Raw genomic sequence first — 57671 nt, 5'->3', positions numbered from 1 at the left:
CCCCTCTGGACGCGCATGCGCCGTCAGATCGCCGCCCATGGCCTGGGCCAAACCGCGACTGATGGCCAAACCCAATCCCGCGCCGCCAAAACGACGGGTAATAGAGCCATCCTGCTGACGGAAGGGTTCAAACAGCGACTCCGCCTGGGCTGGATCGATCCCCTCGCCGGTATCGCGCACCTCCATGCACAACAGCGCCTGGGTGGGGCTGTGACGCAACCCCTCCAGATGGATGGAGACGCCGCCGTGATGGGTGAACTTCATGGCGTTGCCCAACAGGTTGAGCAGGATCTGTCGCACTCGAGTGGGGTCGCCCATAACCCAGGCGGGGGTGGTGGGAGAGACCTCCACATTGAGAGTCAACCCCCGCTCCTGGGCTAACCCCACCATCATCTGCAGCACGCTCTGCACCAGCGCGCGCGGCTCAAACGGGATCGACTCCATCACCAACTGTCGCGCTTCGATCTTGGACAGATCCAAAATATTGTTGAGCAGATCCATCAGCGCGTCGGCGGACTCCTCCAAGGCGTTGGCCATCTCCCGCTGGGCGCTGGTCAGGTCGGTGCGCGCCAGCCGCTGCACCATACCCAGCACGCCGTTCATGGGGGTGCGAATCTCGTGGCTCATGGTGGCCAGGAACAGACTCTTGGCCTCGTTGGCGGCCTCGGCCTGCTGTTTGGCCCGCTCCAGGGTGGCGGTGTGGGCCGACTCGCGGGTGATGTCGAGGAATTGCCACAAGCGTCCGGGTTTGTCGCCGGTGGCGATGGGCATGGAGTAGCAGGCCAGCACGCGGCCGCTCTCCAGGGCGATGCGTTCGCCACTGAGCACCTGGTCGGGGCGCAGCTCGCGCAGGCGCTTGCCCATGGTTTCGGCGTCGCGCGCGCGCATCAGCACCGCGCGCAGCAGGAAGTGGTTGGGCAGCGAAGCGGCCTCCTCTTCACTGAAGCCCCACAGCCGGGCGAAGCGGGCGTTGCAGTGGGTCAGCCCGCCCTCCATATCCACCATCGCCACGCCCGCTACGGAGGCGTCCAAAATATCGCTCAGAAGAGACTGTTGCGCACGCAACGCGCTTTCGGCGGCGCGCCGTTCGATCACCTCTTGACGCAGTTGCTGGTTGGCGGAGATCAAGCCTTCATTGCGCTCTTTCAGGCGCACCTCCAGCTCATCGGTGTGGGTGGCGATGCGGCTGAGCAGCAGCGACAGAATGCGCTCCAGCACCATCACCTCATTGGCGGCGCCGAGCTGGCTCAGATTGGCGCTGACGTCACTGGGGGTCGGCATGCGGCGTACGGCGTTCAAGGCGCGACGGGAGAGCGCCGCCAGCGGCGCGACGATCATATTGGCGATGCGCGCGGTGGCCAGCAGCCCCATGAGAATCGCCGCCGCGCCCAGGGCCACCAGCCCCAGCGCCATACCGCGCAGGGGCGCTTCGACAACTTGCGCCGGGGTGACGCTGATCAGCCCCACCGGATGTCGCAGCAGACGCTGTCCATGCAGAATGGCTTCGCCGAAGCGGAACGGTTTGTCCCGGCTCCAGTCCCACTGATCGGCCGCCTGTTTAAAGCTGATCCAGCCCGGCGGCGAGTGATCGCTCACCGGCGCGGTGATGGCGCCCACCTGTGCTGGCAGGATCGCCATGGCGACAAACCCATCCATGGTGTGGTTGAAGGCGTCGAACAGATAGCGCTGCGCCCGCTCCACATCGATGAGCAGCGTTACCCGCTCACGCTCTCCGGCGCCGTGCACCGGTTGCGATATCGCCAGCGCCGGCGCGCCGTTTTTCAGCGGCAATGCGGTCACCTGCGCCTGCCCGGCTTGATTCAACCAATAGGGGTTTTGCGGTTCGCTATAGCCGTCCTGAGTCAACGTCTGGCGAAAGTGCGCTTGCGCATGATTACTCAACGCAACAGAGAGGATCCACGGACGATTGGCGGTCTCCTCTCCCATCATGGTGGAGAGACGGGGCCGCAGGGCGTCGCGCAAAGCGGTGTTATTGACGAACACGCGGGTCTGCGGCAATTGGCCCAGGTCGTTGGCCAATTGGATCTGCGCATCGAGAAAATTGGAGAGGATCTGCGCCGCCAATGCGCTGCGCTGGGTCAGCGTCGCGTCCAGACGTTGACGAATCGCCTGTTCGGTCAGCCACACCGACAGCGCCGTCATGCCGATGATGATCACGCTCAACGCCGTCGCCGCCGCAAAGAACAGCTTAAAGCGAATCGAACGTCCGATGACGGGTTCGGCAGGCAGCGGATGCGCCTTATCACTCACGGTTAATCACCATAAGATCGCCTACGGCGGGCGCGCGAAGCCCCGCTATGCATAACTGAGTGTCTGTAAAATTAAACGACTTGGAAAGCATTCTCTCGCAGTTTGAAGCATTTTTCGCAGGGCTGACATGAAACGGGATTGATGAGTCCTGCTATGCAAACCCCAGTGTTTTCAGAGTATCGCGCCTGACAAAATTGTTCCAAGCATATTGTCTGAACCAATTATGGCAAAGTTTTACTGAGTTTTGGTGGATAAATCTTCAACACGCCATTTTCCCCCGATTACCCCATCGCTGCGCGAACACAATAAACCCAGAGAATAGGCCATTATACCATATTTATACCTTATTAATTTGTGTAATATGCCTGCTTTGCAATCATTAGCTTAGCACCATATTTAAGGGAACGTTATGTGAATTACGGCGCATGAATGGGGAATATCAGATTTTTCTATATATTTTTGTGGATAATATTTCCCGCCTATGGCACAGTCAGTTGTTGGCACGAATTCTGGCGTATCAAAATAGAGCGCTCCTAATGCGCCAGCATCAGCATTCGCCGCCACACAACAAAAAAATCGTGTCGACCTGGGGGGGCGCGACCGATGAGAATCTGAACGCGCTTGTTTACCCCGCGCGTTCAAAGCGCCCACATACACAGAGGCGCGTGTATAACTGAGATGTGCTGACTTCTTTTATAGCGATAGCGCGAGGAGAGGAAATGAAGCGTTCCATGAAGGCATCCCAACGTCTGACCCTGGTTGGCGCGGCGTTAGCCGCAGCCGCTGTCTTCGGCGGTCCGGCTTACGCCACCAACGGCATGAACCTGGAGGGTTACGGCGCCCGAGCTCACGCCATGGGCGGCGCAGCGGCGGCCTACGACGTGGGCAACTCCGCGTTGATGAACAACCCCGCAACCCTCTCCTATATGCCGGGCAAAGCCCGTCTGGGCGCCGGCTTCCGCATGCTGGGCCCCAACGTGGACCTGGATTATAACGGGGTGAAGAACGAGAGCGGCGGCGACGCGTACTACATGCCGTCCATGTCCTATATCCGCAAATATAACAACCTGACCTACGGTCTGGGCGTGTTTGCGCAGGGCGGCATGGGCACCGAGTACGGCGCCTCCAGCTCGCTGTTCCAGTCCGGCACCTCCATGTTCGGCGTCGCCGGTCGCGCCCTGTCGGGGCAAGAGATCCGCTCCGAACTCTCCGTGGGCCGCGCCATGGCCCCCATCGTCTATCAGGTCAACCCCAACCTCTCCATCGGCGCCACCCTGGACCTGGTGTGGATGGGTCTGGACCTGCAGATGGATGTGGACGGCTCCACCTTCGCCAAAATGATGGCCGGTAACGGCGGCACGGTGGCCATGTCCTCCAACCTCGCCACCACCATCGGCGGCCTCACCGCTGGCAGCTATGCCGCCTTCGGCGCCACCGACATCAACTATGGCCGCTTTGACTTCACCGACGGCAGCGACTTCACCGGCGAAGCCGATGGCGTCGGCGCCGGCTTTAAAGTGGGCATGTCCTACAAGGTCAACCCCAAGTTGACCATCGGCGCCGCCTACCACTCCAAGACCGCCATGCAGGATCTGGAGACCACCAAGGCCAGCGTGAGCTTTGCCGCGGTGCCGGCCACCATGGGCGGCGCGGTGGTGCCCATGACGCTCTCCGGTAAAATGGAGGTGCAGGACTTCGAATGGCCGCAGAAACTCGTTGTCGGCGCCGCCTACCAGGCCACTGACAAACTGTTGCTGGTCGGCGACCTGAGCGTCACTGACTGGTCCAACACCATGAAGAACTTCAAAATGAAGTTCACCGCTGACGACTCCACCAGCAACAACTACAGCACCAGCATGGGCATCGCCACTGCGGACTTCCGCGGCGAGACCATGGAAGTCTCCATGACCCAAGAGTGGGACGACCAGACCGTGCTGCACCTGGGCGCCGAATACAAAATCAACGACGCCTGGAGCGTGCGCGGCGGGGCCAGCTTCTCTGACAACCCGATCCCCGACACCTACGTCAACGCGCTGTTCCCGGCCACCATTCAGCACCACTACACCGCGGGCGTAGGCTACAAGTTCAATGACCTGCACAATATCAGCTTTGCTGCGGCCTACGCGCCCAAGTCCAAAGCGACCCAGCCTTCCGGCATGGAGATCAGCCACAGCCAGTTCAACTGGTCTCTGAGCTACAGCTATCTGTTCAAATAAGCATTCAGAGCAGAGCAAAACAGACGGCGCGTCGGCACTCCCGGCGCGCCGTTTCTGTTTGCGAACTGCGAATGCGAGGAATTTCGCTTTGCAGATTGCATGGCGTCTCGCCAACAAAAAACGATATATCTATACAATTCAGCAATTTAGTGTTTGGCCCGCAGGTTGCGCTAGAGATAAGGGAGAGCCCTTATCACCACAGGAGCGCGCGATGGACCACACACCACAGATGTTGCTCATTGTCTCGCCTTTCATCAACCACGCGTCCAGCCAACTGAGCTTTCACGTCTGCTTGGCGCCGCCGGAGGGACACCCCTTCAGCCACGATCTGAAGTGCCTATTGGGACGGCGCTATGCGGGATGGGACGCGCCCATGCGCGGCGTTGGCGCCCTCAAAGACACCAGCGCGGTATAGAGTTCTCAGAGGATACAACGCGCAACCGGACGGTTGGCGCGCTTGAACGCTGACCCAGCGACAGAGCCTAGATGGTGTCGTCACAAGATGCAAAAACGGGGCATGCTTCGCATTCTCCGCCTCAAAATGGCGCATTTGTCGTTGCGCCTCACTCCCTGAGGCTGGCTCAAGTCAATCGGCGCGCCTAAAATGCGCTCATTTTGAGCCAGGAGCCCGAGATTTGCATCTCATGACGACACCATCTAGAACAGACTATTTTGGTAGATGAGCAGCAGCACGCCCAAAGTGAGGTAGACCAAGCCGCCCACATTCCACTGGTCCATTTTACGGCGCTTGCGGCGGCTGCTGAGAAACAGCGTGAATAGCGAGAAGATAATCACCAGAATGGTCAGCCCCAGCGCCGCGCCCAGCATGTGATGATCCCAACCGCGGCGTAAATCATACACCTCGGCGGCGCGGGAGAAGAGGTTATCATACGCAGGCCGCGCCTGGTCGATGAGCACCAGCACGCCTAAGACGATCCCCAGCGAGACCACATTCAACCAGCGCTGAATTTTGACATAAAGGTCCGGCCCTTTGCGTTTATTGGGGCCGGAGAAAGCGCGGCGCTGGATGATGCGTTCCGCTTCACGACGCTTGGCGGCGGGGGAGAGGGACGTGTCGGGATGTTCCGTCATGATGCGCCTCCCTTTTACGCGTTCGGATGAACCAACAATCGGACTGTTATCGATCGCCTCGAGAGAGCAGAGCGAGCAGAATCATCACGCCGCCAGCCACCACATAGCCCAACCCCAGGGTGGCGTCCTGAGCGGTGGCGCTATAATCAATGTCTCGGTTGCCCAGCACATCCGGCGTCGCGATCATATCCCGATAACCGATAAAGATCAGATACGCTCCCAAGGCGAAAATGATCCAGCGGATAATGCGTTTTACATCCATAACCTCACTCTCCAGCTGGCCCTTGATAAGCTACTGTATAAAAGAGGGATTGCAAATCATTCTACTTTTTCAACGCTTATTGTTAGAATAGTCCAACCTGATGCAATGAGCAACAAATCCATCACAGGCGCCACACATAACATGTGTGGCGTTCCGCCTAAGCATTCAATCTGTTGTCTCTGCCAGACACCGCGCGCGCGGCACAGGGGAACATGGAATTTTAGCCAAGCGGGAGAGTTGAACATGAGATGGCGGTCCAATCAATCTCAATGCGCTGACGCGACGCCCAGCGGCGGTTTCACCCTGGTGGAGCTCTCCATGGTGCTGGTGATCATCGGCATCATCATCGCCGCCGGATTCTCCGTGCTGCCCGGCGCCACCGATACCGCCAATAAGAAAGCCACTGAAGCGCAGCTGGAAAACTACCAGCATGCATTGGAAGGGTTTGCCGTGGCGCAAGGCCGCTTGCCCTGCCCGGACACCGATGATGATGGCGCCGAAAACGCGGGCACCAGTCTCGCGCGTCCCTGCACGGCCATGTTTGGCCATCTGCCCTACCGGGATTTGGGCCTGCCCAACAACTATGACGCCTGGGGCCGCAAAGTGTATTACGCCGTGCACCAGGACTCCACCGCGACCAACGCCAGCGTGGCGGATAATTCCGGCTCCAATATCTGCACCAACTTGAAGACCTTGATGAATACTGGCGTGGCCAGCCAAGACGGCCTGATGATCGGCGACTTCAATAACACCACCTTCACCTATAACTGTGATGCCGGCGACAACACCACAGCGGCGCCCTATGTGTTGATCAGCGCCGGAGTGGAGGATGCCGACTACTCCGCCGCCAATGCGGATGAAGTGGCTGCGCTGGCTGAATTGGACGGCAACAACGAGGACTATTCCGACGGCAGTACAGTGCTGCAACGCTGTGTGGACAACCCCAGCCGGGTGTGGCGCATCGCCAACCCCGAAGATGGCAACGCCGCCGCCAACACCTCCTATGACGACATCGTTGTGGCGGGCTCCTTTGTGGGGCTGATCTCCACCCTCAATTGCCCGTAAGCTGATCACCGCCAAGGGGGATGGATATGAACGCGCCCAGCCAACGACTCCCACGCCGCCGCGAGGCGGGCTTTGGCATGATGTACGCTGTGAGCGTGCTGATGGCGGTGCTGGCCATCGCCTCGGCGGTGCTGTTGCCCAAAGTCACCGAATTCGCCAGCCTGATGACCGCCAGCAAAGACCGCGAGATCATGAAGAGCGCGCGTGACGCGGTGGAGGGCTTCATGCAGCAGAACAACCGCCTGCCCTGCCCCAGCGCCACCAATGACGGCTCCGAGGATTGTGGTGTGGAGGTTGGGTTCCTGCCCTATCGCGACATTGGCTTGGCCAATGGCAATGACACGGTAAACAATGGTTTGCGCTATGGCGTCTACCGCGATGGAACCTCCAACTTTGACGCCGCCACGTCACGCGTTGATCTATGCAACCAATTGATCACCTTGGTGGCCGCCGCGCCCAACACCACCGATCTGCATGTCACCAGCGATGGGACCAACGCGGTTAAGAACGTGCCGTTCCTGATCGCCACCGGCGGTCCCACCGACGCCGACCATGACGGCGCCGACGGTTTCTTCGATGGCTATAATGAAAGCGGCCAGGGCGCTGGAACCACCGCCAACAGCTTCAACGAAGATGATATGGCGCAGACCATCACCTCCGGAGCGGGCGCCACCACCCATACCAATGACTACGATGACCGGGTCATCACCGCCATCACCAACCGCGAGTCATTGAGAAACGCCGGCACGACCATCTCCACTCTCACTGCCGAGGATGCGGATTTTGAGTATTTGAAGGATCTGGTGGGCCGCGGAACGGAAGCGTGGTGGCAGATGGACGCTGCCGCTCCGCTTGAGGACAGCTCCTGCAACCAGGTGGAGAACCTTGTCCCCACTGGAACCACCTCCGCTCCGGCGCAGACGGCTGATCGTCACTCAACCGCCAACAGCGCCTATCATTTTGAATGTACTGTGGTCGGGAGTTGTGACGACGGCAATAGCGGCGGAATCTCCGGGGCAACCGCCAGTAACGGCGTAATTGATGGCGGCGAGTTTCTCAATCGAGATGGTTACGTCAGCATTGCCAGCACCGCAATCGGCAGTAACGATGCGGCGAACTGGACCAATTTCTCCTACTCGTTTTGGGTGAATATTCCAACAGCCAATACCAGTACAAGCTGGCAAACTTTTATTTCATCTGGACTCGGCTCAATCAATTACGTCCCCAATTCAGATACGATGCAGATCCATATTTACGATGATCGCGACGGGCTGAACACCACCGCCGCCAACTTTTATCGCGAGTCGATTACGCAGGATCTCAATGATGGAAATTGGCATCACATCGTCTATACCGTCTCAGGAACCGGCTCCAGCACATCCTATGTCGCTTATGTCGATGGGTCTGAAGTACAAAACACAACGTCCATGACCTTGTCCGACGCCGGAACAAATAAGTACAACGATAACCACGTTTGGATTGGCGCGCTCGATTTTAACAGCACGCCCTATTTCCCCGCCACAGGCTCCATTGATGATGTTCGCATCTATTCAAAAGCGCTCTCAGCAGATGAAGTCAGCGCAATCTACACCTGCGAGAACAGCACCTCTTGCAACTAAACAGAGCGCTTGACACAAAAAAAGCTCCCAATCGGGAGCCTTTTTTATAGCCTGATTCCGCCGACACTCTAACCGACCAGAATCCCATCCACCGCCGCCAACAGGGCGTCGTTCTCGTGGGGCGCGCCCACGGTGATGCGCAGCTTGTCGCTTAGACGCGGATCGTGACCAAAATAGCGCACCAGAATCCCCTTCTGGCGCAGCGCCGCCAGCCAGCCACGACCATCCAACGCCCCGGCGGGAATCTTCGCCAGCACGAAATTGGCCTGGCTCTCCGGCGCATCGAACCCGCGCTGCCGCAGCGCCGCGGTCAAACGCGCGCGCTCCGATTTGATCTTGGCGATGAGCGGCGCATAGGCGTCCAGATTGTCCAATGCGGCGGTGGCGGCCACCTGGGCCACACGGTCCAGATTGTAGGAGTCGCGCACCTTGTGCATCTGCTCGGCGATGGCCACGGACATAAAGCCCAGTCCAATCCGCGCCCCGGCCAGACACATGGATTTGGAGAAGCTGCGGGTGACGATCAGATTGGGACAGTCGGGCAGCAGCCCCAGGCCGTGATCGTCGGCGAAGTCGCCATACGCCTCATCCAGCACCACCACCCCATGGGCCTGAGTTTTTGTACACAGCTCGACCACTTCAGAGAGGGCGCAGACGTGACCGGTGGGGGCGTTGGGCCGGGTGACGAAGATCACTTTGGCGCGCAACCCCGCCAGTTCATCCACCGGCAAGCCGCCATCTTCCCGCCACGGCGCACTGGCGTAGCGTCCACCCTGCAGCGTCACCAGCGGTTCATACAGGGTATAGGTGGGGTCCAGCGCCGCCACCGTTTCGCCAGGATCGACGAAGGTGCGCAGGATGATGGTGAGCAGATCGTCCGAGCCGTTGCCCGCCACCACCTGCTGCGGCTGCAGACCGTGACCATAGGCGCGCGCGGCGGCCTCGCGCACGCTGCGCGAGTCGGGCTCCGGGTAGAGGCGCAGGGCGTCGCCCAGGGCCGCGCCCATGGCGTCCAGCACCGCTTGCGGCGGCGCGTAGGGGTTTTCATTGGTGTTGAGCTTGATGACCCGCTCTGCGGCCTGGGGCTGTTCGCCGGGCGCATATCCGGCCATGCCCAACACGGCGGGGCGGGTCCATTGCGTAACGTCCATAAAGCGTGGCTCCATACTGGCCAAAGTCAGTGAAACGCAGGAAATAAAAAAAGAAATATCGCCAACACAAATCAAAACTGGATATATTGCACGATACTGAAAACGTGGAAAATCGGGACATTTACTGGCCCGATTTTCCGGGGTCTGGGGTCCGCGACCCCAGCGGCCAAAGGTGTGCAATCCAGGGCGGCGCCCCACGATTCGGCAGGATTGCCGAATCGGACTCGCGCAGCGAGCCCAAAGGGTGAGGGCCATGGATGGCCCGAATCACGGTTTATCTTTTGATCTTGGGAGCTCGAGGGCATAGCTCTCGAAATCTCATAGCATCCCGGCGTTCACTTCTGAATGCCTGCGACTCTATCAATAATTGCCCCCACGCCGCATTGCGCGTTGGATGCAGCCGCATGATGCGGTAAATTACCTGGTTTAATGGCGTTTGCAACATCAAACCGGGGGCGCACCATCGCCCGGCGACGATGGCGCGCAGAATCTGACAGTTTCAACGCCATCCAAGCAGTTGAAATTGCAGTAGAGTGAAATCGGAATTGCGTTTTCGTTGGTTGCGCGCGCTCTGCGGAGATGACGCAACGCTTCGTCAATGGTTGTTTGAAGGCGGACACACCTATGCAAATCATCCTCGCTTTGGCGCAAATCAATCCCCACGTGGGCGACCTGGAGGGCAACTGCGGCATGATGCTGGACGCCGCGCAGACCGCCAAACGCGCCGGGGCCGACTTGGTCCTGTTCCCGGAGTTGACCCTGACCGGTTATCCGCCCGAGGACCTGCTGCATAAACCGCTGTTTCTGGAGCGCGTGGAGCAGCAGGAGAAGCGCCTGCGCCAGGGTTTGGCGGAGATGGGCGTGGATGTGCTCTACGGCGCCCCGCGCCGACTGGAGAATGGCGATGTGCTCAACGCCGCCATGCTGGTGGAGGATGGCCGCGAGACCTTCCTCACCGCCAAATGGAACCTGCCCAACTATGGCGTGTTCGACGAGCAGCGCTACTTTGTGCATGGCGAAGAGGCCAATGTACACACCTATCGCGACCTGCCCATCGGCATCACCGTGTGCGAAGACGTGTGGCACGCCCACGGCCCGGCGCGCACCCTGATGGAGCTGGGCGCGGCGATTCTGCTCAACCTCAACGCCTCCCCCTATCACCTGGGCAAGTGGCGCGAGCGCGAATCGGTGGTCAGCGACCGCATCCACGAAACCGGCCTGCCGGTGGTCTACGTCAACCAGGTGGGCGGCCAGGATGAGCTGGTGTTCGATGGCGGCTCGTTTGTGATGGACTCCGGCGCGCGGGTGAGCCTGCGCTGCGGCTTCTTCCGCGAAGAGATCCGCCTGACCCGCATCTCCTGGGATGGCGACGGCCCGGCGCAACTGGACCACCCCAAACAGACCACGGTGCAGAACCAGTTCCTGCGCACCGGCTACTGCGGCCCGTGGCGCGCGGCGCCCCACTCGGAGCCGTTCCTGAGCCCGACGCTGGATCGCGAACGGGAGATCTGGGGCGCGCTGACCTTGGGCATTCGCGACTATGTGCGCAAAAACGGCTTCACCGGGGTGGTGATCGGCCTCTCCGGCGGCATCGACTCGGCGCTGACGCTCACCATCTGTGTGGACGCCCTGGGCGCCGAGCGGGTGGAGGCGGTGATGATGCCGTCGCAGTACACCGCCGATCACAGCAACCACGACGCCATCGTGCAGGCCAACCGCCTGGGCGTGCGCCTGGCCAGCATCCCCATTGGTCGCCTGTTCGATCAGTTTAAAGCGGACTTGGCCGAGGAGTTCGCCGGGCGCGATGAGGACGTCACCGAAGAGAACATCCAGCCGCGTATTCGCGGCACCCTGCTCATGGCCATCTCCAACAAGAAGGGGCTGCTGCTGGTGACCACCGGCAACAAGAGCGAGGTGAGCATGGGTTACGCCACCCTCTATGGCGACATGGCGGGGGGCTATTCGGTGCTCAAGGATGTGCTGAAGATGACCGTCTACGATCTGGCTCGCGCGCGCAACCGCTGGGCCGAGGAGGTGGGTCTGGCGCATCCGACGCCGCAGAATGTGATCGATAAAGCCCCCTCCGCTGAACTGCGTCCGGATCAAAAAGACAGCGACTCGTTGCCGCCCTATCCAATTTTGGACCGGATTTTGAAACTCTATGTGGAGCAGGAGCGCAGCCTGGCGGAGATCGAATCCCTGGGCATCGACCGCGATCTGGCCGCGCGCGTCATCGCCACGGTGGATCGCAACGAGTACAAGCGCCGCCAAGCCCCGCCGGGGGTGCGCATCACCGCGCGCGCGTTCGGCAAGGATCGCCGCTATCCCATCACCAACGGCTTCAAAGTGTGCTAAGCGCCGCCAGAAGCCGTGGGATCAACGCCAGTAAGACGGAACAGCATTCATGAGCGCCATTCAACCGTCAGACGAAACCGTCAAGATCGTCTCTGCGCCCACCCAAGCCGACGAACCGCCGCCGGAGTTGGATGAGGAGACGCTGCACGGCGGCTTGCAGGCGCTGGGCGCGCGACTGCGCAAAGCGCGTGAGGAGAAGGGGTGGAGCCTGGAGGCGTGCCACAAGCAGTGCCGCATCCGCGACACCCATCTGGCCTCGCTGGAGCGCGGCGACGTGGACGCCCTGCCCGGCCTCACCTTCGCCATCGGTTTTATGCGCGTCTATTCGCGCCATCTGGGCCTGCCGGAACAGCAGATGGTCAAAGCGTTCAGCCAGGCGCTCAATCAGCGCGATGAGAAGCTGGTGACGCAGTACTTCCCGCCGCCCGACAGCCAGAGTCGCGGGCGTCCCGGCCTGTGGCTCATCGCCGCTGGCGTGTTGCTGCTGGTCGGCCTGTATGTGGGCTATGAGTATTGGTTCTCGGAGCAGCCGCAGATGGCTGACCCCATCGCCTCACCCATGGCCCAGCCTGTGGGCGCGCAACCCGCCGACGCTTCCGCCTCAGCGGGTGAAGAGGCCCCCAATGGATCCAGCGAAGCGGGCGCTGAGTCCAGCTTTTCCGCTGCAGGCGAAGAGGGCATGAGCGCCCCGGAAGCGGCCTCGGAGAGCATGGAGAGTGAGTCCAGCGATCAGGCGCAAATGGAGCAGCCCACCCCGGAGCCCACGCCGCTGACGCAGCAGGCTGATCGCGAGCCCATGACGCAAACGCCCCTGCGGGAGGAGCCGTTGCAGACCGCCCACGCCGCTCCGCCCAGCGTGGTGAAACCCGATCTGAACGCCGAAGTGGCGGTGGTCGCCCACGCCGCGCAGCCGGAGCCGGAAATTCCGCCCATGAGCGTGGCGCGCGCGCCCGAAGCGGCGCCCAGCGCGCCCGCCGAGCCGACCCAGCCGGAGTCGACCCCGACGCCGACCCCCGACCGCGCCGCCACGCCGGAACCGCTCAGTGAAGAGGCGCGCCCCCTCACCGACAGCCGCGTGGCGTTGGTGATCAATGAAAACGCCTGGCTGTTGATCAAGGATGGGCGCGGCAAAACCTATAAGACCGGACTGTATAAGGCCGGTCGCGTCATCGCCATCCCCACCCTGGGCGGCCCCTATGTGGCCAAAATCGGCAACGCGGGCGGCGTCAGCTTCCTCGTCGATGGCCAACCGGCGCCGCCGCTGGGCAAACCGGGACAGTTGATCCGCAAAGTGACTCTCTCACCCGCCATGATTGCGGCGCGTCGCCGCATGGAGTCGCGCTGAGCCGTTCGTCGCATCTGATTGGAACCCCCCATGTCGTTCTCCCTGCTGCAACTGGCGGCGCTGTGGCTGGCCGTCGCCACCGGCGGCCTGGTGCAGGGCGCAACCGGCTTCGGTTACGCCCTCATCGCCGCCCCCACCCTGATGTTGATCGCCCCGCACATGGTGCCGGGGCCGGTGATCCTGGCCGGACTGCTGCTGACGCTGATGATGTCCCTGCGCGAATGGCGCGAGGTGGACCTCAAACTGGTCGGTTGGATCATGCTCGGCACGCTGCCGGGGTTGTGGCTGGGCGCCGAGGTGCTGAGTTGGATCTCCGCGCGCGGTTTGGCGTTCCTGTTCGGAAGCCTGACCCTGCTGGCGGTGGGGCTGTCGTGGTTTGCGCCCCATTTCCACCCTTCGCCCAAGCTGCTGGGCCCGGCGGGGGTGCTTTCCGGGGTAATGAGCATCACCACCAGCATGGGCGGACCGCCGGTGGCGCTGTCGCTGCAACATCTGCCCGGACCCAAACTGCGCGGCGTACTCAGTGTGGTGTTCTCCTTCGGTTCGGCCATCAGCGTGCTCACCCTGTGGCGCATTGGCCGCATGGGTGCGGCGGAGTTTCAATTGGGGCTGATGTTCATGCCCGCCATCGGCTTGGGCTTTCTGCTCTCCTACCCCATCAAGAACCGTTTGAATCACGCCGCCGTGCGCCGCGCCGTGCTGCTGGTGGCGGCCTGCTCCGGCATGGCGGTGATTCTGCGTGAGTTGCTGTAATTTTCTAAAAATCTCCGGGACGCTTTAAGATGCTGGGGCTTCGCCCCAGACCCCATGAGGGCGCTGCCCTGGACTTTCGTGAGTTTTGCCCCCTGCTGGCAATCAGAATATATAGCGAGTCAAAACCAAAACTGCACAGAGTGGCCAATGTTTGCGTGACGCTGGTTCGGCTTGCGTTGACTATTGGCCGCCGACTGGTCGGCGGCGGGGTCTGGGGTCGCGGACCCCAGCGGGGTGTGGGGCGGCGCCCCACGGTTTGATCTTTGGGAGCTCGAGGGCAAAGCCCTCGATATCTTCCAGCGCCCATATGTTCATTATTGAATGCTAGCGACACTATTTCACCCTCTCTGATCACCCCTCAGAATCCGCTCTTTCTCCCCTTGCCAATCCTTGGGTTGCGCTGTTTGGAGGAGTAGACTGGATGCCTATATTCCCCGTCATTGCTTCGGCGCGGCGGCCTGTGCCCCACACGGCGCACACGCCCGCACGCACCCCAAAGGAGTCGCCCATGTCCGATGCTGTCGCCACCACCCATATCCGCAATGTCGCCCTGCTCGCCCATGGCGGCGGCGGCGCCACCACGTTGGCCGAATCGCTGTTCTTCAACGGCGGCGTCATCAGCAAACGCGGCGACGTGGCGCGCGGCGATACGGTGCTGCGCAACGAACCCGAAGAGATCGCCCGCGGCATCACCATCAGCCCGCAGATCGGACACTTCCCCTGGCGCGACTACGACATCAATATCATCGACACCCCGGGCTACATCGACTTTCTGGAGCACACCCGCGGCGTGCTGTCGGTGGTGGGCGGCGCGGTGCTGTGCTACTCCGGCGTACACGGCGTCAAAACCGAAAACGAACGCTACTGGAAGATGGTGCAGGAGGCCGAAGTCCCGGCCATCGGCTTCATCAACAAGATGGAGAAGCACAACGCCGACTTCATCCGCGCCCTGGGGCAGATTCAGCAGGACCTGGGCGTCACCACCCTGCCGCTGACCATCCCCATCGGCAATGGCGACGACTTCCATGGCATCGTCGACCTGATCCCCATGACCGCGTGGTCGGCCAAGGAGGGGGTGTTCGAGCAGATTGAGCTGCCCGAAGAGGCCCGCGCCGACGCCGAACACTACCGCGCCGAGCTGGTGGAGAAGATCGTCGAGGGCGACGACGAGCTGTTGGAAGCCTATCTGGAGAACGGCCAGGAGCCCACCGAGGAGCAGCTCCACGCCGGTTTGAAGGAGGCGGTGATGACCCGTCGTCTGCTGCCCATGTTCTGCGGCTCCGGGGCGATGAACATCGGCTGTCGCGCGCTGGCCAACGCCATCGTCAACTATCTGCCCAGCCCGGTGGATAAAGCCGCCCTCAAACCGTTGGTGGGGGTGGATCCTGAGAACCATGAGCGCGAGATTGCGCGTCAGCCGGATGTATCCGAGCCCATGTCGGCGGTCACCTTTAAAACCGTCATCGACCCGTTTGCGGGCAAAATGAACATGGTGCGGGTCTTCTCCGGCGTGCTCAAGGCCGACTCCCCCATTCTCAACGCCACCCGGGGGGTGAAGGAGAAGGGCGGCCATCTCTATCGCATCGAAGGCAAGGAGATGACCCAGGTGTCGCACCTGGAGGCGGGGCAGATCGGCGCCATTGCGCGCCTGTCCGACACCCACACCGGCGACACCCTGTGCGATGCCGACAACCCCATTCACTATCATCGCGTGCGCTACCAGGAGCCTGCGCTGGCCTATGCGGTGGAGGTGGACTCCAAGAGCGAAGACAAGGTCTCCCAGGGGTTGCAGAAGCTGTGCGAGGAGGATCCCACCATCCGCGTGCATCGCGACGATGAGACCAAGGAGCTGATTCTGGCGGGCATGGGCCAGACCCATCTGGCGGTGGTGCTGGATCGTCTGGAGCGCAAGTACAACGCCAAAGCCACCCTCAAGGCGCCCAAGGTGCCCTATCACGAAACCCTCACCAAGGCGTGTCGGGTGCAGGGCAAGCTCAAGAAGCAGTCTGGCGGACGCGGTCAGTTCGGCGACTGCTGGATCGAAGTGGAGCCGCTGGCGCGCGGCGAAGGCTTTGTGTTCGAGAACAAAATCGTCGGCGGCGTCATTCCGCGCAACTTCATCCCGGCGGTGGAGAAGGGCGTCATCGACGCCATGTCCAAGGGCATCGTCGGCGGCTATCCGGTGGTGGATGTGAAGGTGAAGCTGGTGGACGGCTCCCACCACTCGGTGGACAGCTCCGACAACGCCTTCCGCAGCGCCGGCTCCATCGCCTTCAAGAACGCCATGGACGAGGGCGGCTCGGTGCTGCTGGAGCCGGTGATGGCCATGGAAGTGGTCTCCCCCGATGAGAGCATGGGCGACGTCATCGGCGATCTGAACTCCCGCCGCGGCAAGATCACCGGCGTCAATCCCCGTGGCGGGGCCCAGGTAATTCTGGCCGAAGTCCCCATGGCCGAGGTGCTGGATTATGGCAACACCTTGAACGCGCTGACCTCCGGGCGCGGTCTCTACACCATGCAGACCGGCTACTATCAGGAAGTGCCCAGCCACATCGCCCGCAAGGCGCTGGAAGATAAGGGCTAATTCTAGCAATAACGGGGGGAGCAGGATGTTCTTCTCCTCCCTGTATTGTTTTTTGGATGCTTGGAGAGACTGGGGCTTTGCCCCAGACCCCATAAGGGCTCCGCCCTTAACCCGCCAGGGAAATGATTTCCCTGGACCCTCGTTATAGTAAGTCAAACCGAGAATCGGACATGCTCGGTTTTTGGATAATGAAAGATATCGAGGGCTTTGCCCTCGAGCTCCCAAAGACCAAACCATGGGCTCCGCCCATACCCGCTGGGGGCGCAGCCCCCAGACCCCGCCGCCGACCAGTCGGCGGCCAATAGTCAGCGCAAGCTCAATCTACGTCACGCAAACATTGGCCGTTTTGAGCAGTTTTGGTTTCGACCCACTATAGATCAATGCCTGGTCATCACCATGGTGTGGAGTTCGCGGGTCAATGACGCCAACCCCGAGCTGCGCAGCGAAATGAACGGCTTGCCATTGTGCTTGCAATACTTCTTGCTGCGCAAACACGCATCGTGACTGACGCAATCCACCGGGCAGATCACCAGATCGGCGCGACTCATCAGACTCTCCAACCGCGCCGCGCCATCCCCCACCCCGCCATCATGGTGGATCAAACGCCCGTTATAGCGCTTGACCAGATCCCGATAGCGCCCGCGCAGATGGGTCACCCCACCCACATAAAGCAGGCAACGCCCCTTCAGGTCTGGATGCGCGCACTGTTTGCCATCACACGCGCCTGAATTCTCGCAAGTGGGCGCCAACAGAGTCTGAATGGCGCTCTCCAACGCATCGCGCTCCTGCTCCATCTCATCGGCTCTCTGCATCAGCAGATCCGCCCGCTCCCGCTCGGCGGTGAGATCCATCTTCAACACCGCGCGCTCGCCCTCGAGCCGCTCCATGGCCTGCACCGCCCCTTGCAGCATCAGGGCGCTCTCTGCGCTTTCGGCCTGCTGATCCCGCTCGGCGCGGGTGTTGAGCAGATCCAAACGCGCCTGCAGAGCGCGATTCTCCTCGCGCAAGCGCAACAAGTTGGCGTCGCGATCGCGCACCGTCTGATGCAGGCGCGTTTTCAGCGCCTCCACTTCGGCGCGCAACTGCTCCTGCGCCTGTTGCGCATCGGCCTGCTGCGTCAGCCGCGCCCGCGCATTGGCCCCATGCAGATGGGAGAGCATATGGATATCGCCATACACCTGGCTCAAGCAGGTCTCATCAGCATGCGGATGCGAAGCGATGGCCCACAACGGCCCGGCCACCCGTCCGCTCTGCACCGCCTCGCGCCACCACTCCAGCAAACCCTGGCTATCGCGAATCTGCTTGGCGCGGCTCAGGCTGCGCGTATGTTGACGGTCCAACGCTTTGTTGAGGAGTTTACCCAGACGGCCACTCTGTTTGGCTGAGGCGGTGGCGGTGGCGTGAACCTCGAAGTCGCTGGCCGTCTCCACGGAGGAGTGGGTGCGGTTGGCGTGGGCGCGTAATGCTTCAATAGAAAAGCAGGTGCCGATAATGGGGCAGATGAGTCGCTCATCCACTTGCCACAGCTTGCGCCGTTTGCCGTTGGAGAGCGGTTTGACAGGCGCGGTCGCGCCCACAGAGGAGACGGTATCGGAAGACAATTTGCACATGGAATGGCCTCATCAGCAGAGTCGAAACGTGCTGCTAACGATAATGTTTCTCATTTGCAAGTCAAGCGCTTTTTTGCCGCCTCCTTTGGTGGCTCATACAATAGCCTGAGTTTATTGGTTAATTGCCGGATTTACTTTGCCACAAACACTCTTCAACTTTCCCTGGCTCAGAGATCTACGGCATTCGCTCCTGGCGGCTTCGCCGCCATATCGCTCACTGCCGTTTCCCCGACGGCCTCCGTGCTGGCTCGTCATTCTGAGATTTTCCCCTAACCTCTTACTGGCTCAAACTCTCTTGCTGGGGAAACGGCCAAAGACAACTGCCACACCGTGGGGCGCCGCCCCACACCCCGCTGGGGTCGCGGACCCCAGACCCCGCCGCCGACCAGTCGGCGGCCAATTTGGCTCAGCGCCAGATCGACTTGCCCGCGCCCGGCAAACCCAGCTCCGGCCACATTGCATCGACTCGCTGGATCACGTCATCACGCATCACGATGGGCGTCCCCCACTCGCGCTCGGTCTCGCCGGGCAACTTGTTGGTCACATCCCAGGCAAAGCGCAAACCGCTGGGCTCGATGGCTAGGTCACGGCTGGCGTCAAAACGGGTGGCCAATACCCAAATCAAGTCATCCCAATTGTGCGGGTCGATATCGCCATCGACGATCCACAACTGCTTGGGACCCATCTCCGGCGGCAGCGCGGCCCACGCTTGCTCAATGGCGCGGCGGGATTGCCCGGCGGCGCGCTTCTCAATGGCCAGCGCCGCCAGCCCCAGCTCGGGACGACAGGCGACGCTCTGCGCGCCATCGATGCCCATCAAGGCGTCACTCCAGCGCGCGGCGGCGTCGGGCGGCGGCAGGAACGGCGCGCCGATGTCGGCTTCGGCGCCGATTTTGGTGGTGGCGTCCACCCCCAACTTGCCCCCCAGACTGCTCTGCGGCGAGGCAAAGTCCAGATAGTCGATGGGGGTGTTGCCGATCACATGCAGATCGCGCCCCGGATGGACGTGGCGCGCCACGCAATCCATCACCGCATCCCAGTCGGTCACATCCACCCCGGCGTCCACCACGAACAGCGTCTTGGTGTAGAGGAACTGACGCAGAAAGCCCCATACGCCGGTCATGGCGCGGAAGGCGTGGCCGGGATAGCCCTTCTTCAGCGCAATCACCGCCGCGCGGTAGGAGCACGCCTCGGCGGGCAGGTGGAAAGCGACGATCTCCGGGAACTGCTTGCGCAGCAGCGGCACAAACACGCGGTTGAGCGCCAGCGCCAGCACCGACGGCTCATCGGGCGGGCGTCCGGTAAAGGTGGAGAGGTAGATGGGATCCTGGCGCAGACTCATGCGCTGCACGGTGAACACCGGGAAGCGCTCGACTTCGTTGTAGTACCCGGTGTGGTCGCCATAGGGGCCTTCATCGGCCACGTCATTGAGATCCACCGTCCCCTCCAGCACGATCTCGGCGGAGGCGGGAATGGGCAGGCCGGAGAGCGCGGATTTGACGATAGGGATGCGCTTCTCCCGCATCAATCCGCCAAAGGCGTATTCAGAGAGGGTGTCGGGCACCGGGGTGACCGCCGCCAGAATGGTCCCTGGATCGGCGCCGATGGCCACCGCCACCGGAATCGGCTTGTGGAACGCGCGCGCATGTTGCGCCCCGCCGCGATGTTTGAGCCAGCGCATGATCAGGCGATTGCGCCCAATGGGCTGCATGCGGTAGATGCCGATATTCACTGGTCCGCCGTCGGGGCCCTGGGTGATCACCAACGGCCAGGTGATCAGCGGCCCCACATCGCCCGGCCAGCAGGTCATCAGCGGCAGCATGCCCAGATCCACGGCGTCGCCGTCGAAGCTCTGCGCCATCCACGGCGCCCGGCGCAGGCGTCGGGTGGGCATGTGGCGCACGCGGCTGAGATTGCGCGCAATCTCCCATAGACTGCCGATGCCGCCCGTGGGGGGCTCCGGCTGTTTCAGCCACGCCAGCAGCTCGCCCAGCTCCGACAGCCCCTCCAGCGACTGCCCCACCGCCAGCCCCACCCGCTCCTGGGAGCCGAACAGATTGGCTAACACCGGCATCCGCCCGCCCACCGGGTTGGTGAACAGCACCGCTGGGCCGCCTTCGGCCAGCAAGCGGGTGCTGATTTCGGTGATCTCCAGATTGGGGTCCACCGCACGGTCGATGCGGATCAACTCGCCGCGCTGCTCCAGCATGGTGATGAATGCGCGCAGATCGGCAAACGCTTTGGGGGCGGAAGAGGCGGTTTGGCTCATGATGAGGAGGCGACGTTTTCTTCTGAGGCGAGGTTGACCGTGACGGTGACTTCATTGCCCACGTCGTTGTATTGCAGGGTATCAAAGCTCATGGCGCGGGCCATGGCGATGCCGCGTCCATGGGGATCGAAGGCGCGCTTGGGGTCAAACTCCAGATAGTCGGCCCAGTTGAAGCCGTCGCCAGCGTCGCGAATGGTCACGCTCAGGCGCTCGGCGCTGTGTTGCAAGGTCACTTCCACATACTTGTCGGCATATTCCGGCAACGCCAGACGCCGCTCCACCTCTTCCATCCACAGCAGCCGCCGATTGGTCAGGAGTTGCCCCTTCTCGGCGTAGGTGATCTGCAGATTGCCATGCTCCACAGCGTTGATCAGCAGCTCCGAAAGCCCCACCGCCGCCCGTTGTGAATCGGGAAACAGGTTGGCCAGCAGCGCCGCCAGACTCTGCGCATCGGAGAGATGGCGAAAACGAAAGCGCCCCTGTTCCAGCAAACGGATGCTGGCGATGCTGTCGCGCGCCTCGCGCAGGGCGCGTTCGGCGCGCTCCTGCATCGATTTATAGTCTCTGTAATCCCCCACCGCCGTATTCACCACCGCCAGCAGCATCTCCCGGCGCAGCGGTTTGGTGAGGTAGTAGTGGGCGCCCGCTCGCAACCCCTCCAGAATCTCCGCCTGGGCGGATTTGGCGGTCTGCATGATCACCGGAACCAGATGCATCTCGGGGTGCGCCTTGATGCGTTTGAGCACCTCGATGCCATCCATCTTCGGCATCATACGGTCCAGCAGCACGGCGTCAAAATCGCGCGGTTTGCGCTCCAGAACGCGCAGCGCGGTGGCGCCGTCACGAGCCACAGAGACGCTGTAGCCCTCCTGTTTCAGATAGTCGGTGAGGATCTCAACATTGATGATCTGGTCATCCACAACCAGAACTTGTGGGGGCTTCTGCTTGGCGGGCGAATCCGTCACGTCTCGCCTCCTTCCAACGGTCCAGCGGGAACGGGTCATGCAAAACGGCTTCAGGATAAGCCAACCGGCATACCGGGCAAAGAAAATTCCAGCACGCTCACAACCGCAAACCCCTCAGTATGCGGCCAGCAGAATGCCCAATAGCAGCGGCAAGCCCAGTTGGCTGTTACTCAAAAAGGCGTTGAACAGCGTGTCCCGCTCCCGTTTACGGCAACGCACGATCTGCAGCGCCATATGCGCCGCGCAGCCGAGCCAGGCGATCCCATAAGACCAACCAAAGCCCAATCGCCAGCCAAACAGCGCCCACAGCAGCAGGGTCAGCGCGTAGAATCCGGCCACCGCCGCCAAGTCGAAGCGGCCAAAGAATATGGCGGTGGATTTGACCCCGATCTTCAGGTCGTCCTCGCGATCCACCATGCCATAGAGGGTGTCGTAACCGGTGGCCCAGGTGAGGATGGAGGCGAACAGAATCCAGGCGTCCAGCGTCACCGCGCCCGCAGTGGCGGCCCAGGCCATGATCACCGCCCAACCGAAGGCCGCGCCCAGATAGAGTTGCGGCGTGTGAATGATGCGTTTGGTGAACGGGTAGGTCAGCGCCAGCAGCGCGCCGCCCACCGAGAGTTGCAGCGCCAGCCAGTTGAGTTGAAACGCCAGAAACAGCGCAATGACCAGCAGCAGAATCAGCAGCCCCACCGCCGCGCGCATGCTGATGCGTCCCGCCGCCAGCGGGCGCTGTTTGGTGCGCTCCACATGGGGGTCGAAGTCGCGGTCGGCGATGTCGTTGATGACGCACCCCGCCGAGCGCATCACAAACGCGCCGATGCCGAACACCGCCATCAGCAGCCAGTCCGGTTGCGCCGGAAAGCTGGCCGCGGCCACCCCCCACAGCGCCGGCCAGAACACCAGCCAGGTGCCAATGGGTTTGTCCACGCGCATCAGCCGCAGCGACTCACGCAGCAGCGGAAACGGAATAGCGTCAACGGTTTGAGCGATGTTCCACATGGGTTCTAGAGTAGGATCATGCAACAAATGCGAGAGGAATTTTAGAAGATTTTAGAGACTGGGGCTCCGCCCCAGACCCGGCCAGGGCTTTGCCCTGGACCCACAAGGGCTCCGCCCTTGACCCGCCAGGGAAATGATTTCCCTGGACCCTCGTAAGTTTTACTCCGCGCGTTTCCTGACCTGATCGCCCAACTATAGTGAGTCAAACCAAAACTGCACAGAACGTCCAATGTTTGCGTAACGCAGGTGAAACTCGCGCTGACTATTGGCCGCCGACTGGTCGGCGGCGGGGTCTGGGGGCTGCGCCCCCAGCGGGTGTGGGCGGAGCCCACGGTGTGGCTGTTGATCTTGGGAGCTCGAGGGCAGAGCCCTCGATATCTTTCATTATCCAAAACCGAACAGATCCGATTCTCGATCAGATTTTCTATACTTATCAGGTTCTACTCAAGTGGCGCGAACAGTTCCAGAATTCTCGCCCTGGGAATCTCATTGACCACAAAGATGGAGCGACGGCACCACACCGGCTGATCCAACCCCAACTGCGGCGCGCTGGCCAGCGCCAACGCCAAACCCGTGCGCCGCACGCTGGCCTGCTGGGCCAAAAACAGCCCCCCCAACGGTTTGACCCCCTGCTCAATCTGCGCTTGCGTGTCGGCGTCCAATCCATCGAGCAGAATCTGCGAATGGGCGAACACGCGCAAATGACCCGGCGAGTTCAACCACGCATCCCGCGCCAGATGACGCGCTCCAAACGGCAGTTGCAGCGCATCGTCCCACACGCCCGCAGGTTCGGCGGCGGCGTCATCCATCACCACCTGCCCCACCAGGCTCACCAACACCGGCGCGCCATAATGCGCCTGCAAGGCGGCGGTGAGCGACCCTTCGCAGCCTAACAACGCGCGCCAATCCGCATTCAGCCCTTCGCCACGCTGGGCAAGCAGCGTCTGCGGGTCATCCCAATGCTGATCAAACTGCAAGGCGGGCGCGGGCATGGGCGGTCGGGGTTGCGATTGGACGGAAGTTCCCACACTATACCCAAAACCCCCGCCAAGACAACATTCGCCGGGAAGCGCGCCGATGCTCAAACCCCACCCCAAGCCACATTTCACGCCATGACGCCGCGTCTGCATCTGCCCACTCTCGACATGCAGACCGAGCGCGCGCAACTGGATCGCGACGCTAGCCGCTACCTCACCCGGGTGCTGCGCCTGGGGGTGGGCGCGCGGGTGCTGCTGATGGATGGACGCGAAAACGCCCGCTTCGGCGTGATTGACAGCCTGGGCGACAAGGGCAGCGGCGACGGCGTGGAATTGCGATTGATGGAGCGCGTCTCCACCCGCCCCGAGCCACCGCTGGAGTTGACCCTGGTGCAGGGGCTGCTCAAGGGGAGCAATTTTGAACTGGTGATTCAAAAAGCCGCCGAGTTGGGCGCGGCGCGGGTAATTCCCCTCATCAGCGAACGGGTGATCAAACGCCCCGACGCCAAACGGGTGGGCAATCAACTGGAGCGCTGGCGCCGCATCGCCACGGAGGCCATGGAGCAGTGCGGACGCGGGCGGCTGATGGAGATCACCGAACCCAGCGACTGGAAGGGGCTGGCCGCGCTGCTGGATGACGGCCTGCGGCTGATCCCGTGGGAGGAGAGCGCCGACGGCGCCGCCCCCACCCTGGGCGAGTTGGCGCGCACGCTGGAGACAGCGCCGCAGTCGGTGACGCTGATCATCGGTCCCGAGGGGGGCTTTCCCGCCCATGAGGTGGCGCGCGCCCAGCAGGAGTTGCAGGCGCAGCCTGTGCGACTGGGGCCGCGCATTCTGCGCGCCGAGACCGCCGCCATCAGCGCCGTGACCCTGGCGCTGGGGGTGTGGGGAGATCTGCTGTGAGGCGCGGGCTGCTCATTCTGGCGCTGTTCTGGCTCACGGGCTGCGCCGGACCGCCGCCGCAGACCCATCAGAGCACGCAGTTGCGCATGGGCACGTTAGTGAGCATCTCCACCTTTGGCCTCAATCAGAGCGAGCATGCGGCGGCGGCGGGCGCGGCGTTCCGCGAGATGGGGCGCATCGAGACGCTCATGAGCAGCCATCGCGATGACAGCGCCAGCGGACGGCTCAACGCCGCTCCGCGCGGCGCGTGGCATCCGCTGGATGGCGAGTTGGGGGCGTTGCTGGAGCGCGGCATGGCCGTGCAGCAGGCCAGCGATGCGGCGTTTCACATGGGCCTGCGCCCCTTGGTGGTGCTGTGGGGCTTCTCCCAGGAGCCGCCGCCCTCCCAGCCGCCGCCCATGGAGGCCATTGCGCAGTGGCGGACGCTGGCGGACGGCCATCTGCAAGCGGCCATTCAACTGCGCAAAACCGACGCGGGCGACACTGAGATCCGCCTGGAGAATGCGGCGTTCGGTCTCGATCTGGGCGCCATCGCCAAGGGCTACGCCATCGATCGCGCCATGCACAAGTTGCTGGATCTGGGCGTGAGCAACGCTTTGATCAACGCCGGCGGCGATATTCGCGCGGTGGGCAATAAGGGCGGCGCGCCGTGGCGCATCGGCGTGCGTCATCCGCGCCCGCAGCAAGTTCATCCCCAGGTCCCGCCCAACCCCGAGACGGTGGTTGCGGCGGTGGAGACCACCACGCCGCTCTCTATGGTCACCTCGGGCGACTATGAACGCTTTTTCGACTACGAAGGGCGGCGTTATCACCACGTGTTGGACCCCCACAGCGGCGCACCGGCGGCGCAGGGGTGGGCGTCGATCTCGGTGCAGGCGGCCAATGCGGAGTTGGCTGATGCGCTCTCCACGGCGTTGATGAATCTGTCCCACGCGGCGGGTCAGGCGTTGTTGGAGAAATTCCCCGGCGCGGCGGCGATGTGGTATCGCGCCGATGGGGAAAGATATAAGAGTCCCGACTTCCAGGGCGAGTGGCTTATATAGTGGCTTATATACTCAGTCGAATTCAAAAATAGCCATTGGCGGTTTTGGCGATGGAAGATATCGAGGGCTTTGCCCTCGAGCTCCCAAAAGCCAAACCGTGGGGCGCCGCCCCAAACCCCGCTGGGGGCGCCGCCCCCAGACCCCGCCGCCGACTGGTCGGCGGCCAATAGTCAGAGCAAGCTCAAGCTGTGTCACGCAAACATTGGCCGTTTTGTGCAGTTTTGGTTTCGTGTGGCTATATAATAGAAACGACCAGTCTGCGCTTAACTTCGGTGATCCTACTCGGACTTTCATGAAAGCACAGCGCCAACTAACGAGGGTCCAGGGAAATTGGATTTGTCCTGATTGGCCTGGCGGGTCGAGGGCAGAGCCCTCGCGGGTCCAGGGCAGCGCCCTGGCGGGTGTCGGGCGGCGCCCGACTGGGGTTTGGGGCAAAGCCCCAATATCTTTCATCTCCCTATCGTTATATTCCCATGAGGATAAAGCCGCATGACCCTAACCGCCCCCCTCTCCCTGCTGCGGCGCGCCAGTAACGGCGCGGATCGCTTAGTCGCATTGGCGACCCTGGCGGGGATCGGCGTCTCGGCGCACCTGCTATGGGGCGCGCCGGGGGCGGAGGCGGCGGTGTATCGGGACAATCACCTGGTGGCCACGCTGCCGCTGGATCGCGACGCCGCGCTGGAGGTGGCGGGACGCCTGGGTCCGGTGCGCATCGAGACCCATGGCGGACAGGCGCGTCTGCTGGAGCATCGCAGCGCGCGCATGATCGGAACCCGCACCGGCTGGATCGGCTCCAGCGGGCGGGTGGCGGTGTGCGTGCCGTGCGGGGTGCTGGTGAAGATCACCGGCAATGCCGCCACGCGCGGCGCCGACGACCCCAACGCCTTTGACGCCATCGCCCAATGACGCGCCCCCTCGCCCACGTCGACTCCGAGCCGCTCCATCCTCTGCGCCGCGACCTGTTGGCGGCGTGGCTCACCGCCGCCGCCATCGCCGCCCATGTGGCCGAAAGCGCCTTGCCGGGGCTGGGTCCGTGGTTCAAGCCGGGGGTGGCCAATCTGTTTGTGGTGGCGACGCTGTTTCACCTGGGCTGGCGACTGGCGGTGACGGTGGCGCTGATCCGCGTATTCGTCGGCGCGTTTGTGCTGGGGACGTTCCTCTCCCCCACCTTCTTTCTGAGTCTGGGCGGGGCGCTGGCGGCGGTGGCGGCCATGGGGCTGGCCATGGCGGCGCACAGATTGCCCGGCTGCGGCTCGCCATCACGACAACTGGGGCCGGTGGGGGTCTCCATCCTCATGGCGCTGGCGCACATGGGCGCCCAGGTGGTGATCGCCAACCTGCTGCTGGTGCGCCACGACGGCCTCTATCTGGCGCTGCCGGGGTTTCTGTTCAGCGCCTGGATCACCGGCCTGTTCAACGGCGTGCTGGCGTTTCTGCTCATCGAGCGGCTGCGACGCCACTGAATCTAACCACACCACACAAGCCTACGCCTTGGCCTGCTTGCCTATTTGATCACGATTTTGGCCGACCTACGCTGAACGCACGCTCTATCCAACAACCCCACACAGTCCCCCTGCTCCATGCGATAGAGCATGATGATTCCGTCGCGATTGTTGGGGCTGGGCGCGCCTGATGGCAAAAGCAGAGTGGGAATGCCGCTGCCGCTCTGACCACTGATGAGGCTCGGGCTGCGTTGGTTATTGGGCAGAGTGGTCTGCTTAAGCACCATGTAGGCGTTGCCCACGCGCATGCGATGGGTGATTTTCACCCCAGGACGCTTCTGTTGCGCCTTGTTCACCCACGCATCGATCTCCGCCTGGGTCGCCAGACGCAGATCGCCGCGCGCCGCCAGCGCTTCGAAACCCGCCATGCCCGCAGGCAACTCGGCTTGGTTGGCGCCGGACTTTGGCATCTCCCCTGTGCCGCCGACGATCCAGTCGCTCTCCGGCACCTGCTCCGCCTGACCAAGCGCGATGCTCCGCACCGAACCCCCACCCGGTTCGAAATGGTCCATTGAACGTCCAGTCAGCGTTTTGAGCCGCGCGTTCAAACTCTCCGCCTGATCGGTGCGATAGGCGTAGAAGCGGCGGCAGTCGCTCCGCTCGTTCAACGGGCCGTTCACATTGCGCACCGGGACATCACGCGCCACTCCCTCCACACTCTGGGCGGAGTAGCCGCTGACGATCACGCCTGCGATGGTGGTTTGCGGTGAGCGGTGAATCCGCCAGATCACTGGATCATACGCGGTGAGCGCCAGCACCACCGGTTTGTCCGGCAGGTGCGCTTTGACCACCACCTGCCTGGTGACAGGCCCACCCTTTTCCAGCTGCTTGGATGCGGGTTGACCGCCGCTGTATACTCCCGCTGCAACCAATTGAAATTCATCTGGTAATCCACTCATCACACAGATGTTGGACGCAGGCTTTGATGGCGGCGGCGACGCTTGCGCAGGCGGTGGCGTTGGCGCGCTCGACTCCGCCGCCTTTTCCGGCAGCGCGCCGATGCGGGTTTGGTAGGATTTGAGCGTCACAACCATCTGCTGCATATGGTTTTGCAAACAGCGCGTGTCCATCATGGGACTCATGGCGGCTTCCAGCTCATCCTCCCGCACAACCGGCAGCATCGCCTCAAACACACACTGCATCGCCATCACATTGAGCCATGACGTGTAGGTGGCGCGATAGATTCTGCCCAGCGCCTTGTCGCCCCGATCATCCAACGTTTGCCGAATCTCCTGACTCAACAACTTACTCGTTTGGCGATCTATTTTGGCTTGCGTCAACTCTTTCTCACTCTGATTGACGGCGCGGTCGGCATGCTCCCGGTAGCGCAACCACAAGCGCCCCTCCTGTTCCAGAAGATCGACCAGGCAAGCTGGGTCTTGCTGGAGTTTGCCTGATGCGTTGCGGGCGTTGCGCACCATGAGCGGCGGCCCGTGACGGGATCCCTCCAGTTGCGCCAGTCGAGCTTCAAAGTAGCAGCGCGCGCGACGATAGGAGCGCCAACTGCTCTGCAAGCGGTTGAAGGAGAGATACAGGCCGCCAGACAGAGCCGCGCGCAGCTCTCTCCCCACCTTTTTGCGCTGTTGCTCCAACGCCGCCACACGCTGATATTCACCGGAAGTCACTGCTGCTGCGGGCGTGGACGCGCCGAGCCAAAGCAGCAGCGCCACACCAGTGAGCAAGTGCATCGGATTGAGCTGCATGGATATGAGCCTCGCGTTAAACTCTCGAAAAAATCTTATGTTTTATGAAAAGATAAAAAGAGAGCGCCGCATCGGGCGCTCTCTTTGGAACAGCATGTCACAGGCGTTTACTGCAACGCTTTCTGTAGGGTGAAGGCGCCGCGAATCTGGCCCGCCTTGTAACCCACGGCTTTATCGTCGGGGTACTTCTCAGCCAAAATCTTCTGCACTTCGGGGCTGATCTTTTCGCCATGGCACATCAGGCAGGGCTTCTCAGCGGTGGGGATCGCCTTCATGTAGCGGAAGGTCTTGCCGTCGTTGAGGATCTCATAATGCTCCATCTTTTTGGGATCCTCGCCCTTGGCCAGACGCGCATCAAAGCTCTGCAGCACCAGATGCTCCCAGGCGTCGGGGGCGTTTTCAGGGTTGCGCACCTTCAGGCTGGTGCGGCCCACTTCGCCGCCATATTGACGCGAGGCGTTGCGGGCGATGCCTTTGGCCGCCGCGCTGCACACCTGCACGCCCACAGCGGGACCGCCGGATTTCAGTCCCTTGACCAAAGTGCCTTTGAGATTGCCAAAGAAGGCTTTGACGGCGCCGCGCGCTTCCGCCGCCAGCGCTTCGGTGTCTTCCGCGGCAAACGCAGGCGACGCCAGCAACAGGGCCGCGCCCAAGGTCATAACGCCCAATCTCTTCATCTGTTCACTCTCCATCTTGCTTGCATCGGCGATGTGCGTTGGCGCTTGGTGCGCTGAATCCAACGCGCTGATTTCCCTCCCCCGCCGGGCATGTTGCCGGTTTCACCAGGCCGGGGCAAGGATCGCCGCACAGCCGCGCGCACTGGAGTGGCTCAGTGAGTGGACGCTTTGGAGAGCGCTTCGACCTTGGTTTTCACCGTCTCGGCATCGTCATTGGAGCCGGTGGCGCAGTAGCTGCCGCCGCCACTCTCCTTGGCGCTGACGGCGGGTTTGGCGCCGCTGGCGGGGGCGGCTTCACTCTCCTCGCCCTCTTCCCCTTGCGAACAGTGCACCACGCGGTTGCGGCCCGACTCCTTGGCGCGATACAACGCGGCATCGGCGCACTGCACCGCCTCCCAGAAGTCCGGGGCGTCGTTGGGGAACTCCGCCCAACCGATGGAGATGGTCTTTTTGAGCACGCCGCCGGAGATGGGGATGGTCAGATCCTCCACCGCCGCGCGCACCTTCTCGGCGATCTTGGCGCCTTGGCCTGGCGTTTCGCACTGCAGCACCACCAGGAACTCCTCGCCGCCATACCGCACCACCAAATCGGCGGCGCGCACCTGGGTCTGCAGAGTTTGCGACAGGGATTTGAGCACTGTATCGCCCGCCTGGTGGCCGTATGTGTCGTTGACCATTTTGAAGTGGTCCAGATCCATCATCAACACCGCCAGGGTCTGCCCTTTGCGCTCGGAGGCGGCCACTGCGGTGGGGGCGAACTCCTCCAGGAAGCGACGATTGTGCAAACCGGTCAGGGCGTCGCGCAAGGCCGATTCGCGCAGTTTTTCCATCAGGCGCTTGGACTCGATCACCGATGCCGATTCGCGCAGATAGACCTCAATGAAGGGGCGCAGCAGTTGGAACATGATGCCGTGATCGTGCTCCACCACCAGCTGCACCACGTTGCCCACCGAACCGGAGTGGATGACGGGAATGCACATATAGCGCAGATCCGAGCGCTCCCCCTGAGCGTTGACGAACTGATTGCAGATAGCGGGCGCGGTGACGCCATCCACCATATGCCCGGTGCGTTGCGCGCGGCACAGCTCGGCCTGGTACTGCACCTCGTGGCGGCACCAGCGGCAGCCGGTTTCGGCGGCGGCGCCATCGAGCACCATGGGATGCATGCGGTTCTGACTGGCGGAGACTTCATAGATGGAGAAGCGCTGCAGACCAAAGCGCGTCTCCAGCACCTGGGAGATGCGTTGATAGACCTCGCGTTTGGTCAGATCCTCTTCGATCTGCTGCTTGAACTGCGACACCTCCACCAGCGCCTCCACCACCTCGGTGACCGAGGAGAGCTGGTTGGTGTGGTCATCCACGTTGTAGTGGATCAGTTTGGCCACATCGTCGCTGATCTTGCCCAGATTCTCGCGCAGGTGGTCCATCAGGCGGTTGAGATTGGCGGCGATCTCCGCCAAACCGCCTTCGCAGTGGTCACACTGCACGCGGCCGGTGAAGTCGCCTTCACGCCCCCGCCGCACCACGCCCAGGATGCTCTCCACCATGCGGATCAGCGGCACGATGCGGTGGTGGAAGAACCAGTTGACGCCAATCACCATCACCGCCAGCAGCAGCAACAGCGCCACTGACGCCGCTGTGGTGGCCGCGCCCGTGAACTTGAAAAGAACTAACCAAAGGACAACAAGAACAATAATGGGAGTCGCCGCCATCACCATCCACGACAAGCTCCGCCAACGTTGAATTTGATCGGCGGTGGGCCAGCTCATAGTACACTCATTTCGGTGTAATGCGACATTATGGGAATCGAAGAGTTCATGTATTTCTTAACAGAAACGCCGCAGACGCTTCAATCATAATATGCGGTATTTCTAAATTAGATTGAATCTACTGGGAAATTTTGTGACTTTCGCAGGAAGATCATCGTCCCTTTTCGCACTTGCCGAACTCGCAGTAGACTATTGCCTGGCAGGGGGAACTTCCCCCTCGCCCAGAAGCGTCAACTCTTGGGGATGCGATCATGAAAACATTGAAAAAAAACATATTTATAGGAATCGGCGTACTGCTCATGCTGTGCTCTGGCGTCGCCAACGCCGAGATTCAGACCGAAGCGGTGCGCTATCAGGATGGCGATGTCACCCTGCGCGGGCATCTGGTGTGGGATGACGCCATCGCCGGCAAACGGCCCGGAGTGATAGTTGTACACGAATGGTGGGGTTTAAATGATTACGCGCGCAAACGGGCGCGCATGCTGGCGGAGTTGGGGTATGCGGCCTTCGCCATCGATATGTACGGCGAAGGCAAGATCACCAAACACGGCAAGGACGCCAAGGCGTGGATGAGCCAGATCACCAGCAATGTGCACGCCTGGCGCAAGCGCGCGCAGTTGGGGCTGGAGATGCTCAAGTCCCGCGCCATTGTGGACCCGGACAACATCGCCGCCATCGGCTACTGCTTCGGCGGCGCCACGGTGATGCAGATGGCCTATGCGGGGTTGCCGCTCAAAGGGGTGGCCAGCTTCCACGGCTCACTGCCGCCAGCCAGCGCTGAGGAGGCCAAGAGCATTCAGGGGCAAATCTTCGTGGCCCACGGCGACGATGACGGCTTTGTCCCCGCCGAGCGCATTGCAAAGTTCCTCGACGGACTGCGCGTCTCGGGCAAAGCGTGGCAATTCACCCGCTACGGCGGAACCAAACACAGCTTCACCAACCCCGACGCCGACAAAGCGGGCATCGACGGCCTGGGCTACAACCCCATAGCGGACAAACGCTCCTGGGCGGCGCTGCAAGTGTTCCTCGGCGACATCTTCGCCAGCAAATAACACCAGCGGGCGCGTTCTTTTCCCCAGCAGAGCGCGCCCTCTGGTCGAGATGGGCAAATCCCGCCACAGGAGCGTCCGAGCCAACGCCGCAATCCGCCAATAAAAAACCCCCGACCAGACGGTCGGGGGCGTGAAGAGGAGTTGCATAAATCCCTGGAGATGATAGCGTTCTGGGCGCAACCGATTGGCCGTTTCGCGTCCGCCTGGAGGACGAACGCGGGTTGCGTGAAACGCGATGTGGGGGAGATGAGCCCACGCCTTTACTCTACACCAGGAGCGCTTTTGCCCCCAAGGAAAATCCACCTTTTGCAGGGCGAAAAATGGCGTTTTTTTGTGTTTTCCAAATTTATAGACACCATTTTCCTGTGATTATGCGCCGCACCCCTCCCCTCCACGCCCATCACGCCGCTTAAGAGACGCATATGGAGTTCCTCGCCGATCTGCACCTGCACTCCCCCTTCTCGCGCGCGGTCAGCCGGGAAATGACGCCGCAAAACATCGCCTTATGGGCGCAGCGTAAAGGCATCGGCGTGGTGGGAACGGCGGACTTCACCCATCCAGTGTGGCGGCAAACCCTGCGCGAAGCCCTGATCGAAGCGGAACCGGGACTGTTCCAACTGCGCCCGGATTTGGCCGCCGCGGTTAGACGCGATCTCCTGGAGCAGACCGGCCCCGCACTGGCGGAGGCCCCGGCGCCGCGCTTTCTGCTCACCACCGAGATCGCCGTTATCTATCAGCGCGCTGGCAAAACCCGGCGCATTCACCATCTGATCTGCCTCCCCTCCTTCGCCGCCGCCGAGCGCCTGAGCGTCGCCCTGGCCCAGGTGGGCAATCTGCACGCCGATGGCCGCCCCATGCTGGGGTTGGACTCCCGCGATCTGCTGGCGATGACCCTGCACAGCGACGCCGATGCGCTGCTGATCCCCGCCCATGTGTGGACCCCGTGGTATGCGCTGTTGGGGGCGCGCTCGGGGTTTGATTCGGTGGAGGCGTGTTTTGGCGATCTGACGCCCCACATTCTAGCGCTGGAGACCGGCCTATCGGCGGATCCGGCGATGATGGCGCGAGTCTCCAGCCTGGACCGCTATCGTTTGGTCTCCCACTCCGACGCCCACTCTCCCAGCAAACTGGGGCGCGAAGCCACACGCTATGAGTGTGAATTGGATTACCACGCCATGCGCCGCGCCCTCGCCACCGGCGCAGGATATGGCGGAACCATCGAGTTCTTCCCCCAGGAGGGCAAGTATTTCCATGACGGCCACCGCGCCTGCGATGTGCATCTGAACCCCGAAGTGGACACCCCCGCCGACGGCCTCTGCCCGGTGTGCGGCAAGGCGCTCACCACCGGCGTGCTCAACCGTGTGTTGGCGCTGGCCGATCGTCCCGCCAACCAGAGCGATCACGCCCCGGCGCCGTTTGTCTCCCTCACGCCGCTGGCGCAGATCGTGGCGGAGTTGGCGGGGGTTAAATCCCCCAACAGCAAACGGGTGACGCGGGCGGTAGAGCGGCTATTGGGGCGGCTGGGGCCGGAGATTCCCCTGCTGACGCAGGTTCCCTTGGCGCAGATCGCAGAGGTCGGCTCCGAGCTGCTGGCCGAGGCGATCCGGCGTCTACGCGCCGGGCAGGTGATTCGCCAATGCGGCTATGACGGCGTGTTCGGGCGCATTCGTCTGTTCGCGCCAGATGAAGCTGTGTCGACGCGCCGCTGGCTGGATATGCTCTATCGTTGCTAGCGTTCAACAGCGAACATATGGGCGCTGAAAGATATCGAGGGCTTTGCCCTCGAGCTCCCAAGATCAACAGCCACACCGTGGGCTCCGCCCATGTATGGTCCGCTCCGCCACGGCAAGAGAAAATGTCCACTGATGTGTGAGGCTTAGTCGCGCCCATGTATCCGGCCTGTTGATGAGGGGCTTGTCGCCCTCTGGCCCTGATGGAATTTGCGCGTGGCCCTCCTCAACACACCCTCGGCCTCTATGGGCCCTTGGACGAAACAGGTTCTTGACCACGCAGGGCTATGCCGTTTCACGCCATCAATCTCGACTCTCTCTCGCAACCTGGCTGGTGGGATCTCTTTCTCTTTCCTTATCGGCCTGTTTTTCTTTTAGAGTTGTATTGCGCTCTCTCTACACAGCGGCGCTGTCCCCATAGGCCTCCTGCTTCACCAGCATCGCCCACGCGCTGCGCGCCATGCGGTTGGCCAGCGCCACCACTGCTCTATTTGCGCCGCGACGTTCCGACACCGACACTGCCCACTGGCTGCGGCGATCCGGCTTGTTTTCACACACGCGCAACGCCGCCCGCGCCCCATGGATCAACAGGGTGCGAAGATAACCATTTCCCCGCTTGCTGATCCCCGTCAGCCACGCCTTGCCCCCTGTGGAGTGCTGATTCGGAACCAACCCTATCCATGCCGACAGCTCCCGGCCATTCTTAAACGCCCGCACATCCCCCACCGACGCCAACAGCGCCGTCGCCGTGATCGGTCCCACTCCCGGGATCGTCATCAGCAATCGACACTGCGGCTCCGCCTTGGCCAGCGCCTCAATCTCACGCTCATATTTGCCGATGCGCTCATCCAAATGCGCCAGCTCATCGCGCTCATCCTCCAGAATTACGCGAAAATTGGCGCTCATTTCCGAGCTCTCATCACTCAAAATCAGCACAATCGCCCGCCGCGCCTGCTTGATGCTCTTGGGAAAGACAATCCCATACTCGGCAAGCAGTCCGCGAATCTGGTTCACCAACGCCGTGCGGTTCTTCACCGCCAGACTGCGCACCCGATGCAACGCTAGAATTTCTTGCTGGGCAACGCTTTTGATCCCCACAAAACGCATATTCGGACGCTGTACCGCTTCACATATCGCCTCAGCGTCCACGCTGTCGTTCTTGTGCCGCTTCACGTAGGGCTTCACATATTGCGGCGCCATCAAACGCACTTCATGCCCATATCCCTGAAATTTCCGCGCCCAGTGATGCGCGCCGCTACTGGCTTCCATCCCCACCAGGCACGGCGGCAGTTGCGCCATGAACTCCAGTAACTTATCTCGTTTCAAGCGCTGTTTCAGAACGCTCTTGCCGCGCGCATCGACGCCATGCAACTGAAACACGCTCTTGCCCAGATCAATCCCCAGTACCCGTACCTGTCCGTTTTCGATATGATTGCTCATGGTCCGCTCCGACTCCGTTTAGATGGAAAAACACACCACCATCTTGGCCCATTGCGAGGCCGTTTGGGTAGCGGAGCGGACCATTCCATTACACCCGCTGGGGGCGCGGCCCCCAGACCCCGCCGCCGACCAGTCGGCGGCCAATAGTCAGCGCAGACCAACCTGTGTCACGCAAACATTGGCCGTTCTGTGCAGTTTTGTTTTTGAATCATTGTATATAGACCTTCAGCCCCGCCATTTCCCCATTTTTGCCCGCCATCTGCTGAAAATTCTTCAGCTTTGCCCGCCGCGCGCCGAAAAGTCACCTCAGTTCGACATGAAATGTAAGATCCGACTGCACTGTGATGAGGAGCCGTCCTGTGAACAACGCTGGCACACCCACCCGTCTGACCATTAGCGCCGCCGCCATGCTTGGCGTCATCGGCCTTTCCGGCATGGCCAACGCCGCCGATGATCTGCCCAGCCGCGCCGAACTGTGGAAGCTGATTCAACAACAGCAGAAGCAGATCGAGGCGCTGCAACAGAAACTGGGCGCGGCCTCCGAAGAGGTCAAAGCGGTGGCCAAGGCGCAAGCCGATAGCAGCGCCAAGAGCGGCGCGGCGGCCCCCGAATGGACCCAACGCATCAGCCTGAGCGGCAAGATGGAAGTGGACGCGGTGACCAGCAACGACCTCAATAATGACTGGAACGCCACCACCGGCGACAGCTCCAGCGATATCGTGGTCAGCACCGTGGAAGTGGACGTGGCCGCGCAGATGAATAGCTGGGCCAGCGCCCACACCACCCTGAAATATGAAGAGGACGCCGACGGCTCGCGCATTCAGTTCGACGCCGGCTCCATCACCATCGGCAACACCGAACGCTATCCGGTGTGGTTGACGGCGGGTAAAGAGACCCTGCCCTTCGGCGCCTTCCCGTCGGCGGCGTTTGCCGACTCCCTGCCCAAAACCATCGGTGAAATGGGCGGCGAGACCGCCGTCATTCTTGGCGCCACCGCCAGTGGCTTCACCGGTCAAGGCTACGCTTTCAATGGCGACAGCCGCGTCTCCGGCGACACCGACGACACCCTGGGCGGCTACGGCATCATGCTGAGTTATGGCGGCGAAGTGGGCGCCGTGGGCGTGGACGCTGCGGTCAGCTACGTCAATAGCATCGAAGACGGCAACATCTCCGACACCCTGGGCACTGGCGGCGCGGCGGGCAACGTGGACGCCATCGCCAAGCGCATCGGCGCCTGGGACGCCCACCTGAGCCTGAGCATGGCCGGGTTCACCCTCACCGGCGAATACTTCACCGCCGCCGAACGCTTCGCCGCCGCCGAACTGGCGTGGAATGGCCAGGGCGCCAAACCCCGCGCCTGGCATCTGGAGCTGGCCTACGACACCGAAATCAAGAGCTATCCGGTCACCTTCGCCGTGGCCTATGACGGCACTGACGAAGCACTGGACCTGGGCCAGCCCGAAGATCGTTGGTTGGCTATCGTCAATGTGGCGATTCTCGACGGCGTGTCGCTGGGTCTGGAGTACATGCACTCCGAAGATTACGCCACCAGCAAAACCGGCGCCCGCGTGGCCGCTGGCGCCGGCGACGACCGCGACCAGGTCACCATGCGTCTGGCCGCCGAGTTCTGATCCCCGCCAGGGCATCATCTCGAGAGATTCTGTTTGGATTACGCGGCGAGGAGCTTCTCCTCGCCGCGTTTCGTTTCACGCCCCGCCTCATCTGGGCCATTTCAATGGCCTATGATTGCTTCCCTTGCGGACCCAATATCCGATCCAAGCTGCTGGCGTAGAGTTCATCAATCGGCAGATCCGCCGTGTGCGCCAGCACCATGTCGCCATAAAAACAGGAGGCCAGATGCATCAGGGTCTGCATGGGATCGGCCACCGCTGGCATCTCGCGCAGATGGCGCAACAGAATCTCGTTGCCGCTGGGAATCTCTCCATTCAGCACGGCGGGGATATCGGGATGCCATAGGAACCTGTCTGCTGGCTCAATGGCGTCCCCTTGCGGCGGCAGGTCACGGATGAGCAGCAGCGCCACAAAGTGGGCCATCAGGCGTGGGCGCTTCTGCACATACTCCGCCGTGTGCTGAAACAGACGGCGGATGGCCGCCGCCCCCGTCAACGGCTGTTCGTGCTGCAACACCATCAACTCCAACGCCCACACGCCCATCATATAGCGGAGAACATCCTCCTTCTTGGCGAAGTAGTTGAAGAAGGTCATCTCGGTGATGCCCGCCTCGGCGGCGATCTGTTTCACCTTCAACTCATCAAAGCGCGTGTTGGCCGTCAGTTTATACACCGCATTGAGCAGATCCACGCGGGTTTGCGCCTTGTTCAATTCCCGTCTGCCAAATCCGCCCATCGGCTTCTCTCCTGTGACAGCATCGCTTCTCACATAAAATTATAGTCGACTAAATAATTATTGACAAGCTCGCCCGCCCGACGATAACTTTTTAGTCGACTATAATTTTCTCAGAGAGGTTTGACCCCTCTGATCAATCAAACGGGGGCTTCGATGATCCACCACTACCGGCACACGTTGACGTTCTATCTCCTCAGCGCCGCCATGCCCTGGAGCTTGTGGCTGATGGCGGCGGCGTTGAGTCATCGTCCTGATGCGGCGCAATATGGGCTGCTCATCTCTGCGTTGGGGCTGGCGGGGCTGTGCGCGCCGCTGCTGACGGCCCTCGCTTTGGCGGCAAGGGATCGCGCTGTGCTGCGGGATATGGCCCAGCGGTTGACGCGGATCGCCCCAGGCAGCGGCGTTTATGTGGGGCTGGCGCTGGTTCTGATGCCCGCCAGCATCCTCGCCGCCATGGCGCTCTCCCTGCTTCTGGGCTATGACGCCGACCAGTTTGTCATCAGTGGCCAGACCAGCTTCAGCTCAACGGTGTTCCCGGTGTGGTTTATCCTGTTGAGCGCGCCGATTATCGAAGAGTTGGCGTGGCACAGCTATGGCGTCGACTGCCTGCGCCGTCGATTCTCCCTGCTGACCAGCTCCCTGCTGTTCGCCCTCTATTGGGGGCTCTGGCATCTGCCGCTGGCGCTTATTGACGGCTATTACCACAGCAATCTGGCGGCTCAGAGCGTGATCCACAGCTTCAATTTCCTGGTCAGCCTGTTCCCCTTTGTGCTGTTGATGAACTGGCTCTACTACAAAACAGGCCGCAATATTCTCATCACCGTGGCGCTGCACATGTCCGCCAATGTGTTCAATGAGATCTTCGCCACCCACCCGGACAGCAAGATGATCCAGACTCTGCTGCTGCTGGGTTTGTGCGCCTATCTGCTCTGGACTGAGCGCGCACTCTTTCTGAATCGGGACCTTGATGGGGAGATTTCCCCCCCGCCAGAGTCGTCTGCGCCGCTGCCCCACCCCACGCCCTGAACTCTTCCGCCCGGGCCGCCCGGAGTCGCTCCGGGCGGCGTTTTTGCTTTTGTCCGCCGCGCCGCTCTGCTAGGGTGGCGCGCATCATGTTCTGATTCGCACATAACCGCGGCCAGCGCGCTTTCGACCCATTCGCTCCGTAGCGTTTGGGATCGTTCCCCTGCGCCCACTTCCGGCCGCACCCCCGTGTTTCTCTGATTCCACTGTTTCGCGCATCCGCTTACGGATGCGCAGGGGTACTGTTATGTACGATTTTCTGACCGAACTGACGCGGCGCCCGGCGCCGTTCTCGCGCTATAGCGCCAACACACTGTGGACGCGCCCGCATCTGGCGCAACAGATGCTCGCTTATCATCTCAACCCGCACACCGAGCTGGCGTCCCGTCCACCGGCGGCCATCGACGTCGCCGTCGCCTGGATCAATGCGCGCCTGCCGCTGGCCGACAAGCGCGTATGCGACCTGGGTTGCGGCCCGGGGCTCTACACCCAACGTTTCGCTGCCCTTGGCGCCGAAGTCACTGGCGTCGACTTCTCCGCCCACTCGTTGGCATACGCACGCGCCCAAGCCACAGCGCAGAATCAGCCCATCGACTATGTGTGCGCCGACTATCTGCACGATCCTTTGCCGCAGGGCTTCGACCTGATCACGCTGATCTATTTTGATCTTTGCCCTCTCTCGCCCAGTCAGCGCGCGACGTTGCTGCAACGCATGCGCGCCATGCTCAACCCCGGCGGGCGCATTGTGCTGGATGTGCTGGGTCCCGGCGCGCTGACGCAGCGCCGTGAAGGGTGCGTTATGGAGTCCCGTCTGATGAACGGCTTCTGGGCGCCGGGCGACTATGTGGGGATTCAACAAACGTTCGTCTATGCCGAGGAGCGGGTCACGCTGGACCGATATGTCATTGTGGAGCCGGAGCAGCGCTGGGAAGTTTTCAACTGGCTGTACTACTTTATCCCGGCAAGTTTGACCCGGGAGTTGGCTGATGCGGGCTTTGTGGTGGAGGAGATGATGGGAGGATTGAACGGGGATCCGCTGAGTGATCATGGCGCAGAGATTGGCGTGATTGCGCGCTGCGCTTAGGTTTCCTCTGACGTGTTGAATCACGCTGCCGCCTGGACTCCCCAGGCGGCATTTTTTATGCAGATTGCCTCCTTCGATGCGCCATGTTGCCGCATCACGAGGAGAGTCGTTTTGTCACCGGGGAGAGAGTGATGGAGAGTCGCGCCAGATCCATTGCCAAGACCGCTTCATGGCGGATCTTGGCGACCATGGACACATTTTTGATCTCGTGGGTGATCACGGGGAGTTTGAAGTTTGCCGGGGGCATCGCCAGTTTGGAGGTGTTTACCAAGTTGGCGCTTTATTATGGTCATGAGCGGGCGTGGAGCCGGGTGTTGTGGGGGCGTGAGGGTGAAAAGCGTCCTGCCGCGCCGGTGAGATTGGCGCAAAGCGTGACACAATAAGAAGCGTAGGGTGCGCACGGACAAAAAGGGGGCCGCCGACTGGTCGGCGGCGGGGTCTGGGGTCCGCGACCCCAGCGGGTGTGGGCAGCGCCCACGGTGTGGCCGTGGCAGTAGTCTTTGTCCGTTTCCCCATAGAACAGAGTCCGAGCCAGTAGGAAATGGGGGCGTACTGGAAGCAAAGAGCCAGCACGCAGGCAGTCGGGGAAACGGCAGTGAGCAGGCGCGTAGCGCCGTCGCCCGCAGGGTGGCGAATGCTTTAAAAGTTAGCGCCAGGGAAAGTTGAAAAGTGTGTGCGAGCGTGTGTTCAATTAAGTGATCATACCCGGAATTCTGAATTTAAAAAATGGGTCTTATGGGAAATTTATCTGTGAAGCGGTTTATTGTATGGGTTGTTATATTTCCAATAATCGCATTATTGGTGATTTTTAATGCCCCGTTTTTAATTATTTATTTTTTATGGGACCCAGAGTTGGTTGAAATAAGGCGTGAGCCCTCTCCAGATAGTCGCTGGGAAGCTGTCACTATCGAGGCTAACTATCATTCGACAGTCGCCACCACTTATCAGGTGCATATTGTCCCTAAAGGGGGAAAAACCGTAGAGGGCGGATCCACAGAAGTCTTTCGATATACTCACCCAGGTTATTGCGAAACCGAGTGGAGATCAAACACCCACTATTTTGTCAATTGCGGTAGCGCGACATTCTATAAGAAAAACACACATCCAATTGTGAAAGCAGAGTGGATAGAGCATCATAAGCCAGTTGCAACTTTTCTCTATCCAGAAGAGATTGCCAGAAATAAAATCCTGTTGGAGAAGTGCAAGAAAGAAAATATCACGCCTTGTCAGTTAGAAACAGCTCCAGGCCCTGCACGGTTACGGTGATTTTGCAGGCAAGAAACCTCCATCATCTTGCAGGGTGCCGAAGTTATGAGAATTTCGGGGACGGTTACTTAATGAAACCCTATCCCGCACACACTTTTCAACTTTCCCCGGCGCCAGCCTTTACTGCAGTTCGCCGTCCTGCGGACGACGGCCCCTTCGGGGCCTGCTCACCCGCCGTTTCCCCGACAGCCTTCTTGCTGGCTCCCCGTCCAGCGCTTCTTTTCCCACTCCTTACTGGCTCGACCTCTGTTCAATGAGGAAACGGCTTAATACTGAAAGATATTGGGGCGCTGCCCCAAACCCCGCAAGGGCGCTGCCCTTGACCCGCCAGGGCGCCGCCCTGGACCCGCTTAAGGGGCGCAGCCCCTTAAGAATCCCGCCGCCGACCAGTCGGCGGCTCATTAGATAGCGCTGGCCCGCAGGCTTTCCCACACACACTTTGACTTCGGCGCAATAAAAAACGCCGCCCTCTCGGGCGGCGCCTTTGTTAAGTAATCACCGTGGGCGTCTCCCGCCCTAACCCCTGCCGGATCTCCGCCATCTGGTCGGCGATGCGAATCAAATCCGCCAACGCCTCCTGCGCGTCCAGGCCATGCCGCTCCGGGTCCGGCTCGTAGCGCTCCAGATAGACCCGCAACGTCGCCCCCTGGGAGCCCGTACCCGATAGACGAAATACAATCCGCGAGCCATCCTTGAACAGAATCCGCACGCCCTGTTTATCCGTGCGGCTGTTGTCGATGGGGTCGGTGTAGCCGAACTCGTCAGCCAGGTCGATCACCTGCCCGGCGATCTTCTGCCCCGCCAACACCGGCAGGCGCATGCGCAGACCTTCCATCAGACGGTTGGCGGACTTGGAATCCACCTCTTCATAGTCGTGACGCGAATAGTAGGTGCGGCCATAGCGGCTCCAGTGGTCTTCCAACACCTCCTGCACCGACTGCCGCCGCGCCGCCAGAATGTTGAGCCAGAACAGCACCGCCCACAGACCATCCTTCTCGCGCACATGGTTGGAGCCGGTGCCGAAACTCTCTTCGCCGCACAGCGTGATGCGGTCGGCGTCCAGCAGATTGCCGAAGAACTTCCAGCCGGTGGGCGTCTCGTAAGCGGGCAACCCCTTGAACTGCGCCACCCGATCCATCGCCGCGCTGGTGGGCATGGAGCGCGCCGCCCCCACCGCGCCCTTGGCGTAGCCCGGGGCCAGGTGAATGTTGTCTAGAATCACCGCCAACGAATCGCTGGGCGTGACGAAGAAGTTGTTGCCCAGAATCATGTTGCGGTCGCCGTCGCCGTCGGAAGCGGCGCCGAAGTCCAGCGCATCGGGGCTGAATTGCAACGCGGTCAGCTCCTTGGCGTAGGTGAGGTTGGGATCGGGGTGGCCGCCGCCGAAATCCTCCAGCGGAACCGCATTGATCACCGTGCCCTCGGGGGCGCCCAACACCCCTTCGATGATCGCCTTGGCGTAGGGACCGGTAACCGCGTGCATGGCGTCGAACTGCATGCGGAATCCGCCCAACAGCATGTCGCGAATGGCGTCGAAATCAAACAGACGCGCCATCAACTCCACGTAGTGGCTCACCGGGTCGATGATCTCCACCGACATGGCGCCCAGTTGGAACTGTCCCAGCAGGTTCAAGTCCACCGGTTGCATGTCGCTCATGATGCGGTATTCCGTCAATTCACAAGCGCGCGCGAAAATGGCGTTGGTCAGCTTCTCCGGCGCCGGACCGCCGTTGGAGGCGTTATATTTGATGCCGAAATCGCCATCGGGACCGCCGGGGTTGTGGCTGGCGGAGAGAATGATGCCGCCAAACGCCTGATGGTGACGGATCAGCGCCGAAGCCGCGGGGGTGGAGAGAATGCCCCCCTGCCCCACCAGCACGCGGCCCACGCCATTGGCCGCCGCCATGGCCAGAATGGTCTGAATCGCCTCGCAGTTCCAGTAGCGCCCATCGCCGCCAATCACCAGCGTCTGACCGGCAAGACCCTCCAAAGAGTCGAACATCGCCTGGACAAAACTCTGCAGATAGTGGGGCTGTTGAAAATGTCGCACCCGCTTACGCAAGCCGGAGGTGCCGGGTTTCTGGTCGTCAAACGGGGTGATCTGATGGGTCTGCACAATCATCGGGCGCTCCAGACAGCGACAGGGGGTGGGCCGATTTCACTGCGCTCATCATACTCAAAGGCGGCCTGCGGCTCCACGGAATAGGGGCAAAATTCGTGATCTTGTTAAGAATTCGCACAGAGATGAATCAAGATGGAAAAATTTCCGCTTATGTGAGATTACACCGCCATGACGATATGGTTTCATTTCGTTTTATCTGCTATATATAGATCTTTTGCAGGCCTTGTTGGCTGCGAGTCGGGTACAGGCTGGGAACATATTTTCAAGCGGGGCGGCCGTGATCGAACGTAAGCATGAACGGGTGGAGCTGGATACCGAGTGCACCCTTTATTTCAAGAATCAATCGGACATTATGGCGCGCGCCAAGGATGTCAGCATCGGCGGCATGAAAGTCGGTTGTGACGACTTGAAGCTGCTCTACCCGCATATTACCGATCACTGCCTGGCCGAATTCCTGTTGGAAGTGGATGACGGCGTTCAGATCAAGAACATCTTCCTGCAGGTGAAAGCCAAAATTGTCAACGGCTTCTCCGACGGCGTGGGGCTGGCGTTCCAGGGGCTCGATCAGGAGACCCTGGGACTGCTGGAGAAGGTGGTGCGCAAGAGTCTGCAGGCTGGTGATGTGGACGCCCTGAAGCAGAAGGACGGCGTCTCCATGCGTTCCGACGCCCTGGCCATTCTCAAGGCCCAACTGGGCGACCACATCGTCGACGCAGTCAACGAAATCTTCATCGCCTTCCTCGGCATGAGCGCCGAAGCCGGCCCGTTCGTGGAGCGCTCGCACTTTGATGAATATGAGCCGCCCGATACCGAGGTGACCGCGTTGATCATGTTCAACGGCGGCATCACCGGCGGCGTGCACCTCTGTTCGCCACTGCACTTCGGCATTCAGGCCGCCGGGGCGATGCTGATGGATGACTCACTGGATTTCAAACGCGAGCAGGAGGAGATGGTGTGGGACGCCTTAGGCGAGATCGCCAACCAGATCGCAGGCGGCATCCAGACGCGCATCTCCGGCAACTTTGATGAGATCAACCTGACCCCGCCCAACGTCATCGTCGGCCCCAACTTCAAGATCAACTACAGTAAGAGCCTGTCGTCGGCGCGCCAGTTCTTCAAGTCGCAAGCCGGACCGTTCTATGTGGAGTGCTTCTTCGCCTGATCAGGCGTTGATCATCAGACCAAGCGCCTGCGCCAACTCCTGTGCGCGGGCGCTCAACTGCTCTGGCGGGTAGGAGAGCGGTGGATGCGCTCCCCAGATGGGACCCGGCCAAGCATCATCGCCCGCAAACCGGGCGATGACGTGAATGTGCAGCTGGGGCACGATATTGCCCAGTACGCCCACATTCAGCTTGGTGGGTTGAAACAAGGATTTGACCGCCCGACTGACCTGTATCATCTCCCCGTGAACCGCCAACCCCTCCTCGGCGCTCAGCTCATCCAGATCGCGCGCCCCCTCGACGCGCGGAACCAGAATCACCCACGGATAGCGCGCATCCCGCGCCAGCAGCACGCGACAGCAGGGCAGATCCCCCACCAACGCGCAATCCTCTTGCAAGCGCGAATGCAGCTCAAATGATGCAGTCATAGACGTTACTTACCGACGCAGACCTCACTGAGTCGCGGCTCGACGCGGGTTTCACGCATCTCATGCACGGGCAGGCGACGCAACAGGAAGTCCAGTTGATGGAGAACCTTGTCCATGGTTTCCTGTTTGGACATCACGGTCAAGCCCCCTGCGTGGGCCAAAGCCTGAAAAGAGACCTTCTGCGGCTCTTCGGCGATGAGCACGCGTTGAATCGAGGACCACTCCAAGCCGATGCGCGAGAGCAGTTCATCGCCGCGCATGCCGGTCATCTCCAGATCCGCCACCACCAGATGGGGCATGGCGCGCTCCATCTCCCGCAGGGCGCCCCAACCACTGGCCGCCCAACGCACGCTATACCCTGCTTGCAACAATGCGCGGCGCAGTTGCCCGCGTCGGCTGGCCTGTTCACTCACTAAAAGAATGCTGATGTCGCGGCTACGCATGACTAAGCCTCCATCTGTTTGTTATCAAATCGTGCGCGCCCCAACGCGCATTGGCACACAGTGGTCGAGGTTGAAATACCTGCGCTGTGTGTGAAAAAGCTTTGATCGTGGACGTGCTTACGTTCTGCAGGCGTCGTTTGACCGACGGACGCCTCTCTGGCGCGCAAGCTTTCGCTCTATGACCTCTATAAGGGCAACGCACAGGCCAGATTGGGATAATTCCTGCAAAATAACTACAAAGTACTGGATTTGTTTTGATTTTCGTAATTACAAGACTTTTTATGGGGTCATTAACGCCTGATTTCAGGCAGATCTCTTGCATTTTGCAAGGCGTTTTGCATTTTGCCAGGATGGGATTGAAAAACGCGGCGTGGAACGGGCGAATTGCGATAGAGGCGGAGCGATTGAAATTTGACATAACCGGAGTAAATTGCCGGTAATACGCAGTATTTTATGTGAATAGTGGGAGATTTGTGGTATTTGCGCAAAATTGCCCGCGTGTTGATGTTATGCATACAAAGTTGTGTTTATTGATAATTTTTAAGATATCAGAAAATAATCTGACAGACTCACACAGAGTATGTTATATTTGGCATAGATAGTGCTTTGAGGACACTCAGGCACATCGCGTCGCTTGTGGCGCGAGTCTCAACATAAAAATCAGGCTGTTCGATGCGCGCTTAAGCGCGGGAGAGTCGAAATGGGCATTCAACATAAATTCGAATTACCGTCCGCCAACGATACCGTGTCCGCGCAAGACGCGCTGGAGATTCTGGCGGATCTGGCGCACCGGGTGGAAGCTGATGAGGCGCAGGGGTTCTATGAAACCGCCCTGGCCCATGTCATCACCGTGGCCATGCTGCGCGGCGCCAGTTGTGATCGCATTCTGGAAGTGACGGAACAGGCCTGCGCCAGCGGTCAGTTGATGTCGCACTTCCTGGAAGGCGACTTCCACAACGACGCATAACAACGCAGGCCGCGCGCACGGAAGCGCACGCGGGCAGGATGCACACAAAACGGGCAAAGGATTGCCGGTTACTGCGGCGCGAGTAGGGATGCGAGCGCGCGCAGGGTTTTCAAGTCGTCGTCGGCGCCGTGTTTGAGCGCGGCCAGTTCGGGAGCAAGGATGCTCCACGCTGAGCCATCATGGGTCTGATGATCCAGCTCCCGCGCCCGCGCGGCCATGGCCACCATACCAAACTGTTCCGCCCCGCCCGCCATGCGATGCAGGCGCGCGGCGCAGTCACGCCAGCGCGCCTCATGCGCCATCTGCTCGATCTCCGCCACACCCTCGTCCACGCTCTGTTCAAAGCGACCCAGCAGATCTTCAAACACACGACGGCCCACTGCGCCAAGCAGATCGCGGGCGACCTCTTCATCAATACGCGCCTCAATGTTGGCGCGCTCAATGTCACTCATTGCGAAATCCTCAAAATCAAAAAATTGCAAAAAAACGCCTGGATGAAATCAGGCCCCCCCCATTGCCCTACCGTAACACAACCACAAACCGCCTCTCATCCCGATATTGGACAGCGCGACTTGTGCAGGCACTATAGTGGCTTTGGCGCGATGTCTCAACGCGCGACATCGCTATTTTTAAATATCATGCACAGGCGCGCCCCTGCAGAGATCCGCCAACACAGCGTGGCGCGAGCCATTGAAGAGGGCGATAGCAAAAATCGCCCTCTTGGCGGCGGACTCAAGAACGCCGCCGACGATTTACACCGAATGGAACGGCAGCGGCGTTGGGGCAAATGCGGCGGGTGTGGTCAAACGCGGCTTGGGACGTTGCCGACGACGCTCGGCATTGCGCGCAAACAGCGTGTTCTCAAACTCCTCAATGGCGGCCATCAACGCCGTCAGTTCCGCCTCCGTTGAGGGGTCGGGCTCCAGCGTCTCCAGCAACGCTTCAACGCGCACCAGCGCCTCTTCATAATCATCACGGGTTTCCAGCCGCATGGCGGCGGCGGTTTGTGAGTGAATCGAAGCGTTCATATTTCGCTCCTAGTCTATCCTGTCGCCGTCGGCAGTCGGCGTGACGTGGATTCCGCGCCCAGAGCGGCGCCTCATGGGGGCGACGTCATGGATTTGCGCAAAATTTTCTTTTACACAAATCAATGCAATATCCACACCACTCACAACAGCCCGTCTCTGCGTCGACGACGCTGTACAAGGCAAAAATTTATCAAAAAATTTTGCCTCTCCCGCGTCGGAATGGAAAAACAGATTGACGCTTCACCGCATATCTGGCGGCGCTGATTTTCAGACTAATCCTTTGCTCTGCAATACTCGGCTCAAGATGCCGCCGTCGCTGCCAAACAGTGTGCAATTGACCCTCTCAACAGAACACACAGCCATAAATATAACATTTTTATTCAATTATTTGTGAACATTTCACAGGGGTTTTCACAGGTCCAATGCGCGCGTCTGCGCAATTTTGCCCGCAACAGCGATTTGATGGGTATTATCGGCTGCTCATTGCGCCGCACAGTGGTATGGTGAAGAGCGTTTGCCAATCCATTCATGACCCAACCAGACCGGGAGCTGAATTCCATGCCGCGATCTGTCCGACGATTGCTGAAAACGACACTGGCGCTGGCGCTCATCGGCTTGGCCCAGTGGAGCGCTTTCGCCGCTCACGCCGAGACTGCGCGCCCCTCCCTGCTGCTGGCGGTGCACCCCTATCTACCGCGCGAGGAGTTACTCTCCCGCTTCACCCCTCTGGCCGACTGGCTGGCGGAATCCGTCGGTCAGCCAGTCTCCGTGCGCATCGGCTCCAGTTATGATGATCATATGCATCATGTCCGCTTCGATAAGGTGGACATCGCCTTCCTTGGTCCGGCGCTGTATGTGGGGCTGGGCGAACAACGCTACGAAAAGCCCCCCCTGGCGCAGCTGGAGATTCATGGCAAACCCTACTTCCAAGGCGTTATCGCCACCCAACGCAACTCCAATATCCATAATCTCGAAGATCTCAAAGGACGCCTGATGGCCTTTGGCGATCCCAAATCCACCATGAGCCACCTGCTGCCGCGTCTGATGATGCGCCATGCGGGGGTCACTCAGGAGCGTTTGGCCGGTCACGCCTTCCTCGGCAGCCACGTCAATGTGGCCCTGGCGGTGCTGGCGGGCGATTTCGACGCCGGCGCCATGAAGGAGGGGGTGTTCGACCGCTTCCGCGGCCGCGGCCTGCGCGAAGTGGCGCGCACTGAACGCACGCCGGAGCACCTGTTTGTGGCCCGCGCCGGTCTGCCGGAAGCACTGATCGAAAAGCTGCGCACCAGCTTTTTCGCCCTCAGTGAATCCGAACGCGGACGCGCCATTCTCAACAATCTGAAAAAGGGCGCCACCGCTCTGCGACCGGTCACTGCGCAGCAGTATGACCACCTGGCCGAACAGATGGCGGAACTGGCGGCTGCAGGGATCCCCTAATGCCCTCTGAAAACGCCCAATACAACGCGGCGTCGCTCAACCGGCAGCTCTGGCGCAACAGCGTCGTGCTGGGGGTGCTGGCGTGCGCCCTGGCGTTGGGCGTGTATGTGGTGGTCACCCAGCATGGGCAGACCCTGGAAAAGGAGCAGACCCGCCTGGCGCAGGCGGTCTATCACCTGCTCAGCGTCTCCATTCGCGACGCCCTGGAGCGCGGCGACTACGAAGAGATCACCCCGTTTGTCAAAGAGTGGGGCAAGAGCCACCCCCAAGCCACCGAGATCCTGCTCACCTCCTCCAACGGCTCGGTGCTGGCCGAGTATCACGCCCAAGGCAAAGGCGCCAACGAACAGCTCACTCTGGCCCAGGAGATCGCCTACTCCTATCGCGGCCGCGCGCGCCTCTCCATGAGCCACGACATGGCCATCGTCGCGCGCAGCAAATCCGATCTGGCGTTGAAGCTGGGCGGCATCGCCCTGTTCATGTGGCTGAGTCTGATTCTGGCGGTGCGCCAATCCCTGCGCCGCCGCCGCGAAGCGCTGGCCATGTCCGCCAACGCCGCCTCCCTGGATGAAGCCAATCGCCAACTGCAGTGGGAAGCCTCCGAACGGCGCAAAGCGGAGCTGGATCTGAAACTGGCGCACCACTATCAGAGCGCCATCAACCGCTATCTGCGCAGCGCCCTGGAGCCGGTGAACCTGGCGCAGCGTCTGGAGCTGGCGCTGGAGCTGCTGCACGTGCATCCGGGATTGCAGCGTCCGGTGCGCGCCGGTCTGTTCCTGCTGGAGCCGGGCGGCGAGTATTTCAGCCTCGCCGCGTCATTGGGTCTCAGTGACGCCCAACGGCAACGCTGGGTGCGTCTGCACGGAGCCGAAAGCGCCTTCTGGCGCGCCATTGGACGCCGCAAACCCACCCTGTTGGGCCCCGGCGATGGCGAAATGGGCCCCGATCCGCAGCCTGAAGAGTATGGCGCGGTGGCGATCCCCATTCTGCACGGTCCACGACTGTTGGGGGTGGTGTTCTCCCAGCGCGGACCCATGTGGCGCGACGAGGACCAGGAGGGCATGGGCTTTCTGGAGGCGCTGGGCGGCGCATTGGCCGGATTCATCGAGATCAACCGCGCCGACGAAGAGGCGCAACGCCATCGTCTGGCCGCCGAGCGGCTCAATCGCGACCTGGAGCGCCGCGTGCGCGACGCAGTGATGGAGAATCGCCGCAAGGATGCGCTGGTGATGAAGCAGTCGCGCCTGGCGGCCATGGGCGAGATGATCGGCAACATCGCCCACCAGTGGCGCCAGCCCCTTAACGCCCTGGCGCTGACCCTGACCAACATTCAGGACGCCTATGAATATGGCCAGTTGGACGACGCCTTTCTCAATACACAGATGGAAAAATCCCGCCGTTTGATTCGGCAGATGTCCACCACTATCGACGATTTCCGCAACTTCATGCGCCCCGATCGCCGGCGCACCCGCTATGACCTGACCCGCATCGTGCAGGAGGCCATGGAGTTGGTGGCGGCCACCTTCTCCAGCGCCAGCATCGACCTGCGTTTGGACGGTCCCTCGCTGCCGGTGTGGACTGAAGGCTATCCCAACGAAATGGTGCAGGTGTTGATGGTGCTGCTCACCAACGCCAAAGACGCCATTCTCGATAGCGGCCTGAATGATGGTCGGGTCTGGATCCAGCTGGAGGATAGCCCCGACGGCGCCGCCATTCAGGTGTGTGATAACGGCGGCGGCATTGATGAAGCGGTGATCGACCAGATTTTTGAGCCCTACTTCACCACCAAGAGTGAGCAGAAGGGCACCGGCATCGGTCTTTACATGGCCAAAATGATTATCGACGAAAAGATGGGCGGCGCCCTGACCGCCAACAATGCCGACGAAGGCGCCTGTTTCACCCTGCGCCTACCCCCTGTAACGCCTCTGGAGGATGACGTCTCCGAGCCCATCGATCCGCGCTCCTATCCCCGAGAGCCCTGACCATGCCTCACACCGTCATTCGTCGCGCCACCCCTGCCGACGCCGAAGCGCTTGCTGATCTGGTGCAGGCGTTGACCGATGAGATCATTGACCGCACCGGCGCGCCGCATTTCGCCATGGATCGCGCCCATAGCGTGACCTTGGCGCGTCAATGGCTGCAACAGGGGCGCATGTTGGCGCTGCTGGCCTGCGCCGAAAATGACGCCAACGTCATCCTCGGCTGCGCCCTCTTCTATGAAGCCCACGCGCTCTACGCCCAGGGCGTCTATGGCGTACTCTCCGAGCTGATCACCCGACCCGCAGCGCGCAGCCAAGGGATCGGCGCGGTGCTGCTCGACGCCGCTCAGGCCCTCGGCCAGGAGCGCGGTTGGGTGCGCATCGAAACCACCACGCCGCCCATGCCCGCATTCGAGCGCACATTGGATTTTTACCAACGCCAAGGCTTTGAGATCACCGGTGGACCAAAGTTGAAAAAGAGTTTGGGATAGAGCGGCGGAAAGTGAATTGAGCGGCTTGGAGATATTGGGGCTTCGCCCCAAACCCCGGCAGGCCTCATCGGCGTTTGTGGAAGAGATAAGGGGGCCAGGGGAGATATTGGGGCTTCGCCCCAAACCCCACCAGGGCTTCGCCCTCGACCCGCCAGGAGGCCAGCCTCCTGGACCTCTTGGACCACAAACTCCTGCGCAGTGCTTGCGCATTTTGACTCGGCCGATTGTCCTGCGCGCTCATCGGCGTTTGTGGAAGAGATAAGGGGGCCAGGGGAGATATTGGGGCTTCGCCCCAAACCCCACGAGGGCGCCGCCCTCGACCCGCCAGGAGGCCAGCCTCCTGGACCTCTTGGACCACAAACTCCTGCGCAGTGCTTGCGCATTTTGACTCGGCCGATTGTCCTGCGCGCTCATCGTCGTTTGGATCATTGAGATACTGGGGCTTTGTTATGAACTCCGATTCCATCCAACGCGCCGCCGACGTAATCAACGCCGCCCATGCGCTGGTCATCTCCGCCGGGGCCGGGATGGGGGTCGACTCCGGCCTGCCCGACTTTCGCGGCGACGAAGGCTTCTGGCGCGCCTACCCGCCCCTGCGCAAACTCGGCATAAGCTTCCCCGAGATGGCCGACCCCCGTTGGTTCAACGACAACCCCGCCCTGGCCTGGGGCTTCTATGGCCACCGCCTCAACCTCTATCGCCACACCACCCCCCACGCCGGATTCTCCCTGCTCAAGCAGTGGATGGATGCGCGCCCGGGCGGCGGCTTTGTGTTCACCTCCAATGTGGATGGTCAATTCGAACAGGCGGGATTCGACCCCCAACGGCTGCACGCCTGCCATGGCTCCATTCACCATCTGCAGTGCGCCGAACCGTGTCACGACGGCATCTGGTCGGCGCACGCCACCCAAGTGACGGTGGATGAATCGACCTTTCTGGCCGTCGATCCCCTGCCCCGCTGTGCGCAGTGTGGCGGCTTGGCGCGACCCAACATTCTGATGTTCGGCGACTGGAGTTGGCTGGGCGGTCGCGCGGAGAGGGAGCGCGCGCGGTTGCAGGGTTGGCTGAATGGATTGTCATTAAGCGAGCGCAAGACGCTGGCGGTGGTGGAGCTGGGCGCGGGCGAAGCGGTGGCGACGGTGCGTCACTTCAGCGAGTCGCTGGCGGCGTCGCCCCACGTGACGCTGATTCGCATCAATCCGAGGGATTGCCAACTGCCGGGCAGTCGGCACATTGCGCTGCCCATGGGCGCACTGGCGGCGCTGGAGCAAATTCATCAAGCGATGGGATAATCATCCATGCGAAGCCAGAACGGCACAGAACAGCCAATGTTTGCGTGACGCAGGGGGAGCTAGCGCTGACTATTGGCCGCCGACTGGTCGGCGGCGGGGTCTGGGGCCCGCGGCCCCAGCGGGGTTTGGGGCGGCGCCCCAAGGTTTGGTCTTTGGGAGCTCGAGGGCAAAGCCCTCGATATCTTTCATCTTCCACTGAGCAAAATTTGTGACTTGGTGAAGCGTGGTAAATAACGCATCCAGCCTCAATCGAAATCCTCGCGCTCCTGCAAACCGAAGTGGTTGGGGGCAATCTCCACCACACACAGCCCATCCTGGTCGGCCACCAACACATCGTCGGGGACGCCTTCAGGAAACAGTGCGCTCAGGTCGCGGGTGGGGATGCGTCCGCGCTCCAACGGCGGCGTCTCAGAGCCCAGCACGTTGTGCGATAGAGAGTAGTATTCATTGATGGCCTCCTCCACATCGCCGGAGAATTCCCCATTCCAGAGATAGAGCGTCTCCAACAGCTCAGGAACACGGGCCCGCGCCGCCTCTTTCTCCTGCTCGCGTTTGTCGTCGCCACCGCCGCCAAAAAGAGATCCGAACAGTCCCATTATCCTCTCCTTGAAAATTGATGGTTCGTCACCAGCCAGGGTTGATCTTGTGTCCTGGCGCTCATTGTCTCTTGTGTGTTGCCGATAAACAAATGGTTGCGCGCAGCGTGGGAGATCGCCCGCCATGCAAAGAGCCCGAAGGGGTCGCCTTCGGGCTCTGTCATTTCAATCAGCAATCAACGCCCCGGGGCGCCTGTTAATGGAAACGCTCGGGATGGTCGTGACGCAACAGATAGAGTTCGGTGGCGATGACGTGCTCATCCACCCACTTGGCCCGCTGCAGCTTATCCATCAGCCACTCGGCCAACTCCTGACGCTTCTCATAAGAGGTCTGGGCATAGTCGGGACCACCCAGCACCATGTCGATCTGATGCCGCAGGTCCGACAGATGCGCCTTCTTATGCTGGCGCCGTTTGGCTCGCCGCACCGCTTTGGGATCGTTGGGATCGACCGGCGGCTCCTCTTCCATCACCGGTTTGGGCGCCGGGACTGGTTTGACTGCCGCCGCAGGGGTCGGCGCAGGCTTGGGCGCCGCAGGCGCGGATGCTCCGGGACGCAGCAACGGCCCCAACGCCGAATACTCATTGCCCAGACGGCCCAAAGCGTCCAGCGCGGTGGCGTCCACCGACAACCGCCCTTTGGCGTCATGGGCGCCCACCGCATCATCCAACCACATGGAGCGGATGCGGCCATAGATGATCGCCTGCGGCGCGTTGCCGATCAGGTCCATGCGATAGAGTTCACAGGCAAACGCGGCGCGACAGTCGCGCAAACGCGGCAGCGGGAAACCGCCAAACGGAACCGTCTCCAGCCCCAACGCGGTCAGTTCGGACTCGCCAGGAGGCAGCGCGTCGCCACTCTTCTCCACCGCCTCCACCTGCCCGCTATGGGGAATGTGCACCACAAAGTTCGAGCGCAGAGCGATGTTGGCGCGGGTGTCCTTGGGCGCGCCATCACGCTTGGCGCCGACGGAGAACATGATCAGCGGCGGATCGCTGCACACGCCGTTGAAATAGGAGAACGGGGCCAGATTGAACCCGCCATCGCCATTGTCCGACAGAATCCACGCGATGGGACGCGGGGTGATGGTCTGCGACATGGCGAAGTAGATCTGCGACGGCGACAAGGCGTTGAAATCCACCAGCATGGAAAACTCCTTATAGAGAATCAAAATCGAAAGAGGACTGGAAGATAAAATGTGCGGGGATGCTGTTAAGAGACTGGGGCTTCGCCCCAGACCCCGACCAGGGCGCCGCCCTGGACCCGCGAGGGCTCTGCCCTCGACCCGCCAGGGGAATGATTCCCCTGGACCCCCGTTAGTTTGGCTTCTTCATTTGCATGAAGAATATCCCAGACCAATTTTGATTTTGCGTAACTATGATTTGGACAGCCTTTGTTTTGACACGCCATCGCCGCAGCGGTTCACCCTTACGGGTAAATCAACCTCTTAGCCCGGCTGTGCGATGAGCCGCTCCACATCGGCGGCCAGCTCCTCAATCACCTCAGCCACCGGCTGAATCGCGTTGACCAGGCCCACACTCTGCCCCGCCATCACCGAACCATTCTCCACATCGCCATCGATGGCCGCCTTCTTCAACGCGCCCACCCAGAAGTGCTCCAGCTCCAGAATCGCCGCCTTCTTCTCCAACTCGCCAGCCTTAACCTTCTCCAGCAAGGCCAGTTGCAGATCATTGAAGGCGCTGGTGCCGGCATTGGTCAACGCGCGCACCGGAATCACCGGCAGCGCCGGGTCGAACTGCGCCGTCACCGCCGCATCCTTGGCGCTGGATTTGAGGAACAGCTTCTTGAAGTTTTCATGCGCGATGCACTCATCGGTGCACACCAGACGGGTGCCCACCTGGGCGCCGCACGCGCCCATGGCCACCAGTTGCGTCACCATACGGCCATCGCCCACGCCGCCCGCAGCGAACACCGGCGCTTCGGTCAGATGCGGCAGAATCTCCTGCGCCAGCACCGACAGCGCCACCGGACCCACATGGCCGCCCGCTTCATGGCCTTCGATAATCAACGCATCCACGCCGCGCGTGATCAAGCGCTTGCCCAGCGCCAGATTGGGCGCAAACGCCATCACCTTGACCCCGCCATTCTTCAGCGCCGCCAAGGTGCTCTTGTCCGGGAAGCCGCCAGCGATGACGCAGTGGCTCACCTGCTCCTCCACGGTGATGCGGATCAGCTCCGGCAGCTCCGGGTTGAGGGCGATCAGATTGACGCCGAACGGTTTGTCGGTGCGCGCGCGCACCCCTTGAATCTGCGCGCGCAGCAGCTCCGGCGGCATATTGCCCGAAGCGATGACGCCAAAACCGCCCGCCTCGGAGATGGCGGAGACCAGATTCTCCTCCGACAGCCACGACATCGCTCCGCCCAAAATGGCGTAGCGGGAGCCCAGAAACGCTTTGCCGCGCTCCCAGGCGGCGCGCATGTGATCCACATTCATCTCGATTCGGCTCCTTACGATTTTTGATTCTTATAAAGAATGAAGGTCTGTCCGGCGTCTGCGCCCACGCGCCTCGCAATCAACGCGCGCGCCGAAAACGCGAAGACCGGGCATAAGCCCGGTCTTCTGCACGCTGAGTTGGTCTGATGAGTCGCGCGTCAGGCGGCCTGTGCGGCGGCGTCCAGCAGGGACTCCTCGGCCAACGCCTTGTCGCGTTTTTTGCCATCGGCGGCGCGCGATTCCGGCAACAGACACACTTTCAGTCGCTCTTCCAGACGCTTGAGCGCCCATTTGGGGTCAATATTGACCAAAGAGCAGATCCAGTTGAAGGAGCCAGGCTCCATGGAGGTGGAATGAAACCACTTTTTCAAGGTGCGGTAGTCGTAACGAAATACCGGGTCATCCATCACGGAGGGATCTTGACGATAGCGCTCCAGAGCGATCAGATCCCGTACAGCGCGGTCCATAACCGCCATCCACAAATGGGTATCGTTGTTGTCGAAGGCGGGTTCTTCCAATAGTTCAGAAATCATTGATTTCCGCATGTGGCACTCCCCTGAAAATAACCGTGACAAGCCGTCTTGCGCGGCGAATTATGTCCAAACGCCTTTGCCATGCGGCTCTGCCATCCAGCGCTGGCGCGCAGAGCCACAGACCAGAGAGTGAAGCAAAAGCAAAGGATTTGGTTGAGAAGCGGTGCGTCGATAGTTTGACAAAAGCGTCGATATCCTAACGGCTGCGCCGAAAAAATGATATAAAAAAATTTCTGGCGAACCAAACGCGGCTTAATTTCCAAGGCGGCGCTGGCGCGGCTTTTGCTGCTCAAGAGCGCGCTCCACAGAGCCGATAATGGAACAGATGCGCCACAGCCGTGAAAAATGAATGAAATTAGAGATTGACGGGCGGCGCCTTGGTTTATCACAATTGTCGGACGCACGGTCGAATTCAATTTGGCGTGGAAGCCTGTTTCGCAATGCGCGCGTGAAAGCGTCTTGAGATCCCGAACCAGGGGAAGGGGACGCTGCGGGGATGAGCCTCTGGCCCAACCCCACAACGCCTGCGCCGCGTCGAGTTCCATGCGCGATATTACCTGAATTTGATCGCGCCCGGCGTCAATGAACGCAAATGAATACAAGACGAATGACACATCGGGTCAGAGGCGCGCAGGCGCCGTCCGGCGCGCTTGCCATTCGAGATAGAAGAGCCCTTCCAACCGTCCAGACGAAAGAGCCCTGAGCGATGAGCGAAGACGAAAGTGACGAACTATTAGGCATGTTCGTGCAGGAAGCCGTCGAGCACCTGGAAACCATCGAACCGGATCTGCTGACGCTGGAAGAGCTGGGGGAGAACACCGATTCCGAGGTGATCAACCGCCTGTTCCGCAGCGTGCACTCGGTGAAAGGCTCGGCCGGCTTCTTCGGCCTGACCGCCATCACCAAACTCAGCCACACCATGGAAAACCTGCTGGGCAAGGTGCGCGAAAACGCCATGGTGCCCACCCCGGCGGTGACCGATAGTCTGCTCTCAGGTCTGGACAAGCTCCAGACCATGATCAACGACGTGGCCAACAGCGAATCGGTGGACGCCACCGAACAGATCGCCACCATTCAAGCGATTCTGGACGGCAACGAAGGCGGCGGCGACTCTGCGCCCGCCCCTGCGGCCGAAGCGCCGCCCGCCGAAGCGCCCGCCCCCGCTGCGCCCGCCGCGGAAGAGTCGGCTCCGGCGCCCGCCGCGTCGGCCCCCGCCCCCGCTGCGGGCGGCCATCACACCTTCGACCTGGGCAAACACCTGGAGTCGGTGGCTGAGGCGATCAAACACGGCCAGAAGTTCTTCACCGTGGCCATGCCCATGAGCGGTTCGGCCGAGGAGAAGCAAGCCGAGTACGAAAAGGTCGAGAGCCTGCTCTCCACCGTGGGCAAAGTGTGCGAAACCCATCCAGACACCTCCAGCAGCTTCGACGGCGTCGGCGATCAACTGGATCTGCTGCTCACCACCGTGCTGGAGAAGGATCTGCTGCAGTCGCTGATCCAAGTGCCCATGGAGACCATCAAGTGGATCATCGTCCCCGATGAGGTCTCCGAAAAAGCCAAGAAATTGGGCTCCGGCGATGACTCCGCAGCCGAAGAGCCCGCACCCGCCGCAGAGGCGCCCGCCGCCGAAGCGGCGGCCCCGGCT

General features: G+C 61.3%; 50 protein-coding genes (1 of these 50 running past the window's edge). 26 read left to right on the top strand and 24 right to left on the bottom strand.

Annotation, left to right across the window (positions count from 1 at the left end):
* Positions 1-2271 carry the 5' portion of a PAS domain-containing hybrid sensor histidine kinase/response regulator gene (locus MAIT1_RS12570; RefSeq protein ID WP_085442635.1) on the bottom strand. 537 nt of this gene lie to the left of the window's left edge, so 2271 of the gene's 2808 nt are visible here — the first part of the coding sequence; its start codon is at positions 2269-2271; the stop codon falls past the left edge of the window.
* A 719-nt stretch (positions 2272-2990) separates the two neighbouring features.
* Here MAIT1_RS12570 and MAIT1_RS12565 point away from each other — a divergent pair.
* Both MAIT1_RS12565 and MAIT1_RS12560 read left to right on the top strand, forming a co-directional pair.
* Positions 2991-4487: an OmpP1/FadL family transporter gene (locus tag MAIT1_RS12565; RefSeq protein WP_085442634.1), complete on the top strand. Its 1497-nt coding sequence runs from the start codon at positions 2991-2993 to the stop codon at positions 4485-4487.
* A 211-nt stretch (positions 4488-4698) separates the two neighbouring features.
* Positions 4699-4902 (top strand): hypothetical protein, encoded by a 204-nt coding sequence (locus tag MAIT1_RS12560; protein WP_143814822.1) that lies wholly within the window; start codon positions 4699-4701, stop codon positions 4900-4902.
* 242 nt (positions 4903-5144) lie between these two features.
* On the opposite strand, the gene MAIT1_RS12555 is transcribed toward MAIT1_RS12560, so the two are convergent.
* Both MAIT1_RS12555 and MAIT1_RS21860 read right to left on the bottom strand, forming a co-directional pair.
* Positions 5145-5579, bottom strand: a complete 435-nt coding sequence (locus tag MAIT1_RS12555; RefSeq protein WP_085442632.1) for a hypothetical protein — start codon at positions 5577-5579, stop codon at positions 5145-5147.
* Positions 5580-5625: 46 nt separating this feature from the next.
* Positions 5626-5841: a hypothetical protein gene (locus MAIT1_RS21860; protein WP_158089469.1), complete on the bottom strand. Its 216-nt coding sequence runs from the start codon at positions 5839-5841 to the stop codon at positions 5626-5628.
* 243 nt (positions 5842-6084) lie between these two features.
* Here MAIT1_RS21860 and MAIT1_RS21855 point away from each other — a divergent pair, with 243 nt between their 5' ends.
* Positions 6085-6906: a type II secretion system protein gene (locus MAIT1_RS21855; protein ID WP_158089468.1), complete on the top strand. Its 822-nt coding sequence runs from the start codon at positions 6085-6087 to the stop codon at positions 6904-6906.
* A gap of 26 nt (positions 6907-6932) precedes the next feature.
* Complete coding sequence (locus MAIT1_RS12545) at positions 6933-8525, top strand: LamG domain-containing protein (RefSeq protein WP_158089467.1); 1593 nt, start codon at positions 6933-6935, stop codon at positions 8523-8525.
* Positions 8526-8593: 68 nt separating this feature from the next.
* Here MAIT1_RS12545 and hisC read toward each other — a convergent pair whose 3' ends face one another.
* Positions 8594-9676, bottom strand: a complete 1083-nt coding sequence (gene hisC / locus MAIT1_RS12540; protein WP_085442629.1) for a histidinol-phosphate transaminase — start codon at positions 9674-9676, stop codon at positions 8594-8596.
* Positions 9677-10300: 624 nt separating this feature from the next.
* Between hisC and MAIT1_RS12535 the strand changes: the two genes are divergently transcribed.
* From MAIT1_RS12535 to fusA, 4 genes are all read left to right on the top strand, one after another.
* Positions 10301-12031 (top strand): NAD+ synthase, encoded by a 1731-nt coding sequence (locus tag MAIT1_RS12535; RefSeq protein ID WP_085442628.1) that lies wholly within the window; start codon positions 10301-10303, stop codon positions 12029-12031.
* A gap of 49 nt (positions 12032-12080) precedes the next feature.
* Positions 12081-13376, top strand: coding sequence for a helix-turn-helix domain-containing protein (locus MAIT1_RS12530; RefSeq protein ID WP_085442627.1), 1296 nt, complete (start codon positions 12081-12083; stop codon positions 13374-13376).
* 30 nt (positions 13377-13406) lie between these two features.
* Positions 13407-14129, top strand: a complete 723-nt coding sequence (locus MAIT1_RS12525) for a sulfite exporter TauE/SafE family protein (RefSeq protein ID WP_085442626.1) — start codon at positions 13407-13409, stop codon at positions 14127-14129.
* Positions 14130-14637: 508 nt separating this feature from the next.
* A complete protein-coding gene (fusA, locus tag MAIT1_RS12520; protein ID WP_158089466.1) occupies positions 14638-16713 on the top strand; it encodes an elongation factor G in 2076 nt (691 codons plus the stop codon).
* Between the two features lie 377 nt (positions 16714-17090).
* Here the strand turns inward: fusA and MAIT1_RS12515 are convergent, their stop codons facing one another.
* The 5 genes from MAIT1_RS12515 to MAIT1_RS12495 form a co-directional block, all read right to left on the bottom strand.
* Positions 17091-18323, bottom strand: a complete 1233-nt coding sequence (locus MAIT1_RS12515) for a DUF2325 domain-containing protein (protein WP_085442624.1) — start codon at positions 18321-18323, stop codon at positions 17091-17093.
* A gap of 406 nt (positions 18324-18729) precedes the next feature.
* Complete coding sequence (locus MAIT1_RS12510; RefSeq protein ID WP_085442623.1) at positions 18730-20592, bottom strand: UbiD family decarboxylase; 1863 nt, start codon at positions 20590-20592, stop codon at positions 18730-18732.
* Positions 20589-21557 (bottom strand): response regulator, encoded by a 969-nt coding sequence (locus tag MAIT1_RS12505; protein ID WP_198947888.1) that lies wholly within the window; start codon positions 21555-21557, stop codon positions 20589-20591. Before MAIT1_RS12505 ends, MAIT1_RS12510 begins: the two co-directional genes overlap by 4 nt.
* A gap of 114 nt (positions 21558-21671) precedes the next feature.
* Complete coding sequence (ubiA, locus tag MAIT1_RS12500) at positions 21672-22559, bottom strand: 4-hydroxybenzoate octaprenyltransferase (protein ID WP_085442621.1); 888 nt, start codon at positions 22557-22559, stop codon at positions 21672-21674.
* Positions 22560-22999: 440 nt separating this feature from the next.
* On the bottom strand, positions 23000-23551 hold the full coding sequence (locus MAIT1_RS12495; RefSeq protein WP_143814821.1) for a chorismate--pyruvate lyase family protein: 552 nt from the start codon (positions 23549-23551) through the stop codon (positions 23000-23002).
* 120 nt (positions 23552-23671) lie between these two features.
* On the opposite strand from MAIT1_RS12495, the gene MAIT1_RS12490 reads away from it, so the two are divergent.
* From MAIT1_RS12490 to MAIT1_RS12475, 4 genes are all read left to right on the top strand, one after another.
* A complete protein-coding gene (locus MAIT1_RS12490) occupies positions 23672-24439 on the top strand; it encodes an RsmE family RNA methyltransferase (RefSeq protein WP_158089465.1) in 768 nt (255 codons plus the stop codon).
* Complete coding sequence (locus tag MAIT1_RS12485; protein WP_085442618.1) at positions 24436-25482, top strand: FAD:protein FMN transferase; 1047 nt, start codon at positions 24436-24438, stop codon at positions 25480-25482. Before MAIT1_RS12490 ends, MAIT1_RS12485 begins: the two co-directional genes overlap by 4 nt.
* A 489-nt stretch (positions 25483-25971) precedes the next feature.
* Positions 25972-26388 carry a NusG domain II-containing protein gene (locus tag MAIT1_RS12480; protein ID WP_085442617.1) on the top strand — a complete coding sequence of 139 codons (417 nt, stop codon included), beginning with the start codon at positions 25972-25974 and terminating at the stop codon, positions 26386-26388.
* A complete protein-coding gene (locus MAIT1_RS12475; protein WP_085442616.1) occupies positions 26385-26945 on the top strand; it encodes a Gx transporter family protein in 561 nt (186 codons plus the stop codon). The genes MAIT1_RS12480 and MAIT1_RS12475 overlap by 4 nt, the downstream gene beginning before the upstream one ends.
* 41 nt (positions 26946-26986) lie before the next feature.
* On the opposite strand, the gene MAIT1_RS12470 is transcribed toward MAIT1_RS12475, so the two are convergent.
* The 3 genes from MAIT1_RS12470 to MAIT1_RS12460 all read right to left on the bottom strand — a co-directional run bounded on the left by MAIT1_RS12470 (position 26987) and on the right by MAIT1_RS12460 (position 31133).
* Positions 26987-28687 (bottom strand): hypothetical protein, encoded by a 1701-nt coding sequence (locus MAIT1_RS12470; RefSeq protein WP_085442615.1) that lies wholly within the window; start codon positions 28685-28687, stop codon positions 26987-26989.
* Between the two features lie 107 nt (positions 28688-28794).
* Positions 28795-29364, bottom strand: coding sequence for a Tll0287-like domain-containing protein (locus tag MAIT1_RS12465; protein ID WP_085442614.1), 570 nt, complete (start codon positions 29362-29364; stop codon positions 28795-28797).
* A 152-nt stretch (positions 29365-29516) separates the two neighbouring features.
* Positions 29517-31133 carry a GGDEF domain-containing protein gene (locus MAIT1_RS12460; RefSeq protein WP_085442613.1) on the bottom strand — a complete coding sequence of 539 codons (1617 nt, stop codon included), beginning with the start codon at positions 31131-31133 and terminating at the stop codon, positions 29517-29519.
* Positions 31134-31432: 299 nt separating this feature from the next.
* Here MAIT1_RS12460 and MAIT1_RS12455 point away from each other — a divergent pair, with 299 nt between their 5' ends.
* Entirely contained in the window at positions 31433-32185 is a 753-nt protein-coding gene (locus tag MAIT1_RS12455; protein WP_241893475.1) for a dienelactone hydrolase family protein, read from the top strand.
* A 422-nt stretch (positions 32186-32607) separates the two neighbouring features.
* The gene (locus MAIT1_RS12445) at positions 32608-33918 is read left to right on the top strand and encodes an endonuclease Q family protein (RefSeq protein WP_085442610.1); all 1311 of its coding nucleotides are present in this window, start codon (positions 32608-32610) and stop codon (positions 33916-33918) included.
* 393 nt (positions 33919-34311) lie between these two features.
* Here MAIT1_RS12445 and MAIT1_RS12440 read toward each other — a convergent pair whose 3' ends face one another.
* A complete protein-coding gene (locus tag MAIT1_RS12440) occupies positions 34312-35355 on the bottom strand; it encodes an IS110 family RNA-guided transposase (protein WP_085442609.1) in 1044 nt (347 codons plus the stop codon).
* A 359-nt stretch (positions 35356-35714) separates the two neighbouring features.
* Here MAIT1_RS12440 and MAIT1_RS12435 point away from each other — a divergent pair, with 359 nt between their 5' ends.
* Positions 35715-36986, top strand: coding sequence for an LbtU family siderophore porin (locus MAIT1_RS12435; RefSeq protein WP_085442608.1), 1272 nt, complete (start codon positions 35715-35717; stop codon positions 36984-36986).
* Between the two features lie 109 nt (positions 36987-37095).
* On the opposite strand, the gene MAIT1_RS12430 is transcribed toward MAIT1_RS12435, so the two are convergent.
* Positions 37096-37722, bottom strand: a complete 627-nt coding sequence (locus tag MAIT1_RS12430; RefSeq protein ID WP_085442607.1) for a TetR/AcrR family transcriptional regulator — start codon at positions 37720-37722, stop codon at positions 37096-37098.
* 153 nt (positions 37723-37875) lie between these two features.
* Here MAIT1_RS12430 and MAIT1_RS12425 point away from each other — a divergent pair, with 153 nt between their 5' ends.
* The 4 genes from MAIT1_RS12425 (at position 37876) to MAIT1_RS21555 (ending at position 41095) form a co-directional block, all read left to right on the top strand.
* A complete protein-coding gene (locus MAIT1_RS12425; protein WP_085442606.1) occupies positions 37876-38748 on the top strand; it encodes a CPBP family intramembrane glutamic endopeptidase in 873 nt (290 codons plus the stop codon).
* Positions 38749-38992: 244 nt separating this feature from the next.
* The gene (locus MAIT1_RS12420; protein ID WP_158089464.1) at positions 38993-39829 is read left to right on the top strand and encodes a class I SAM-dependent methyltransferase; all 837 of its coding nucleotides are present in this window, start codon (positions 38993-38995) and stop codon (positions 39827-39829) included.
* 83 nt (positions 39830-39912) lie between these two features.
* A complete protein-coding gene (locus tag MAIT1_RS12415; protein WP_085442604.1) occupies positions 39913-40212 on the top strand; it encodes a DUF2061 domain-containing protein in 300 nt (99 codons plus the stop codon).
* Between the two features lie 367 nt (positions 40213-40579).
* Positions 40580-41095 carry a hypothetical protein gene (locus tag MAIT1_RS21555; RefSeq protein ID WP_143814820.1) on the top strand — a complete coding sequence of 172 codons (516 nt, stop codon included), beginning with the start codon at positions 40580-40582 and terminating at the stop codon, positions 41093-41095.
* Between the two features lie 487 nt (positions 41096-41582).
* Here the strand turns inward: MAIT1_RS21555 and MAIT1_RS12410 are convergent, their stop codons facing one another.
* Complete coding sequence (locus MAIT1_RS12410) at positions 41583-43217, bottom strand: alpha-D-glucose phosphate-specific phosphoglucomutase (RefSeq protein WP_085442603.1); 1635 nt, start codon at positions 43215-43217, stop codon at positions 41583-41585.
* A 277-nt stretch (positions 43218-43494) separates the two neighbouring features.
* On the opposite strand from MAIT1_RS12410, the gene MAIT1_RS12405 reads away from it, so the two are divergent.
* Entirely contained in the window at positions 43495-44379 is an 885-nt protein-coding gene (locus MAIT1_RS12405; RefSeq protein ID WP_143814819.1) for a chemotaxis protein CheX, read from the top strand.
* Here MAIT1_RS12405 and MAIT1_RS12400 read toward each other — a convergent pair whose 3' ends face one another.
* Positions 44380-44805 carry an HIT family protein gene (locus MAIT1_RS12400; protein ID WP_085442601.1) on the bottom strand — a complete coding sequence of 142 codons (426 nt, stop codon included), beginning with the start codon at positions 44803-44805 and terminating at the stop codon, positions 44380-44382.
* 5 nt (positions 44806-44810) lie between these two features.
* Complete coding sequence (locus tag MAIT1_RS12395) at positions 44811-45248, bottom strand: response regulator (RefSeq protein WP_085442600.1); 438 nt, start codon at positions 45246-45248, stop codon at positions 44811-44813.
* A 700-nt stretch (positions 45249-45948) separates the two neighbouring features.
* Between MAIT1_RS12395 and MAIT1_RS12390 the strand changes: the two genes are divergently transcribed.
* Positions 45949-46215: a hypothetical protein gene (locus MAIT1_RS12390; protein ID WP_085442599.1), complete on the top strand. Its 267-nt coding sequence runs from the start codon at positions 45949-45951 to the stop codon at positions 46213-46215.
* Positions 46216-46283: 68 nt separating this feature from the next.
* Here MAIT1_RS12390 and MAIT1_RS12385 read toward each other — a convergent pair whose 3' ends face one another.
* Positions 46284-46667, bottom strand: coding sequence for an Hpt domain-containing protein (locus tag MAIT1_RS12385; RefSeq protein WP_085442598.1), 384 nt, complete (start codon positions 46665-46667; stop codon positions 46284-46286).
* A 300-nt stretch (positions 46668-46967) separates the two neighbouring features.
* Positions 46968-47243 carry a hypothetical protein gene (locus MAIT1_RS12380; protein WP_085442597.1) on the bottom strand — a complete coding sequence of 92 codons (276 nt, stop codon included), beginning with the start codon at positions 47241-47243 and terminating at the stop codon, positions 46968-46970.
* Between the two features lie 558 nt (positions 47244-47801).
* Between MAIT1_RS12380 and phnD the strand changes: the two genes are divergently transcribed.
* The 4 genes from phnD (at position 47802) to MAIT1_RS12360 (ending at position 52442) form a co-directional block, all read left to right on the top strand.
* Positions 47802-48680, top strand: a complete 879-nt coding sequence (phnD, locus tag MAIT1_RS12375; protein WP_158089463.1) for a phosphate/phosphite/phosphonate ABC transporter substrate-binding protein — start codon at positions 47802-47804, stop codon at positions 48678-48680.
* Positions 48680-50662: a sensor histidine kinase gene (locus tag MAIT1_RS12370; RefSeq protein WP_085442595.1), complete on the top strand. Its 1983-nt coding sequence runs from the start codon at positions 48680-48682 to the stop codon at positions 50660-50662. The genes phnD and MAIT1_RS12370 overlap by 1 nt, the downstream gene beginning before the upstream one ends.
* 2 nt (positions 50663-50664) lie before the next feature.
* Positions 50665-51150, top strand: coding sequence for a GNAT family N-acetyltransferase (locus MAIT1_RS12365; RefSeq protein ID WP_085442594.1), 486 nt, complete (start codon positions 50665-50667; stop codon positions 51148-51150).
* Between the two features lie 449 nt (positions 51151-51599).
* Positions 51600-52442, top strand: a complete 843-nt coding sequence (locus MAIT1_RS12360; protein WP_085442593.1) for an SIR2 family NAD-dependent protein deacylase — start codon at positions 51600-51602, stop codon at positions 52440-52442.
* 245 nt (positions 52443-52687) lie between these two features.
* Here MAIT1_RS12360 and MAIT1_RS12355 read toward each other — a convergent pair whose 3' ends face one another.
* From MAIT1_RS12355 to MAIT1_RS21550, 5 genes are all read right to left on the bottom strand, one after another.
* Positions 52688-53038 (bottom strand): hypothetical protein, encoded by a 351-nt coding sequence (locus tag MAIT1_RS12355; RefSeq protein WP_085442592.1) that lies wholly within the window; start codon positions 53036-53038, stop codon positions 52688-52690.
* 196 nt (positions 53039-53234) lie between these two features.
* The gene (locus MAIT1_RS12350) at positions 53235-54185 is read right to left on the bottom strand and encodes a flavin reductase family protein (RefSeq protein ID WP_085442591.1); all 951 of its coding nucleotides are present in this window, start codon (positions 54183-54185) and stop codon (positions 53235-53237) included.
* 300 nt (positions 54186-54485) lie between these two features.
* Positions 54486-55493: an NAD(P)H-dependent flavin oxidoreductase gene (locus MAIT1_RS12345; protein ID WP_085442590.1), complete on the bottom strand. Its 1008-nt coding sequence runs from the start codon at positions 55491-55493 to the stop codon at positions 54486-54488.
* 158 nt (positions 55494-55651) lie between these two features.
* Positions 55652-56026: a hypothetical protein gene (locus MAIT1_RS12340; RefSeq protein ID WP_085442589.1), complete on the bottom strand. Its 375-nt coding sequence runs from the start codon at positions 56024-56026 to the stop codon at positions 55652-55654.
* Entirely contained in the window at positions 56023-56571 is a 549-nt protein-coding gene (locus MAIT1_RS21550; RefSeq protein WP_143814818.1) for a hypothetical protein, read from the bottom strand. Before MAIT1_RS21550 ends, MAIT1_RS12340 begins: the two co-directional genes overlap by 4 nt.
* A 161-nt stretch (positions 56572-56732) precedes the next feature.
* Between MAIT1_RS21550 and MAIT1_RS12335 the strand changes: the two genes are divergently transcribed.
* Positions 56733-57671: Hpt domain-containing protein (locus MAIT1_RS12335; RefSeq protein ID WP_198947887.1), on the top strand; the 939-nt coding region annotated here is incomplete at its 3' end.

It is taken from the genome of Magnetofaba australis IT-1, from assembly GCF_002109495.1.
Classification (GTDB): Bacteria; Pseudomonadota; Magnetococcia; order Magnetococcales; family Magnetococcaceae; genus Magnetofaba; species Magnetofaba australis.
The sequence above is the reverse complement of the archived record's forward strand: the minus strand, read 5'-3'. Positions and strand labels throughout refer to the sequence as shown.

What these genes read in the sequence shown, in the direction of transcription:
- MAIT1_RS12565 (WP_085442634.1), top strand. Translation starts at nt 2,991, where the DNA reads ATGAAGCGTTCCATGAAGGCATCCCAACGTCTGACCCTGGTTGGCGCG.
- MAIT1_RS12560 (WP_143814822.1), top strand. Translation starts at nt 4,699, where the DNA reads ATGGACCACACACCACAGATGTTGCTCATTGTCTCGCCTTTCATCAAC.
- MAIT1_RS12555 (WP_085442632.1), bottom strand. Translation starts at nt 5,579, where the DNA reads ATGACGGAACATCCCGACACGTCCCTCTCCCCCGCCGCCAAGCGTCGT.
- MAIT1_RS21860 (WP_158089469.1), bottom strand. Translation starts at nt 5,841, where the DNA reads ATGGATGTAAAACGCATTATCCGCTGGATCATTTTCGCCTTGGGAGCG.
- MAIT1_RS21855 (WP_158089468.1), top strand. Translation starts at nt 6,085, where the DNA reads ATGAGATGGCGGTCCAATCAATCTCAATGCGCTGACGCGACGCCCAGC.
- MAIT1_RS12545 (WP_158089467.1), top strand. Translation starts at nt 6,933, where the DNA reads ATGAACGCGCCCAGCCAACGACTCCCACGCCGCCGCGAGGCGGGCTTT.
- hisC (WP_085442629.1), bottom strand. Translation starts at nt 9,676, where the DNA reads ATGGACGTTACGCAATGGACCCGCCCCGCCGTGTTGGGCATGGCCGGA.
- MAIT1_RS12535 (WP_085442628.1), top strand. Translation starts at nt 10,301, where the DNA reads ATGCAAATCATCCTCGCTTTGGCGCAAATCAATCCCCACGTGGGCGAC.
- MAIT1_RS12530 (WP_085442627.1), top strand. Translation starts at nt 12,081, where the DNA reads ATGAGCGCCATTCAACCGTCAGACGAAACCGTCAAGATCGTCTCTGCG.
- MAIT1_RS12525 (WP_085442626.1), top strand. Translation starts at nt 13,407, where the DNA reads ATGTCGTTCTCCCTGCTGCAACTGGCGGCGCTGTGGCTGGCCGTCGCC.
- fusA (WP_158089466.1), top strand. Translation starts at nt 14,638, where the DNA reads ATGTCCGATGCTGTCGCCACCACCCATATCCGCAATGTCGCCCTGCTC.
- MAIT1_RS12515 (WP_085442624.1), bottom strand. Translation starts at nt 18,323, where the DNA reads ATGTGCAAATTGTCTTCCGATACCGTCTCCTCTGTGGGCGCGACCGCG.
- MAIT1_RS12510 (WP_085442623.1), bottom strand. Translation starts at nt 20,592, where the DNA reads ATGAGCCAAACCGCCTCTTCCGCCCCCAAAGCGTTTGCCGATCTGCGC.
- ubiA (WP_085442621.1), bottom strand. Translation starts at nt 22,559, where the DNA reads ATGTGGAACATCGCTCAAACCGTTGACGCTATTCCGTTTCCGCTGCTG.
- MAIT1_RS12495 (WP_143814821.1), bottom strand. Translation starts at nt 23,551, where the DNA reads ATGCCCGCGCCCGCCTTGCAGTTTGATCAGCATTGGGATGACCCGCAG.
- MAIT1_RS12490 (WP_158089465.1), top strand. Translation starts at nt 23,672, where the DNA reads ATGACGCCGCGTCTGCATCTGCCCACTCTCGACATGCAGACCGAGCGC.
- MAIT1_RS12480 (WP_085442617.1), top strand. Translation starts at nt 25,972, where the DNA reads ATGACCCTAACCGCCCCCCTCTCCCTGCTGCGGCGCGCCAGTAACGGC.
- MAIT1_RS12475 (WP_085442616.1), top strand. Translation starts at nt 26,385, where the DNA reads ATGACGCGCCCCCTCGCCCACGTCGACTCCGAGCCGCTCCATCCTCTG.
- MAIT1_RS12470 (WP_085442615.1), bottom strand. Translation starts at nt 28,687, where the DNA reads ATGCAGCTCAATCCGATGCACTTGCTCACTGGTGTGGCGCTGCTGCTT.
- MAIT1_RS12465 (WP_085442614.1), bottom strand. Translation starts at nt 29,364, where the DNA reads ATGAAGAGATTGGGCGTTATGACCTTGGGCGCGGCCCTGTTGCTGGCG.
- MAIT1_RS12460 (WP_085442613.1), bottom strand. Translation starts at nt 31,133, where the DNA reads ATGAGCTGGCCCACCGCCGATCAAATTCAACGTTGGCGGAGCTTGTCG.
- MAIT1_RS12455 (WP_241893475.1), top strand. Translation starts at nt 31,433, where the DNA reads ATGCTGTGCTCTGGCGTCGCCAACGCCGAGATTCAGACCGAAGCGGTG.
- MAIT1_RS12445 (WP_085442610.1), top strand. Translation starts at nt 32,608, where the DNA reads ATGGAGTTCCTCGCCGATCTGCACCTGCACTCCCCCTTCTCGCGCGCG.
- MAIT1_RS12440 (WP_085442609.1), bottom strand. Translation starts at nt 35,355, where the DNA reads ATGAGCAATCATATCGAAAACGGACAGGTACGGGTACTGGGGATTGAT.
- MAIT1_RS12430 (WP_085442607.1), bottom strand. Translation starts at nt 37,722, where the DNA reads ATGGGCGGATTTGGCAGACGGGAATTGAACAAGGCGCAAACCCGCGTG.
- MAIT1_RS12425 (WP_085442606.1), top strand. Translation starts at nt 37,876, where the DNA reads ATGATCCACCACTACCGGCACACGTTGACGTTCTATCTCCTCAGCGCC.
- MAIT1_RS12420 (WP_158089464.1), top strand. Translation starts at nt 38,993, where the DNA reads ATGTACGATTTTCTGACCGAACTGACGCGGCGCCCGGCGCCGTTCTCG.
- MAIT1_RS12415 (WP_085442604.1), top strand. Translation starts at nt 39,913, where the DNA reads ATGTTGCCGCATCACGAGGAGAGTCGTTTTGTCACCGGGGAGAGAGTG.
- MAIT1_RS12410 (WP_085442603.1), bottom strand. Translation starts at nt 43,217, where the DNA reads ATGATTGTGCAGACCCATCAGATCACCCCGTTTGACGACCAGAAACCC.
- MAIT1_RS12400 (WP_085442601.1), bottom strand. Translation starts at nt 44,805, where the DNA reads ATGACTGCATCATTTGAGCTGCATTCGCGCTTGCAAGAGGATTGCGCG.
- MAIT1_RS12395 (WP_085442600.1), bottom strand. Translation starts at nt 45,248, where the DNA reads ATGCGTAGCCGCGACATCAGCATTCTTTTAGTGAGTGAACAGGCCAGC.
- MAIT1_RS12390 (WP_085442599.1), top strand. Translation starts at nt 45,949, where the DNA reads ATGGGCATTCAACATAAATTCGAATTACCGTCCGCCAACGATACCGTG.
- MAIT1_RS12385 (WP_085442598.1), bottom strand. Translation starts at nt 46,667, where the DNA reads ATGAGTGACATTGAGCGCGCCAACATTGAGGCGCGTATTGATGAAGAG.
- MAIT1_RS12380 (WP_085442597.1), bottom strand. Translation starts at nt 47,243, where the DNA reads ATGAACGCTTCGATTCACTCACAAACCGCCGCCGCCATGCGGCTGGAA.
- phnD (WP_158089463.1), top strand. Translation starts at nt 47,802, where the DNA reads ATGCCGCGATCTGTCCGACGATTGCTGAAAACGACACTGGCGCTGGCG.
- MAIT1_RS12370 (WP_085442595.1), top strand. Translation starts at nt 48,680, where the DNA reads ATGCCCTCTGAAAACGCCCAATACAACGCGGCGTCGCTCAACCGGCAG.
- MAIT1_RS12365 (WP_085442594.1), top strand. Translation starts at nt 50,665, where the DNA reads ATGCCTCACACCGTCATTCGTCGCGCCACCCCTGCCGACGCCGAAGCG.
- MAIT1_RS12360 (WP_085442593.1), top strand. Translation starts at nt 51,600, where the DNA reads ATGAACTCCGATTCCATCCAACGCGCCGCCGACGTAATCAACGCCGCC.
- MAIT1_RS12355 (WP_085442592.1), bottom strand. Translation starts at nt 53,038, where the DNA reads ATGGGACTGTTCGGATCTCTTTTTGGCGGCGGTGGCGACGACAAACGC.
- MAIT1_RS12350 (WP_085442591.1), bottom strand. Translation starts at nt 54,185, where the DNA reads ATGCTGGTGGATTTCAACGCCTTGTCGCCGTCGCAGATCTACTTCGCC.
- MAIT1_RS12345 (WP_085442590.1), bottom strand. Translation starts at nt 55,493, where the DNA reads ATGAATGTGGATCACATGCGCGCCGCCTGGGAGCGCGGCAAAGCGTTT.
- MAIT1_RS12340 (WP_085442589.1), bottom strand. Translation starts at nt 56,026, where the DNA reads ATGATTTCTGAACTATTGGAAGAACCCGCCTTCGACAACAACGATACC.
- MAIT1_RS21550 (WP_143814818.1), bottom strand. Translation starts at nt 56,571, where the DNA reads ATGGAACTCGACGCGGCGCAGGCGTTGTGGGGTTGGGCCAGAGGCTCA.